The 57,671-nt window shown below is 46.0% G+C and carries 46 protein-coding genes and 1 tRNA gene (1 of these 47 running past the window's edge); 10 read left to right on the top strand and 37 right to left on the bottom strand.

Features of this window, described 5'->3' with window-relative positions; genetic code table 11:
- Window positions 1-119 carry the 3' portion of a hemerythrin domain-containing protein gene (locus NC996_RS04710; RefSeq protein ID WP_190666302.1) on the top strand. 931 nt of this gene lie to the left of the window's left edge, so only the last 119 of its 1,050 coding nucleotides appear in the window; its start codon lies off the left edge, out of view; its stop codon occupies window positions 117-119.
- A gap of 344 nt (window positions 120-463) precedes the next feature.
- On the opposite strand, the gene NC996_RS04705 is transcribed toward NC996_RS04710, so the two are convergent.
- Window positions 464-1,324, bottom strand: a complete 861-nt coding sequence (locus tag NC996_RS04705; RefSeq protein ID WP_190415049.1) for an SDR family oxidoreductase — start codon at window positions 1,322-1,324, stop codon at window positions 464-466.
- Between the two features lie 131 nt (window positions 1,325-1,455).
- Window positions 1,456-2,994, bottom strand: a complete 1,539-nt coding sequence (locus tag NC996_RS04700) for an FAD-dependent oxidoreductase (protein ID WP_190688388.1) — start codon at window positions 2,992-2,994, stop codon at window positions 1,456-1,458.
- A gap of 231 nt (window positions 2,995-3,225) precedes the next feature.
- Between NC996_RS04700 and NC996_RS04695 the strand changes: the two genes are divergently transcribed.
- Window positions 3,226-3,621, top strand: coding sequence for an S-layer homology domain-containing protein (locus tag NC996_RS04695; protein WP_190688386.1), 396 nt, complete (start codon window positions 3,226-3,228; stop codon window positions 3,619-3,621).
- A gap of 363 nt (window positions 3,622-3,984) precedes the next feature.
- On the opposite strand, the gene NC996_RS04690 is transcribed toward NC996_RS04695, so the two are convergent.
- The 8 genes from NC996_RS04690 to NC996_RS04655 form a co-directional block, all read right to left on the bottom strand.
- Window positions 3,985-4,584, bottom strand: a complete 600-nt coding sequence (locus tag NC996_RS04690) for a DJ-1/PfpI family protein (RefSeq protein WP_190688383.1) — start codon at window positions 4,582-4,584, stop codon at window positions 3,985-3,987.
- A gap of 4 nt (window positions 4,585-4,588) precedes the next feature.
- Entirely contained in the window at window positions 4,589-5,725 is a 1,137-nt protein-coding gene (locus NC996_RS04685; protein WP_190440022.1) for a serpin family protein, read from the bottom strand.
- Window positions 5,726-5,779: 54 nt separating this feature from the next.
- On the bottom strand, window positions 5,780-6,205 hold the full coding sequence (locus NC996_RS04680; protein WP_190415885.1) for a TIGR02588 family protein: 426 nt from the start codon (window positions 6,203-6,205) through the stop codon (window positions 5,780-5,782).
- The gene (locus tag NC996_RS04675) at window positions 6,202-7,086 is read right to left on the bottom strand and encodes a TIGR02587 family membrane protein (protein ID WP_190524404.1); all 885 of its coding nucleotides are present in this window, start codon (window positions 7,084-7,086) and stop codon (window positions 6,202-6,204) included. The genes NC996_RS04680 and NC996_RS04675 overlap by 4 nt, the downstream gene beginning before the upstream one ends.
- A 459-nt stretch (window positions 7,087-7,545) precedes the next feature.
- A complete protein-coding gene (locus tag NC996_RS04670; protein ID WP_242029117.1) occupies window positions 7,546-8,562 on the bottom strand; it encodes a peptidoglycan-binding protein in 1,017 nt (338 codons plus the stop codon).
- 66 nt (window positions 8,563-8,628) lie between these two features.
- Complete coding sequence (locus NC996_RS04665) at window positions 8,629-9,099, bottom strand: nitrate reductase associated protein (protein WP_190688380.1); 471 nt, start codon at window positions 9,097-9,099, stop codon at window positions 8,629-8,631.
- Window positions 9,100-9,240: 141 nt separating this feature from the next.
- On the bottom strand, window positions 9,241-10,638 hold the full coding sequence (locus NC996_RS04660) for a chloride channel protein (protein WP_190688377.1): 1,398 nt from the start codon (window positions 10,636-10,638) through the stop codon (window positions 9,241-9,243).
- 302 nt (window positions 10,639-10,940) lie between these two features.
- Window positions 10,941-12,449 carry a NarK family nitrate/nitrite MFS transporter gene (locus NC996_RS04655; RefSeq protein WP_190688375.1) on the bottom strand — a complete coding sequence of 503 codons (1,509 nt, stop codon included), beginning with the start codon at window positions 12,447-12,449 and terminating at the stop codon, window positions 10,941-10,943.
- 1,010 nt (window positions 12,450-13,459) lie between these two features.
- Here NC996_RS04655 and NC996_RS04650 point away from each other — a divergent pair.
- Window positions 13,460-13,693: a hypothetical protein gene (locus tag NC996_RS04650; protein ID WP_190415875.1), complete on the top strand. Its 234-nt coding sequence runs from the start codon at window positions 13,460-13,462 to the stop codon at window positions 13,691-13,693.
- A 59-nt stretch (window positions 13,694-13,752) separates the two neighbouring features.
- On the opposite strand, the gene NC996_RS04645 is transcribed toward NC996_RS04650, so the two are convergent.
- The 5 genes from NC996_RS04645 to NC996_RS04625 form a co-directional block, all read right to left on the bottom strand.
- The gene (locus NC996_RS04645) at window positions 13,753-15,999 is read right to left on the bottom strand and encodes a nitrate reductase (RefSeq protein ID WP_190688372.1); all 2,247 of its coding nucleotides are present in this window, start codon (window positions 15,997-15,999) and stop codon (window positions 13,753-13,755) included.
- Between the two features lie 78 nt (window positions 16,000-16,077).
- Window positions 16,078-17,700 (bottom strand): ferredoxin--nitrite reductase, encoded by a 1,623-nt coding sequence (locus NC996_RS04640; protein ID WP_339380439.1) that lies wholly within the window; start codon window positions 17,698-17,700, stop codon window positions 16,078-16,080.
- Between the two features lie 755 nt (window positions 17,701-18,455).
- On the bottom strand, window positions 18,456-19,874 hold the full coding sequence (locus tag NC996_RS04635) for an adenylate/guanylate cyclase domain-containing protein (protein ID WP_199292181.1): 1,419 nt from the start codon (window positions 19,872-19,874) through the stop codon (window positions 18,456-18,458).
- A gap of 225 nt (window positions 19,875-20,099) precedes the next feature.
- On the bottom strand, window positions 20,100-21,119 hold the full coding sequence (locus tag NC996_RS04630) for a molybdopterin-dependent oxidoreductase (RefSeq protein ID WP_190429336.1): 1,020 nt from the start codon (window positions 21,117-21,119) through the stop codon (window positions 20,100-20,102).
- Window positions 21,120-21,179: 60 nt separating this feature from the next.
- On the bottom strand, window positions 21,180-21,764 hold the full coding sequence (locus NC996_RS04625) for a thioredoxin family protein (RefSeq protein ID WP_190429335.1): 585 nt from the start codon (window positions 21,762-21,764) through the stop codon (window positions 21,180-21,182).
- Between the two features lie 157 nt (window positions 21,765-21,921).
- Here NC996_RS04625 and NC996_RS04620 point away from each other — a divergent pair, with 157 nt between their 5' ends.
- Both NC996_RS04620 and NC996_RS04615 read left to right on the top strand, forming a co-directional pair.
- Window positions 21,922-22,428: a hypothetical protein gene (locus NC996_RS04620; RefSeq protein WP_190415866.1), complete on the top strand. Its 507-nt coding sequence runs from the start codon at window positions 21,922-21,924 to the stop codon at window positions 22,426-22,428.
- A gap of 587 nt (window positions 22,429-23,015) precedes the next feature.
- On the top strand, window positions 23,016-23,756 hold the full coding sequence (locus tag NC996_RS04615) for a class I SAM-dependent methyltransferase (protein WP_190429338.1): 741 nt from the start codon (window positions 23,016-23,018) through the stop codon (window positions 23,754-23,756).
- A gap of 86 nt (window positions 23,757-23,842) precedes the next feature.
- Here NC996_RS04615 and NC996_RS04610 read toward each other — a convergent pair whose 3' ends face one another.
- The 6 genes from NC996_RS04610 to NC996_RS04585 form a co-directional block, all read right to left on the bottom strand.
- Complete coding sequence (locus NC996_RS04610) at window positions 23,843-25,162, bottom strand: alkaline phosphatase PhoX (protein WP_190429334.1); 1,320 nt, start codon at window positions 25,160-25,162, stop codon at window positions 23,843-23,845.
- A gap of 212 nt (window positions 25,163-25,374) precedes the next feature.
- Entirely contained in the window at window positions 25,375-26,241 is an 867-nt protein-coding gene (locus NC996_RS04605; RefSeq protein WP_190688369.1) for an NAD(P)-binding domain-containing protein, read from the bottom strand.
- 118 nt (window positions 26,242-26,359) lie between these two features.
- On the bottom strand, window positions 26,360-27,025 hold the full coding sequence (locus NC996_RS04600; RefSeq protein ID WP_190535844.1) for a class I SAM-dependent methyltransferase: 666 nt from the start codon (window positions 27,023-27,025) through the stop codon (window positions 26,360-26,362).
- A 189-nt stretch (window positions 27,026-27,214) separates the two neighbouring features.
- Entirely contained in the window at window positions 27,215-28,945 is a 1,731-nt protein-coding gene (locus NC996_RS04595) for a M48 family metallopeptidase (protein WP_190688366.1), read from the bottom strand.
- 283 nt (window positions 28,946-29,228) lie between these two features.
- A complete protein-coding gene (locus NC996_RS04590) occupies window positions 29,229-30,077 on the bottom strand; it encodes an AAR2 pre-mRNA splicing protein (RefSeq protein WP_190688363.1) in 849 nt (282 codons plus the stop codon).
- Window positions 30,077-32,698, bottom strand: coding sequence for a DUF4157 domain-containing protein (locus NC996_RS04585; protein ID WP_242037667.1), 2,622 nt, complete (start codon window positions 32,696-32,698; stop codon window positions 30,077-30,079). Before NC996_RS04585 ends, NC996_RS04590 begins: the two co-directional genes overlap by 1 nt.
- A gap of 676 nt (window positions 32,699-33,374) precedes the next feature.
- Here NC996_RS04585 and NC996_RS04580 point away from each other — a divergent pair.
- Window positions 33,375-35,381: an AAA family ATPase gene (locus tag NC996_RS04580; protein WP_190688360.1), complete on the top strand. Its 2,007-nt coding sequence runs from the start codon at window positions 33,375-33,377 to the stop codon at window positions 35,379-35,381.
- Window positions 35,382-35,483: 102 nt separating this feature from the next.
- Here NC996_RS04580 and ruvA read toward each other — a convergent pair whose 3' ends face one another.
- The 3 genes from ruvA to NC996_RS04565 form a co-directional block, all read right to left on the bottom strand.
- Entirely contained in the window at window positions 35,484-36,107 is a 624-nt protein-coding gene (ruvA, locus tag NC996_RS04575) for a Holliday junction branch migration protein RuvA (protein ID WP_190688357.1), read from the bottom strand.
- A gap of 28 nt (window positions 36,108-36,135) precedes the next feature.
- Complete coding sequence (locus NC996_RS04570; RefSeq protein ID WP_190415900.1) at window positions 36,136-36,885, bottom strand: sucrose-phosphate phosphatase; 750 nt, start codon at window positions 36,883-36,885, stop codon at window positions 36,136-36,138.
- A gap of 190 nt (window positions 36,886-37,075) precedes the next feature.
- Window positions 37,076-37,255, bottom strand: a complete 180-nt coding sequence (locus tag NC996_RS04565; protein ID WP_190415851.1) for a chlorophyll a/b-binding protein — start codon at window positions 37,253-37,255, stop codon at window positions 37,076-37,078.
- Between the two features lie 303 nt (window positions 37,256-37,558).
- Here NC996_RS04565 and NC996_RS04560 point away from each other — a divergent pair, with 303 nt between their 5' ends.
- Window positions 37,559-38,803: an MFS transporter gene (locus tag NC996_RS04560; RefSeq protein WP_190688355.1), complete on the top strand. Its 1,245-nt coding sequence runs from the start codon at window positions 37,559-37,561 to the stop codon at window positions 38,801-38,803.
- A gap of 44 nt (window positions 38,804-38,847) precedes the next feature.
- Here NC996_RS04560 and NC996_RS04555 read toward each other — a convergent pair whose 3' ends face one another.
- Window positions 38,848-39,930, bottom strand: coding sequence for a hypothetical protein (locus tag NC996_RS04555; RefSeq protein ID WP_190434494.1), 1,083 nt, complete (start codon window positions 39,928-39,930; stop codon window positions 38,848-38,850).
- 277 nt (window positions 39,931-40,207) lie between these two features.
- Window positions 40,208-40,858 (bottom strand): bifunctional phosphoribosyl-AMP cyclohydrolase/phosphoribosyl-ATP diphosphatase HisIE, encoded by a 651-nt coding sequence (gene hisIE / locus NC996_RS04550; protein WP_190415845.1) that lies wholly within the window; start codon window positions 40,856-40,858, stop codon window positions 40,208-40,210.
- A 486-nt stretch (window positions 40,859-41,344) separates the two neighbouring features.
- On the opposite strand from hisIE, the gene hemL reads away from it, so the two are divergent.
- Complete coding sequence (hemL, locus tag NC996_RS04545; RefSeq protein WP_190678986.1) at window positions 41,345-42,643, top strand: glutamate-1-semialdehyde 2,1-aminomutase; 1,299 nt, start codon at window positions 41,345-41,347, stop codon at window positions 42,641-42,643.
- A gap of 313 nt (window positions 42,644-42,956) precedes the next feature.
- On the opposite strand, the gene NC996_RS04540 is transcribed toward hemL, so the two are convergent.
- The 10 genes from NC996_RS04540 to NC996_RS04495 form a co-directional block, all read right to left on the bottom strand.
- A complete protein-coding gene (locus NC996_RS04540) occupies window positions 42,957-43,406 on the bottom strand; it encodes a chemotaxis protein CheW (protein ID WP_190688352.1) in 450 nt (149 codons plus the stop codon).
- A gap of 7 nt (window positions 43,407-43,413) precedes the next feature.
- The gene (locus NC996_RS04535) at window positions 43,414-46,437 is read right to left on the bottom strand and encodes a hybrid sensor histidine kinase/response regulator (protein WP_190688349.1); all 3,024 of its coding nucleotides are present in this window, start codon (window positions 46,435-46,437) and stop codon (window positions 43,414-43,416) included.
- A gap of 288 nt (window positions 46,438-46,725) precedes the next feature.
- Complete coding sequence (locus tag NC996_RS04530; protein WP_190688347.1) at window positions 46,726-51,045, bottom strand: PAS domain S-box protein; 4,320 nt, start codon at window positions 51,043-51,045, stop codon at window positions 46,726-46,728.
- Between the two features lie 24 nt (window positions 51,046-51,069).
- Window positions 51,070-51,528 (bottom strand): chemotaxis protein CheW, encoded by a 459-nt coding sequence (locus NC996_RS04525; RefSeq protein ID WP_190415837.1) that lies wholly within the window; start codon window positions 51,526-51,528, stop codon window positions 51,070-51,072.
- Window positions 51,529-51,596: 68 nt separating this feature from the next.
- Window positions 51,597-51,956 carry a response regulator gene (locus NC996_RS04520; RefSeq protein ID WP_190415835.1) on the bottom strand — a complete coding sequence of 120 codons (360 nt, stop codon included), beginning with the start codon at window positions 51,954-51,956 and terminating at the stop codon, window positions 51,597-51,599.
- Between the two features lie 579 nt (window positions 51,957-52,535).
- Window positions 52,536-53,024: a DUF202 domain-containing protein gene (locus NC996_RS04515; protein WP_190536020.1), complete on the bottom strand. Its 489-nt coding sequence runs from the start codon at window positions 53,022-53,024 to the stop codon at window positions 52,536-52,538.
- 96 nt (window positions 53,025-53,120) lie between these two features.
- On the bottom strand, window positions 53,121-53,600 hold the full coding sequence (locus NC996_RS04510; RefSeq protein WP_190688345.1) for a paraslipin: 480 nt from the start codon (window positions 53,598-53,600) through the stop codon (window positions 53,121-53,123).
- A gap of 173 nt (window positions 53,601-53,773) precedes the next feature.
- Entirely contained in the window at window positions 53,774-54,265 is a 492-nt protein-coding gene (locus tag NC996_RS04505) for a YajQ family cyclic di-GMP-binding protein (protein ID WP_190415832.1), read from the bottom strand.
- 43 nt (window positions 54,266-54,308) lie between these two features.
- Window positions 54,309-54,719, bottom strand: coding sequence for an MAPEG family protein (locus NC996_RS04500; RefSeq protein ID WP_190688342.1), 411 nt, complete (start codon window positions 54,717-54,719; stop codon window positions 54,309-54,311).
- Window positions 54,720-54,770: 51 nt separating this feature from the next.
- Complete coding sequence (locus tag NC996_RS04495; RefSeq protein ID WP_190415828.1) at window positions 54,771-55,274, bottom strand: DNA recombination-mediator protein A; 504 nt, start codon at window positions 55,272-55,274, stop codon at window positions 54,771-54,773.
- Between the two features lie 159 nt (window positions 55,275-55,433).
- Between NC996_RS04495 and NC996_RS04490 the strand changes: the two genes are divergently transcribed.
- Window positions 55,434-55,507, top strand: a tRNA-Val gene (locus NC996_RS04490).
- A gap of 173 nt (window positions 55,508-55,680) precedes the next feature.
- Here the strand turns inward: NC996_RS04490 and NC996_RS04485 are convergent.
- Window positions 55,681-57,045: a TniQ family protein gene (locus tag NC996_RS04485; RefSeq protein WP_190434472.1), complete on the bottom strand. Its 1,365-nt coding sequence runs from the start codon at window positions 57,043-57,045 to the stop codon at window positions 55,681-55,683.
- 152 nt (window positions 57,046-57,197) lie between these two features.
- On the opposite strand from NC996_RS04485, the gene cas6 reads away from it, so the two are divergent.
- Window positions 57,198-57,671: type I-MYXAN CRISPR-associated protein Cas6/Cmx6 (gene cas6, locus NC996_RS04480; protein ID WP_190688340.1), on the top strand; the 474-nt coding region annotated here is incomplete at its 3' end.

Raw genomic sequence — 57,671 nt, 5'->3', positions numbered from 1 at the left:
GCACGATGTTTGCAGCCATTGACAACAATTGCAGCACCGAACAAAAAGAGCAAATGTCTAGCGAATTCAAAGCTGCCAAGAGCAAAATTCAGCAAGAAATGGCAGCTTCGACGAAGTAATCGGAAGCACGCTCAACCTCTAACGCCATACCTCTCTAAACTTAACTGACGTTTGCACTCCCACCACTTACGTGGTGGGAGTTTTTTTAGTTCACTAAGCAAATACACGTTCCGACACTAAAAGTGTAGCTGTACATAAACAAAGCCTGCCTACGCAGACTAAACTAAAACTTCTTCAGCCTACGGGGAGCAGCTTTTGTACGCCCAAGGCCTACCTTTCAAGGTTAGGGCGTATGCCCTAGGATGCACCCCCTCGCTAACTTCTAACATCTATCAAAAAACCCGTTTTCTGGTTAGAAAACGGGTTTCTATTTTTTCAAGAAAAATCGGTAGTCATCTCAGCGTTAAGCATTGACAACATCGCCACCGTTGGGATGCAAAATCTGACCGGACATATAAGAAGAGTCGTCTGATGCCAAAAAGACGTAACTAGGCGCAACTTCTTCTGGCTGTCCAGCCCGTTGCATCGGCACTTGTTTACCAAAAGAGGCAACTTTTTCCTCTGGGAAAGTTGAGGGAATGAGCGGCGTCCAGATGGGACCTGGGGCGACGCCATTCACGCGAATTCCCTTTTCCACCAGAGATTTTGAGAGCGATCGCGTAAAGGCAACAATGGCCCCTTTAGTAGACGAATAATCGAGCAGCTGCTGATTCCCTTTATAAGCTGTCACCGAAGTGGTGTTGATAATCGCGCTGCCTTCTTTGAGGTGCTTGAGTGCAGCTTTCGTCAAGAAAAACATTGAGAAAATGTTAGTCCGGAACGTGCGCTCAAGCTGTTCGGCAGTGATGTCTTCGATGCTTTCTTGAGGATGCTGTTCGGCAGCGTTGTTAACAAGAATATCGAGTTTCCCAAGCTCCGCAACCGTATTTTCTACAGCCTGCTGACAGAATTTTTCGTCACCAATGTCGCCAGGAATCGTAATACATTTGCGCCCTTGTTCTTCTACCAGCCGTTTCGTTTCTTGGGCATCATCGTGTTCGTTCAGATACATGATTGCCACGTCAGCTCCTTCTTTGGCAAAAAAGATAGAAACTGCGCGACCAATGCCGCTATCACCGCCGGTAATCAGTGCCACTTTATCGCGTAATTTGTTGCTACCTTGATATTTACTATCATCCGCCTTGGGGCTAGGCGTCATTTCTGATTCACTACCCGGTCGATGGTCTTGATGTTGGGGTGGTTGTAGCTGTTGTTCTGCTGGCATTAGTGTGTCCTTAAACTGTGTCTAAAAAAATGAAATCCAGAGAGGATTTCTTGTTTCTATTCACCCAACACGCTAGCAACCCTCCAGATTGACTTAATCAATCTGGAGAGGGAAAAGAAAAGTGAATGGAGTTAACTTTTCGGTGTAAATTGACTGGGCAATTCTTTTTGATCGAGATCCGTAATCGGCGGGCCATTGAGTACCTCACCCGTAGGGCTGAAACGTCCACCGTGGCAAGGGCAATCCCAAGTTTTTTCGGCGTTATTCCAGTCAACAATGCATCCAGCGTGAGTACACACTGGAGAAAGCGAACAGAGATAATCCGTCTCGTCGCGGTAGACGGCATATTTCTTTCCGTTGATGTCAAGAATCTTGCCTTCGCCTGGTGCTACGTCCGAGGGTTCATTGCCCTCCGACTTGAAAAGCCGATCCGCTACAAAGTGCTTGGCGACGCCCAGATTCTCCGTCACAAACCGCTGGGCGCTGGCGAGGATATTCGCGCGATTGGGGTCGTAAAGGTCGCTCCAGGGATTCGTCCGTCCCAGAATCAAGTCGCTTGTTAGCATCCCGCCAACGGTGCCGAAGGTCATGCCGTTGCCAGAATAGCCGGTAGCAACGTAGATATTAGAATTCGCTGCGGTTTTCCCGATATAGGGTAGACCATCGACCGGCTCGTACAATTGAGCTGACCAGCGATAATCGATAGAGGCGACATCATAGAGCGATCGCGCATACGCTTCCAAGCGCTCGAAACACGCCTCATTATCCACATCCTCGCCTGTCTTGTGGTCTTCACCGCCAATAATCAGCAGGTCTTTGTAGCTGCGTGTATAGTGATACGGCTCCTCGGTATCCCAAAACAGTCCTGGCGGTAATGGCGATCGCAATCTCACTCCAATAACGTAAGAGCGATACGGGGCAATTTTCGTGGTCATTACATACAAGTCCGGGAGACTGTTCAGATTGTGAATCGGCGTATGAGTAGCAATAATCACATCTAGCGCCGTTACCGTCCCCTGTTCGGTAGAAACTCGACTCGGCTTGTCTCCGGTGATATCGACAACAGATGACTGCTCAAAAATAAAACTGCCACCACCGTCAATCGCCTTCGCAAGCCTTTGGAGATAGGGAATCGGGTTAAACTGCGCTTGATTGGGGAACATCACCGCCGCTTCTACCGGAAATGGCAGTGGCACATCCTTGGTCAAAGCAGCCGGAATCACTAACTTGCTAACCGCTTCCGCCTCTGACTCAATTTCAGACACATCCTGGGATTTTTCAGTGTAAAGATATCCCGGCACTCGCTGAAAATCACAATCAATCTTCTCTTCTGCCACAAACTTAGCAATGCGTTCAATCGCCGCACGACTGGATTCTGCTACCAGCTTCGCATCCGTGTCGCCCAAGGAGGAAATCAGGTCTTGGTAGCGTTCGTCAGCAGCTTCGGTGAGGTGGGCAGTCGTATAGCCGGTGACACCACTGCCAATTTGCGAGCCCTCGATTACTGCAACCCTTAATCCAGCGCGTTTCAATAGCAACGCAGCGGTTAAGCCAGTAATGCCGCCGCCTACAATGGCAACATCTACGGTAATATCACTGGTCAATTGCGGGTATTTTGTCCCTTCTGTAGTGTCGAGCCAAACAGAGACGGAGGTTCCTGGTAAATTCATTCAGCGTTCTCCTGAGACAGTATAAATTTTTATATCTAGCGCTTTACCTATTACTGGGATAACGTCTGAAGGCGGAACCTGGTATCTGTAATTAGAAGTAAGTAAACTTTGATACTTTTCCCAGCAGCAATCAACACATAGCTAGTTGATTTTCATTACAATAAGATATAAAAGTTTCTTTTTCAGCAGACTTCAAGTTACCTTTTTGCAAGTTAAGTGGAAAGAATTAAAATGTCTAAATTTTTTAAGACTCTACTTTTATATAGTCCAGCCGTTTTGGGAATGGCCTTGCTGTTAGCAAACAGTGCAGTTGCACAGGAAGCGATTCCCAATAATCCAAATTCTCAAATGCCACCTCCAACAGAGCGTTATGGGTGTCTCAGTGGAAATGGCGATGGAACTTTTCAAGGCAATCGGCCTGTAACTCGGTATGAATTTGCTGCCGGTTTAAATGCCTGCTTAAATCAAGTTGAACAACTCATTGATAATCCTGCTGGAAATCGAGTTACTCAAGAAGGGTTAACGGTTCCAAGAAGCCAATTAGAAACCTATCGATTAGAGTTGGAGCGTTTGCGTAATCGAGTAGATAAGCTGGATACCCAGACAAGAGAACAGTCGAATCAGTAGTTTTTTTAAAAACAGAAAAAAAGAACGGTTGTGATTGAGGAACTGGATTTCTAATCAAATACTTCTCGATTAGTGATGTTACATCCAAAGAGATACCCCAAACCCTCTTTTAAAGCTACCGTGTACGCACAAGACTTCTTTAACTTGCAAGTCTCGTTTTGATCCCCCAACCCCCCTTAAAAAAGGTGGCGAATTAAGTCAAAGTTCCCCTTAAAAAGGGAGATTTAGGGGATCAATCAACTTTTTGCCCCTTAACCCAAGATGTGCGTACACCGTAGCCTTAAAAGGGGAGCTAAGACCGAATCGCAAGTGTAGGTAGCGCTAAGACAAGTAAATTATCTAACTTCGATAGGATTGAGACCGTTAAACCGCAACCAGTTCTTGATGCTCGATTTTCGTTCCCAAAAGTTTCAAGAATTCTGCCAACCAGTTAGGATGAGCAGGCCATGCAGGTGCCGTTACTAAGTTACCGTCAACCATTGCCTCGTCTGGTGGAATATGCACGTAAAGCCCACCTGCCCGGTTAACATCCGGGCCGCAAGCGGGGTAAGCGGTGCAACTTCTGCCTTCTAGCACTCCCGCTGCCACCAAAACTTGCAACCCGTGACAAATTGCGGCAATCGGTTTATTTGCTTCGGCAAAGTGGCGGGTGATTTCTAATACTTTCTGGTTCAAACGGATATATTCTGGCGCACGTCCACCAGGAACGACTAAGGCGTCGTATTCTGTCACTTCCACTTCATCAAAGGTGGCATTTAAGGTGAAGTTGTGACCGGGTTTTTCACTATAAGTTTGGTCGCCTTCAAAGTCATGGACTGCGGTTCGCACCTTATCTCCAGCTTTCTTATCGGGACAAATTGCATGGACAGTATGCCCAACCATTTGTAATGCCTGGAAAGGCACCATTACTTCGTAGTCTTCAACAAAGTCACCGACGAGCATCAAGATTTTTTTTTCCGCCATTTTCCTAACTCCTGTTTGATTGCTTGGATGTTGCAGTCTGTGGCTCCATAATAGAACCCATAAACAGCAAACTTCCAGTATCATCATCCCGAATCGCGCAGAAAAACGGGCGGTCAACCACCATGCTAAAGGGAGGGTCGGGGGGACCGAATGAGGCTTCTATACCAGTTGCGGCGGCGGCTTCGGTTCCTTCTTCGTTGACTTCGAGAAAGGTTTTATGGATGACGCTGGCAATGGCAATGTCTTGGGCAGACATCTGCTGGAAACCTCCTTCAAAAGCCATTCCCATCCCCAAGGCAATCAGGGCATCATTGAGTGCTACTTCATACTCTAGCTGAAAGCGGGGTAAAACAAGTGTTCCTTCCTCTCGCCAGAATTGGTAAATCCATTGATTCCAGTTTTCAGCGTTCAGATTTTTGTGGAATGCTTGCAAGTTTGAGTCTTGATCTGGAAGGAAGATGTACATACTCACCTGTTCACTACCGTAGGGTAAATTAACCGCCTGAAAGTTCTTACCTTGGTAGTAGCGGTAGGTTCTGTGCTGAGACATCATCGGGTACTGTTTCTGCGTCCCATCAAGTAATGTAAAGGCTCTATCGTGTGTATTTTCTTTATCGAAAGGGCTTGCCCAAATACCTTTAAAATAGATAGCGTTAATTAGGATTAAAACGGTTTGAGGGTCAAGCTTTTGGAGAATTGTCTCGATTTTGCCGTGGGTGTTTTCGCTTACCCAGTTGTTAATAGTTGCCAAAGCATCGGAACTGCTAAAGTCCAGGTTGGTTACTTTTGCACCGTAGAACTCTTGGGTTCGCTTCAAAAAATCCCGTTTAAATTCCACATTCTGATTCGCCCAAAGCGAATTAGCGATCGCTAACTCCACCTCGTTATCCAGATTTTCTAGCGATTGTTTCAACTGTAAGTTAGCTTCGTTGACTTGTTGCAAGCTCATTTCTTGCAATTCCAGCGCGATCGCCATTGCCGCTTGTGTCTGCCCCACACTGCCGTTATAGGTCATTGAGAGCGCGATCGCTATGCTTGCTGGAGAAACAAAAATGTTTTTGTCAGGCTCCTGCTTTGTAAGTTCCCTAAATAGTTTGAAGGCAAATCGAGTATTCGCTGCGACAAGCTTGTTATTAACCATTGCATCGTTTCCAATAATTACAGCGAACCGGGAAATGAGCAGTTATCAAAAAACTTAAGGTAACTTGTAGCTAGAGACTCGCACGACTAACTCGCCATCGCGGGGATTGCGGCTAAAGATAAATGCGCCTTCTTCCTTTTCGCCGCCGGAGAGAAAGTCAATTTGTTGTTCGCCAGTTTCTTCAACTTTCCCATTAACCCGCAACTCGGCAATAATCTGGACTGATTCAGCAGTTTCTCCACCAGTATTCGTCACTTCAAAAGGGATGTAGAATTGCTCTTGAGTTTGACGAAGTTCTCTTTCCTTCGCGGTGACTGATAGAGTCGGGGGTTCATTTTTCTGGGTTGCCCAGTCATACAGCACCAGTCCTACGAGTAGCGCCACAATAGATGTCGCGATCGCAAAGGAAACCCATTCCGCAAGCGATCGCGGCGGTCGTTGCTGTTGGGATGAATTGCTATCTTGATTCGTTTGGCTCATGCTAGCAACCTTCCTGCTGCGCCACCTACAGTGGCTGGGAGTCCTAGTAACAATGTATAGCTCAACCACATTTGCCACGGATCGTCAAAGCTCAGCTGGTGGAAGAACCACAACATAAATGTGGCTGCCAGAAGCGACACTAAATAGGAGCAAACAGTTTCGCTTAAGGGACGCTGAAAAAGTCCTTGCTGTTGTTTCCGTTGTTGTTGATTAGTAAAGCCAGCCTGAAAGACAATCCCATAAGAAATTAACAGCGAGGCAACAATAATCGCAATCAGCCACGGAGGGGAAGAAGCAGCGACTAGCATGGGAATTTCGTCAGTAGGCGCAATGTTAAAGGCAATAATCGTGGCACCAATCAAAGTACCCCCAATATCTGCCAAGGTCGCATTGAGACGGGTTTTGTCTGGTTGTGGGGGATTTTCATCGCTGTTAGGAGATTGATAGCGATCGCCACTTAAAAAAGAACGCGCTAGCGCCACACCCAAAGCAAACGGTACACTCTCGAAGATTATTTTTCCTAATGCTTCACCCAAAGAGGTATCGAAGGTGATTTCGCGCAATAAAATTAGGATACTTGTCGCGCAGACGACGCCGATAGCGATCGCTTCAATGGTATCCATTACGGCTTCACCCGGTCGAATATCCTTAAATTTGCGAAAGCCTTCGGTGCGATTGAGCAGGAAAACGACGATAAACGTGGCAGCGATCGCAGCTAGCATCACCGGCGGTTCCGTGAAAGACCCAATCCACCAGACTTCCATCGTGTACAGTAGCGGAATTCCGAATAAAAACCCACCCGCGGCACCCCGAAGTAGGTCATCCCATTCTTTCGACCAAATGTTTTCTGGTTTATGTTTTGGAGCGCGTTTAATCTTCATTAGGGGGGCATCGACTTTTCATCCGCTTATGCCAAGCCAAAAGTCATTCTCAAGCAATCAAGCCAGAGGCAATAACAGATGAAGCTAGCGGTAAGCCGTTCGTCAACTTATCCCTTAAATGTTATCAAATCCTGACTCTTGAATAAGCAGTCCTCTTTGAGTTGTAAATTTTTTTAGCAACCGCGAAGACGCACTCGCGAAGCCATGCGCTTTAGCGCTATAGAGTGCAAAGAAAGAGTAAGAAGAGAGATCCAAGATTTTATGAATGAAAGAGGACTGCGATCGCAATCCTCTTTGAGTTGTGAAGAAACAAGCTGCTCCAGGACGCACGGCGAGATCCACGAGAACAGAGAATTTGACAACTGCTGCAAGGATTGCTGTCGAAGCTGACAAAAGCTAGGAGGAAGAGAAGATTTTGAATCGTTTGTTTTCCTAACTCCTGGCTTTTCTACCCGATTTTTAAGTTGTTTTACGCCATCTTTTCCCAAACTCATCGAGGGTTGCTTTCGGAATCTGCGTCTGAAGCCACTCCAGCGCATCATCTTGATGAGGCAATCCTTGGTAGTATTTGCACATATTCACCAGATTAACTGGAGGCACTTGCGTGGGGTTGGTGAGCGCATTCCAGGTAGTTGTTCCTACCACTCCATCCGCCTTTAACCCTTGGGATTTCTGAAAAGCAATCACAGCCGTTTCTGTGCCCGTACCAAAACTACCATCAATGGGACCCGGATTAAAACCTTTGTCTTTCAACAACTGCTGCAATTGTTTGACTTTTTCTCCTCGCGACCCAACTCTTAAGGAACCATCGTCTGTCGGAACACCGATTGCACTCAACTTTTGACGAACGGCTTGACGCAAACGGGGTAGTTGAGCGTATAACCAATCACCAGGGCAATCAGTGGCAGAAAAATCTCGATGCCCTTTGATATTATCAGGAGAAATTTTGCAGGAACTGCAAATTGAAACGCATAAATCGACTAAACTATTCCATTGTTTTTCACCCATCTGATGGGTCATGAATCTGCCTTCATTTTCAATTCCCGGCGATTCATTGCCTAGAGCACTGCCAGCATGAGACGAGCGAATACACAAACCTCGTTTAATTTTTGCTAAAGTGCCATTTCTTCCTTCTAGGAGAACGCCGTCCGTTGTATTCAAAAAATTATGACCGGAATCCCACCAGCCGAAAACATCCATGTGGGTATTCTGAACACTTTTGGCAAATTTTTTCGCTCCATCCACAGTTCCTTTCGATATATGGCTGGGGGGATTGGGCGTATCGGTATGGTGAACGATCACGTATTTAGGTGTGGTTTCCTCTGACCACTGTTTGGGGGGTCTGGCCCCCCACTCCTGACATGAAATAACGCTAGCGGTAAAAGGCATGTTGAAGATGTCCTGTAAAGTTGACGGCAGATGAATAATGAGCGTGATGGGACAAACCACAAACGCTTTCTCTAGCACTGCCAGCATCGTTTGTAACCTAATAACTATGCCGCAGCAAGGTAAGTAGCAATTTTTTTCACATTTCTTGATAGCTCAGATTAAGTGAAATTCTTGGAGTGCGGGTAAAAAGTTTTGGTTTTCGTGACTGGGGCGGCTGAGTTTGATGAGGGCAAAGCGTTGGGCGGGAGTGAGTTCTGCCCATTGTTGGGATGTCAGTATTGCTCCAAATTCTGCTGCTTTTTCCTGAATGCTAGCCGGTATTTTTGTAGCATCCATCCAATCTGGATGAGGTTCTATCGGCAGGTCGCTGGGAGAGACGCCTGTGTGTTCTACAACGAATTGGTGCAATAATTTTCGGTAAGCTTGAGCTTCATCTGTTGTAGTACAGGGCATCTCTACCAAGGTTTGTCGTTCCGCTTGACTAAATTGGTGCCAGTGAGGCAATTTTAGTTTGACGCCGCAAGTGTCTAATTTCATCCGCACCTGCATCGGAATGCAACGCAAGGATTCTACAAAATCGGCTTCAAACTGAAAGAAATTATTTGTAGATTTGTCAGCCTTCATTCATTTTCTGGGTAATTAATTCATTAAAAATAACAAAAATTTTGATGAATAACTTCTCCAAAGAAAAAGCTCCTAAAGGCATAAACTGCGACTAATAGGAGCATTACCACAATCGTGAAAAGCTTTCAATATCGGCAGGATTCAAGGGCTGGTTTGTGGAAAGTCACTAGCAGCAGTATATAGGGGCAGCGAGGTGGGGTTTTGCAACCCGGTCGGCGTGCGCGATCGCTGCGTTTGAATCAACGAGACTTGGGTAGTCAACAGGAAACTGACAAAACTGGCAATCACCAGAACCGGCACCATTGCGGTGTCTGAAAGCACGCTGAGAATTACAGTGGAACTAATCGGTGTTTTCGTCACCGCCACGTTCACTGCCGCCATCATGCAAATCATACCGATTGTCGGGTGGATTTGTGGAAAAGCCAGAGAAATTGCCAAGCCAACTGCTGCACCAATGTAAAACAGCGGAAAGATGAATCCTCCCCGGAAACCGGAGTGGAGGGTGAAACTAACTGCTAACATCTTCGCAAACGCGATCGCGAGCAACATCGTCACTCCAAACGTCGAACCTGTTTCAACAATCGTATGAATTTCCTTTTCGCCAAAAAATAGGGTCTGGGGAAACACTAAAGCAATCAGCCCAATTGCGAACCCTCCCAAAGTAGCCAGCGCAATCGTGTGGTGTTCGATGTATTGAGTCAAGTACCCAATACTCCGGAACAGAACAATAAAGATGATCGCAATCAGCGCCCCTAGCGCCCCCAGCAGTGCGCCTTGACCTAAATTCACCAGGGAAAGCTTAGGAGGTGCGACAAAGTGATACATCCCCCCAATCGTCAACCCCGTGTTAAATCGAAACACAAAAAAGCTTAAGATTGCCGAAAGCACGGCAGGAATGAGCGCTTCGTAGTATTCCAATCCCCGACGATGGGGAATTTCTAGGGCGAAGAGTGCGCCACCCAAGGGCGCGCCAAAAAAGGCACCCAGTGCTGCACTCATGCCGCAGAAAGTCAGCACGCGGGTTGTCGTCAGGCTCAGATTGAGCTTTTGACCCAGCCAGCCGCCAAAACTGCCATTGATTTGTACTAGCGGGGCTTCAGGGCCAGCACTGCCACCAGCTGTAATCGAAAACAGAGAGGCAACAATCATTGCCGGAGTTTGGCGTAGAGAAATTCGTCCTGGATCGTGTACCTTATCAACGACTAGAGAAACTTCACCGGGAAGTCCCATGAAGTGCAGTGTGAGACCGACAAAAAATCCCCCAATTGTGGTAGCAATCCACACGTAATTCCAGGCGGGAAATCCGCTAGGGAAGTAAGGATTCAAAACACCAGGCAGCGTGTGCCAAACAAAATGCAGGCTTAATTCCAGTGCGTAATAATAAACCGTTGCAACTAATCCTCCAGCAATTCCAATGACTGCCGAACAGAGAATAATTTGCTGATAAGTTAGTTCGCCTGCACTGTTGGAATCGTTAGGTAATGTATCAGCATATACGTTATGCTCGTTGCTGGCAGTTGTTCGATCGGGAGACGACATAAAATCTCCTCAAAGTCACTAGCAGTGTGAGTAAGAAAGCAAAGTTAACTTAATCCCAAATCACCCGTTTAGGTGTATTAAAAACAACTTTATCCAGAGAGAATATTAAAAATCTACCTAAATCGGTAAGGAAGCATGAGTAGCCAAGCATATGGATAAACCTGCCCGACACGCCATACAAATATAGGGGTGAGTTTCAATCTCACCCCTACTCGGTTGGTTTTAGAAAAAGGCAGTTATTAAACCTAAGTTGGGATAACTTTTAACACCTCATTTATTCCCAATTAGGACTTATATCAAAATTAGTTTTGTTCGCGTTCGTGCGAGAAAACGGGAGTTTTTGAGGATGTTATTCCGACTTCTTCACCTTCATGAGAGCCTTCCGGTTCTTTGAGAAGAAAGGCACAAAGACTAGCTGAAATTAAGCCAACAATTCCCAGCATCTGGAAAAAGATGCGATCGCCCGCAGCATCTTGAGGTAAAAAGCTATAGACGGTCAGGAAAATAACCGCTCCTACGTTGCCATAAGCACCCACGTTCCCAGCAATCTGACCCGTTACGCGCCGCTTAATCAGGGGAACGATGGCAAAGGTCGCACCTTCTGCTGCCATGACAAAGAAGGAAGCAATCATGGTCACAATAACTACCCCGAACAGGGGTATATTTGCACCCAGAGAGCTAAACACTAGATAGCCAATTCCCGTGCCAGCAAGCGTTGCCGCCAGCGTCCACTTCCGGCTGCCAATCTTGTCAGAAATTAAGCCGCCTCCTGGACGAGCCGCCAAGTTCATAAAGGCATAAGTTCCGGCAACGCCTGCTGCAAGCGCCTCTGTTAATCCAAAGCCTCTTTGAAAAAACGTTGGGAGCATGGAAACAACAGCTAGCTCTGAGCCAAAACAGGCAAGATAAGCAATTTCTAAATTGACGACTTGACCAAATTGATAGCGCTCTTCAGAGGCGTATCGCTTTTTACCAGTCATTAAGCCTTTATTTGCTTTCCAACAGTTATAAGCTTGGAATGCATACAAGCACAGCAGCAAAAACCAAGTGATATATAGTTGACTAGCATTGAGGAATTTAACTTGATTTAAGCGCCAAGCAATTAGACCCAAAACGCCGACTAAGGGAATGTTCGATAGCAACAGAAACCAGAAGTCTCTCTGGGTGGTCACTTCTATTCCGGCGCTGCTCTGAGGACGCTCGTAAACCTTGCCAGCAGGGGTATCTTTGACGTTGAAGTAATAAACAATTCCGTAGATAGCGGCAACAATTCCGGTGAGCGCGATCGCAAACCGCCAGTTAACTTGACCTGCCCCTAAAAAGGCAGCTGCTGTGGCAATTGTCGGGAGGGTAAACGCTGCACCTGCCGAGCCAAAGTTGCCCCAGCCGCCATAAATGCCTTCTGCTAAGCCAATTTCTTTTGGGGGAAACCATTCCGCCACCATCCGAATGCCAATAACAAATCCACACCCAACGATGCTCAGCGCTAAGCGGCTTAATACTAATTGGGAAAAATTCTGTGCAAATGCAAACATCAGGCAAGGAATCGCCGCATAAATTAAAAGGCATGAATAGGTGATCCGAGGACCGTAGCGATCCAGAATCATGCCGACAATAATTCGAGCCGGAACGGTGAGCGCAACGTTACAAATAGCGAGAGTTCTGAGTTGGGCTTCATTTAAACCTAAATCTGCTTTCACCGCTGTGGCAAAAGGGGCGAAGTTGAACCAAACGACAAAGGTTAAAAAGAATGCAAACCAGGTCAGGTGTAAGATGCGGTATCGACCGCTAAATGACCATAATCCGGACATTTCAGAACCTCTTCTTTTCAAGTAAAGTATGCATCAAAGCGGGAACTGTTCTTGGGTTAGCGTAAATTTTATAGATTCAATCGGGGATATAAATCCTAGGTAAAAAATTTACGTAATTAGGCGCTTGCCACGGGGTTCGGTCTATTTTTTGCTTGAAAGTTTTCAAACATAAAATCTCACCTTATCGAGCCGAGCTGCCGAACGTTAGTTTTTTTAGCAATAAGCGCTTCTGTTAGAGTAATGAACTGAATAATCTGAGTTCGTAGAATTTGTTACAAAAGACAGATTTCTTTTGAAATCTCTATCTTGTTAGGTATTGTATCTGTATTGTGAAGTATTCTTTCTTCTCCATTGCACATTTTGCATTCAACTCATGCAAAATGTGTAATAGAGGGATTATTTTTGAGTATTTCCTGAGCGATAACCGTTTGATTTTTTCAAGCAAATAACTTCCCTTTGATCAAAGGGAAGGTATGAGAAGTTTTTACTAAAGCTGCTTTCCTCAGCTTGGATTTTTAGACCGATTTCTCTGCTGCTATTTTCTAGTTAGGCGTTCTAGAAGCTGTCTGTTTACATCTGTCACATCTTACTAAGTCAGCATTTATTAATAGGTTTTGCGGATAGTCTTGGAGCCATTAGATTGTAAGGGCTTCAAAAAATTAAATGATATTGATAAGTCTCTATATTTTCAGAATGCGATCGCGTTATTTGGTCGGAGAGCCAGAATCTCTCGCAAAATTAGATTAATCCTATGTGAGCATTTCCTGACATTGACTCCTCTCTAGACACGGATGGTGGTTGCATCCCTCAGCGGGTTCTGCAAACTTGCTAAACCTGATTTCCTCCTTTTGATAGGTGCAGTATTCGCTGAAATTCATCACTACCTAGAAAATCAAGTTCAGGCTATTTTAAACTTTTGTAAAAGAAGATTTTTGTATATTCAGCTACAGAATTTTTGCTAGATTTAAATAGACACACAATTTTTAGAAATTAATCAAAAGGTTTTAGTAATGAAAACGCAAGAACGCCCCCAAGTATTGATAGCGGAGGAAGAACCCTCTAATCCATTGATGGTAGTGCTTTTGGTTACGGTGGTATCGATGATTTTCGGTTTGATTCCGGTTGTTTATAGTTCAACGTTTGCAAAACTCCAATCCCAGACACCAATCGCGCTGGGAGAGGCAGGCTTGTGGAGCGCTTTTGGAGAAAAAGCAGATAGCGTTCGGGTTAACCCAGAACAGTAAGCTTTTGGTAGAAATTTAGGCGTGAAAGCAGATAGAAAATCAAAGCTTTTGCGATCGCTTCAAACAGGCAGCGGTGAGGACAAAGCTTTGGATTGAGTCTCTGGAAGCAAACACTCCTCAGAGATCAGATGGGCAGCAATCGGCACCAGTTGCACGGCGCAAGCTTTCAGTTCGGGTTGCAGAGAGTCGGGACAGGATGCGGAGTGAGTCAGGGTATTCGCTTCGGCATCATCCGCCCAAAGATCGCCCCAGTGAATGGGGACAAAAACTGTACCGGGAGAAATCGTCTGAGTGACTTTGGCTGGGAATCGAGAAGTTCCGCGACGGCTTCGCACTTCCACCCAGTCATTCTCCTGAATCGCCAACTTCGCAGCATCGCGGGGATGAATCTCAATGAACGGTTGCGGATGCATTTGGCGGATTTTTGCAATCCGTCCGGTACGAGTTTGCGTGTGCCAGTGCCCGTACAGCCTGCCCGTCGTCAGCACAAAGGGGAAGTTTGGATCGGGGGGTTCTGCGAGTCCCCGCGAGTGTTTAGCAACAAAACGCGCCCGTCCATCCGGTGTCGAGAAGCGCAAGTCAGTGTAAAGCCTTTTAGGAGTGCTGTGGGAAGATTTTCCCGGTTCCTTTTTAATGTTTAATTTTTCCTTTTTAAGGGGTTCGGGCCATTGAATCGGGCCTTCTTTTTTCAAACGTTCGTGACTAATGCCCGTTTGGTCGCAGAGGCGATCGCGGGTTAGCTGCACAAATTCATCATAAATTTCCGATGAGTGAGTATAAGCAAACTGTTCGGGATATCCCAACCGACGACCCACTTCTGCAAAGATTTCCCAATCTGCCCTCGCCTCCCCCAAAGCTTTGCGGAAAGCTGGACACAGGGTGACGACTCTTTCAGAGTTTGTCATCGTCCCCGTTTTTTCGCCCCACTGCGCCGCCGGGAGTAGAACGTGAGCAAAAGCAGCGGTTTCCGTGGGATAGTAGGCGTCTTGATAGACCGTAAAAGGCGATCGCTTTAGCGCCGCTTTCGTTCGTTCCAGGTCTGGCATACTTACCGCCGGGTTCGTCGCTGCAATCCAGAGAAACTCTACCTCTCCCGTCTCTAGTCCGGTGATAATTTCCCAAGCGCTGCGACCGGGAACCGGCGAAATCTTCCCAGCGGGAAGCTTCCAAAACTGCTCAACTTCGGTTCTCTGCTGGTCATCCTTGACTAAACGATATCCGGGCAACAAATGAGCCAAACCCCCGACTTCCCGTCCCCCCATCGCGTTGGGTTGACCCGTCAGAGAAAAAGGGCCGCTTCCGGGTTTGCCAATTTGACCCGTCATCAGATGCAAGTTGATCAAGCTGGAGACTTTCGCAGTCCCTTCGGAAGATTGGTTCAAACCCATCGTCCACATAGAAAGGACTCGGTTAGAATCAGCCCACATTTTGGCAACGGTTATCAATTCATCCAGGGAAATGCCGCAGCGTTCGGCGACCACTTCCGGTGGATAGTGTTGAATCACCTCAGCGTAGGTGGAAAAGCCTGCGGTGCAATCCTCAATGAATTCAACATTCATCTTGCCCCATCGTAGAAGCAAATGAGCGATGCCATTGAGTAAATCGATATCGGTACCGGGTCGAATGGCTAGATGCAAATCAGCTGCTTCGGCGGTTGTGGTGCGACGCGGATCGACCACAATCATTTTGACGTGATGGTTTTGTTTATGGTGTTTCCGCAGCCGATTGAAGATAATCGGGTGACACTCTGCTGTGTTGCTACCGATGATAAAAGCACAGTCGGTTAGTTCTAAATCTTCGTAGCAACAAGGCGGACCATCGGAACCTAGGCTGTAAAAATACCCCGCCGTGGCGGAAGACATACACAGGCGCGAGTTGGTATCGAAGTTATTCGTGCCCAAGATTCCTTTAAAAAGCTTTTGGGCAAGGTAGTAGTCTTCCGTGAGGAACTGACCAGAACCATAGAGACATAGGGCATCTGGGCCAGTGGAGTTCAGGACAGAACCAATGCGACTGACAATTGCATCTAAGGCTTCCTCCCAGGAAGCGCGACGGAAGGGTGCATCCAAAGAGTCGCGCATCATCGGGTAGAGGAGACGGTTTTTATCAATCGATTCTGAAACCGTAGCTCCTTTGACACATACCATACCTTGACTGGAGGGATGAGAGCGATCGCCCCGCACTTTCCAGATCGGATTTCCTTGGCTATCTCGATTTGTCTCCCGATTTGCAGATGCTGGCGGCGAAACTTCTAAGCCACAGCCTACGCCACAGTAGGGGCAGAGGGTTTTTGTTGAGTCACTCATGGCATTTGTCATGGGTCATGGGTCATGATTCATGGGTCATTAGTCATTCGTAATTAGCAAGTGACTAATGACGCATGACTAACGACTAACGGCAATCTCTGCTTCTAGCTTTTCTTGTGGCTGCTTGGGGATTGCCCCAAAGTGTTCGATTAGCAAGTCTCGTACCACTGACTTGAGATCTTCGCAGGGAACCTTTTTCATAATTTCTTTGCCAAGGTGTGCATCTTTCCCTACCTTGCCACCCATCCAAATATCGACCGCTTCTACGGTTTGACCATCTTTGCGCGTCTTCGTACCGATGAAGCCAATATCTGCAACTTGTGGTTGACCGCAGGAATTTGGGCAACCTGTCCAGTGAATGCGAACCGGATGCGGTTGAATTAACTCTTCCTCCAGTTCCTGAATCAAGGCAAGCGCCCGGTTTTTCGTTTCAATCAGCGCAAAGCCGCAAAACTCGCTACCTGTGCAAGAAACTAGCCCCCGATTCAAGATGGCTGGATCGATAGACAACCGTTCTTGAAGCAGTGGTTCTTCTAAGAAGGGACTTAAGCGCGTGTCGGGGATATTGGGGATAATCAAATTTTGTTCGACCGTCAGACGAATCTCCCCGCCGCCATAAACTTCCGCCATTCGCGCAAGTTCAAACATTTCATGGGCATACAAGCGACCGACAGGGACGTGCAAACCGACGTAGTTCAGTCCGGGTTGCTTTTGAGGATAAACGCCAATATGGTCGCGCTTGTCCCAGTCAATTTCATCTTTTTCAGCCGCCGATTCCAGCGAATGCCCTAGTTGTTTTTCGACTTCCGCCCGAAACTTTTCAACGCCCCAGCCCTCAATCAGGTACATAATCCGGGACTTTAGCCGATTCTCGCGGGGACCATTATCCCGGAAAACCTCCAGCATTGCCTTACTTAAAGAGACAGCCTCTTCAGGAGGAATCCAAACATTAAGGGGAATGGCTTCTACATACTGATTCGGCGCAAAGTAGCCGCCGACGATGACGTTAAATCCAATGGTGTGGTTTTTGTATGCGGGGATAAAGGCAAGGTCGTTGATTTCGGCATGGACAGAGTTGTCCCGACCCCCGGCAACGGCAATGTTAAATTTTCGGGGTAGGTTGCTGAGTTCGAGATTGCCTTCACCGTTATTGGTAATCATGTCCTGAAGGTTGCGGACAATCCCCCGTGTATCAATCAATTCAGCCGCATCAATGCCTGCAACTGGCGAACCCGTGATGTTCCGAACGTTGTCCATTCCCGATTGAATGCAAGTCAGACCGGCTTTTAACAAACGGTTGAATATCTCTGGGATATCCTCAATCCGAATCCCCCGCAATTGGAAATTTTGCCGGGTGGTAATGTCGGCATTTCCCTGGTTTTGAAATCCCGAACCCGTGCAGTAGCGTTGCACGATTTCAGCCAGTACTCGCATCTGAGTGCTGGTCAAAATGCCGTTGGGTATCCGCATTCGCATCATGAACTTGCCGGGTGTCACCGTGCGATGGAAAAAACCCAACCACTTTAGCCCTTGGTTCCGCTCAAACTCGTCCATCGCCTCCCAGCCAATTTGTGCAAAATGCTCCAGTTCTTGCTTCAGCAATAGGGGATGTTTTGCAGCTTTGGCTTTTTCAATCTTATTTAGTTTTTCCGTAGGCTTGGTTGCCTTTATTGCTTCTGTAGGGGTGGTTACGTTTGTCACGGTTCCTCCTTGCGTACCTGTATCTGGCGCAATTGCACGTGTAACCGCACAGCTATTGTCGTTAAAACTGCTTTTTCTGCTAAGTTAGGCGCTTTTGTAAATTGAAACGGTAGACTTTGTTACAGAAGCTGCCTATTGCCAATGAAACCTTTCTTTTGAAATATTTTTAATTTTAAAAGTCTATCTTTATGATTACTTGCCAAACAGGATATTATTGGGGCACTGAAGATTAAATTTCAAGCCACACCTGCTTGTAACCTCTATTTCCCAGGGTTTCGTTTTCTCTTTCGGTATTATTCAAAATAGCTGTAACCTTTAACGGGCAAAACTTATGAAGAGATTCATCTGAAAGGAAACCCGTTTAAATAGGCATTATTTGAAATTTTCACCCAGCCACTTTCCCTCAGATACAGAGGGGCGCAAGAGAAGGGGTGAGGTTCTCCTAGAATACTGAGTAATTAGCGAGATTTATATGAGTAAATTATTCACCATTCTGTAAAAAAAACTGGCGCATTTGATACATTTTTAAAATCTTAATCAGTTTGTCTAGTTGAAGATTCTTGAGCGCTGCCTTATCGGGTCAAAATCCTCAAAATCCTTGAAGCGGAGACATTAAGAATTTTTAAAATTTCAGCCTTTCCTGGAATATATAACAGTCTTCTTTAATTTGGGAAAAACGAACCGCAGAGGAAGAGAAGAGAGCGCAGAGGAAGAGAAGAGAGGAGCTTATCGAGGAAATAGACTCGGTAAATAACCTACACTGCATCAAGCTCGTAAATCGCTACTAGCTCTTCCTTGCCTTTCACCCGAACAAACTTATCGACTAAGCGCAGGGGGAAAGTGTCGGGGTGGCGCAGCGCTTCGACGATTGGCTTGGTGACGAGGATGGTGCTGTCGTAGTTTTTGGTGAGGCTTTCGACACGAGCGGCTACGTTTACGGCATCCCCAACGACTGTAGACTCGATACGGGAGCTAAATCCAACGGTACCCATGACGACCTCGCCTCGATGAATGCCAATACCGATGTCGATGGTTGGCAAACCTTGATGCGATCGCTCTTCATTCAAGATTTTAAGTCGCTGTCGCATTGCTAACGCTGCGTGCAGAGCGTTGTCCGTCGCTTCATCATCGAAGAGCGCCATAATCGCGTCGCCGATATACTTGTCTATGAAACCGCCGGACTTGTCAATCACTTGTCCCATGCAGGCGAGGTAGTCATTCAAAAATGAAAAGGTTTCTAAGGGCGTCATTTGTTCTGACATTGCCGTGTAGCCCCGAATATCGGCAAATAGGATCGTAATCGTGCGCGTCGAGGCAAAGCCGACTTGGATGTTCTCGATGCCGTCGGGTGCAATCACCAGAAGAAATTTCTCTGGTACGAATCGATGAAAAGACTCGATAGTTTTCTGTAGTCGGCTAAACAAACCTTGTAGCGCCGCCGACATATCATTGAACGCGATCGCTAAAGCGCCGATTTCATCTTTGCGGTAAATTTCAGCCCGATGGTGTAAATCGCCTGCGGCAATTTTGGCAGCACTCAATTGCAACCGCCGCACAGGGCTACTGAGTTCTGTTGCCAACAGGTAGGAACCGAAAAGACCCAAGGAAAGGGCGAAAACACCTACAAACAGAGCTTTTTCGACTGCGATCGCGACCGCTTGATTGACCTGCCGCAGTGACATCCCAATCCGCAACGTCCCAATTTTTTGCCCCGAAGAGTTGCGAATCGCGGCGGCAACTTCGATGGCAGTTTCACCTTGGCGTGCCCGCACTTTGCGGTTGAAAGTAATGTCGCGCAGGAGGAATGTCTCGACAACACGGGTATCGTCATATACTGCCAGCGCCGAGTCCGTTACCCACACAGGCACAATATCGGGAACATACTGTTCCTGAAGTTCGCTTTCGCTGGCGGCGACGATTTGATTTGACAAGCGCACATCGGAGATCAGAATGTAAACGAAATCTGGGTTGCGCTTCAGTAGCAGATTGAAACCGAGCCGAATCTGACCCCAATTTTGGTCTTCAAGTTCGTTAGTCCAGGTATTAGATAAGGCGATCGCTAGCTGCTGGACTTCACGCCGCTTCTGTTCCCGGTAAAGTTGTCTCTCGTTTTTCGCCCACAGCCATACCACAGAACCAACAATCGCCACAATCAAGAGTGTCGTGGCGGTCATAATTCGTGTATGAATTGAACGGAACGCGGCAACTTTCATCAGGGTTAATTGGTAATGGTTACTTGGTAATTTCTAAAAAGTTTGAAATTTGAAATTTTTAGTTTTGAACGAAAAAATCTTCTTGAAACTCAAAACTCTCAAAAGTTAAAACTTTTGAATAAAATAATTTTCTTGGAACTCAAAACTCAAAACTCAAAACTCAAAACTCAGATTAACCATTCGCCATTATTTACTAACCTCCAGTTGTTCCACAAAAGTGAGCCAGCGCTGATTCTCGGATCTCGCTTGACAATTGCTGGGGAAAGCCAGCGTTATCGGACCACCCATTTTGGCAGGAATCGGATTGCGTTCGTTACCCCAGTGCGTGGCAAACAAAATATCGCAGTCTCGCACCTCGTTAGCTGCCAAACGAATTGGATTCAGGGCATTGCGGGAAACAGGCGCTTTTCCCCGAATGATAACCATACCGTTTTCTGGCAGCGTGACACTGGCAGCAGCAAGAACATCCCGCACGCGCACGCCTGTGAGCTTGACTTTGCCAATAGGCCACCCAATCGGGTAGCCAACAGCTTCTTCGATGGTGACTTGTGGCAGTTGGCTGATGGTTTTGGCATCAAGCGGGGTTTCGCCAACGCGCAGTTGCACTGGTTCGGTACCGACGATTAGGTTGGTCACGTAAAATGCCCAAAAACGGTCGGGATACTTTTGCTCAAGCTGCGGGTACTCGGTGTAAGGAAATACCAGGGAAAGCGGGCCGCCTTCGCTGCGGGAAATGGGCATTCCATCGCGCTCTAAAGCAATGATAATCGGGTACGCACGCAAGTCTGCAATGCTGACGGTGGCACGGTAGGAATCGAAAGCGACAAGCGTTACTTCCTTACTATTAGTGATGCCGAACTTGTCGAGCAGTTTAGAGATAGCAACACCCCGAAAGTCAAAAATCCGATCGGGGTTGTTGCTGGTATTATGGGGCGATCGCGTCCGTATATGGGTGGTTGCGATCGCGTCTAGTTCTTGCATAGTCAACCGCACGGATTTTCCCGCCGCCGTTTTCCCCTGAATTTCTAGATTCCACTGTTGCCGCTGTCGATTGTTCGTATGAGCAGCAACCATTGCGGCGTTTTTTTGCATTGCCTCATTTCTCCACGCCTCCATCTCGGCATTCGTTGGTTTCTGATTTTGACATCCGCTCATGAAGGCAAGCAGGAAGAGGCAGCTGGAAAGAGGGAGCCGGGAAGGTTTCATATCATCTTTATAACCTTCAAGCTTGATTCTGCACCCTTCCACAAGTCCCTGTTGCTGCGATTAATGAGGAAAATATGTCGGTTCATTCCCCGGCTTCCACTTGATGTTGCAGCCGATGCTAGGCTTCTGGTCTGAGGGGATTGATTGACCGGCTAACACTGCATCTATTGCGGCTCGTAAATCTTTGCCGTTGACGGGTCGATCGTTACCGGGGCGACTGTCATCTAATTGACCGCGATAAACCAAACTTTGGTTGGCATCAAAGAGGAAAAAGTCTGGGGTACAAGCAGCGGTATAAGCTTTAGCAGTTTCTTGAGTTTCGTCGTAGCACAACGGAAAGGTGAATCCCAGCTCATTCGCCATTGCTTTGAGTGAGTTGGGGGCATCATCTGGATAGTTGCTGGCATCGTTGGCACTAATTGCCACAATTCCAATCTCTTCACCTACGTAATCCTTGCCAAGCTGCACGAGTTCTCCCTGAATGTGTTTTACAAAGGGGCAATGCTTGCAGATGAACATGACCAGCAATGCCTGCTTATCGGCAAAAGTGGCAAGGGAAATGGTTTGACCAGATACCACATCCGGCAACTGGAAATCTGGGGCTGTCGTGCCCAACGCCAACATAGTTGAGGCGGTTCGCACCATTGTATGCACTCCTTACGTTTTGGTAGACTGCGCTCCCACTTATATTGCTCTACCACTGAAAAAAAAACCAGAGTAAGTAGCGATCGCCTCCCGCTATAGTACAATTGTACTGATTGCGTCCGCATCCAAGTCGTTAGGTAGCCATCCAGCCATCGACATGACAAAACTGCAAGCCAGCCTCAAAGTAGTCCAGATGAAACGTGGCGAAGACCGTCAACCCGTAAAAGGTGATGCCAAACACAAGCGCGTTCCATCGCCAGCGATCGCCAATACTGAAAGACGACCTCGAAAGACAGGCGATTCCAGAAGGTTAATTCCGTCACTACGGGTGAAAACCTATCAGGAACTGCTACAGGAACATCTGAATGAAAAGTTAAAACACCTAGAGGCGCAAGCAACCCAAGTCAATCGGCTTTCAGCGGAGCTAGAGGCAGCAATACAGGAACTCAAGGCAATCTCAGCTCAAGTTAATACAGACTTGAAATCCCTTCGGGGTAAAGCTGACATTTGCGAGTATAAAGCAACCAGTCTCCCCTACGTCGGGCAAAAGCTTGATGGATCGTTAGTGCTGACGGCTCGATCCATCGATCTCTACAAAGCCGAACGGGAAGCTTCGTCGCTGGCACAGAAGCTGCGGCGACGAACCGGAAAAAAACGCCGCTGAGAGCTTTAATCGTCTAAAGCAAATATAAGCCCCAGGCTTCCATCCTGGGGCTTATTTCAATGGCTATTGCATTTGCGATCGCTGATATTTCACAAACCAGTTACGAGCGATCGCGTGAGTTTATCGCGATCGCTCTTAACTGAAATTTAGGAAATCGTATTGCGGTTACTACAAATTCTTAGGCTTAGCGCTATTATTTGAATAATCGAAATATATCCTAAATAAATATTTAAGGATGGTTCTTCCTTATCAAAATTTATAATATTATAAGAACTTGAGTAAAGTCTAGAGTTCAAGATAAAAAGTTTCTCTTTATCTTGAAGAAAGAACTTTGTTTACATTCCACTAATAAACAGTTAGGGAAAACTCAACAAAGGTGTAGGTAAAAGAGTCATTATTTTATAATTGGAATTCCTAAAAAAATGCTAATTTTATTATTAATCAGACCTTTTACGTGAAAAAATAAACTAGGGTAAAGAAAGAAACTTTTATTCTTTTTTTCTAGCCTTATACCGAAAATCGTCAAAATTTATTAGTGAGTGACGCTGGTGAAAGAAAATAACTCAAAAGACACGCCGTTGCACGCAATGAATCCACTGAGCCGATTTTCCAACCGAGCAGAGGATTACGCCAAGTATCGACCGAACTATCCAGACGCCGCTATTGATATTATCCTGAAGGGATTAGGAAATCCTTCACAACTGGTCGCCGCAGATATTGGTGCAGGGACGGGAATTTCCTCGCGTTTGTTAGCTCAACGGGGAGTGAATGCGATCGCTATCGAGCCAAACGCCGCAATGAGAGACGCCGCATCACCGCATTCCTTGGTAGAGTTTCGTGACGGAACAGCAGAAGCCACGAATTTACCCAACGCATCTGTTGATTTAGTGACTTGCTTCCAATCTTTCCATTGGTTTAATCCCGAACCAACATTGCTAGAATTTCGCCGCCTTCTCAGGCCAAGCGGACGACTAGCGGTAGTATGGAACGACCGCGATCAAAACGATGAATTCACAGCAAATTACAGCCGCTTAGTTGAGATTGCATCAAACAATCATCCAGCAGAGAAGCGGATGGTTTCAGTCGCTCCTCTACTAAGCAGCCCCCATTTTCCAGATGTCCGGTGCCATACTTTTGAGTACCAGCAGCAGCTAGATTTAGAGGGACTAATTGGCAGGGTAAATAGTGTATCTTACATCCCCAAAGAAGGTGAGGCGTACCAGCAACTTGTGACAGATTTGCAAGAACTGTATGCAAGCGCTTGCAATGAACGCGGCTATGTGTATTTAACCTATACCACGAATGTTTACCTTGCAGATAATGGGTAATCAGAAAGAGTAACTGTAGAGATACGAAATTTCCTATCTTTGCAAGAATTACCCATTACCCATTACCTATTACCTATTACCCCTTATTATCCTTTCGCCCAAGGTCCCCAGATAGCAAAAGTAATGCCAGGAGTTTGGATATTCACGAACATGGTCTGACCATCGGGCGAAAAACAGGCACCAGCGAACTCATTATCATTGATAGCATTCCGAGCAAATTGGTAGAGTTCGCCCTTTTGAGTGACGCCGACTACAAATTGCTCGTCGTCACCATCTTCACAGATGATCAAATCGCCAAAAGGAGCCACAACAATGTTATCAGGACTATCTAATACATTTACATCATTTGGTTCAACAAAAAGTTCAAGAGTGCCGCCTTCTTGTGCTGTTTTCCCAGGAACGTAGCGCCAAACTTGACCGAGTCCGGCAGCGCCACCATCTGTGCAACAAAAGTAAAATTCACCGTTGCCGTACCAGATGCCTTCCCCACGTGTAAATTGGGCTGCACCCTTACTAAAGCCTTCGACGCGGACAGTATCTGTATCCGGGTCGGGATTGTCGATGCGAACCCATTCAACTTGCATTGGTTGACGCACCGGGAAGTTAGTTTTAGTAATTGCTTGGGGCATTCCTTTAATTTTCAGGGCTTCCAAAACACCGCCTTCTACAAGTTTGCCCGGTTGATTTGGAATGAAGCGATAGAAGAGACCATTGCCTCTATCTTCAGTTTCATAAACAATTCCAGTTTTTGGATCGATTGCAACCGCTTCGTGGTTAAAACGCCCCATTGCTTTCAAAGGCACGGGAGTCACAGTTGTTTTTGCATTCGCCGGAACTTCAAAGTTATAACCGTGACGTTGGTTGACATTTCCCGTAATATTAACTGGATCGTTTGTAGCGGGAGTTGAGGTATTTTCTTCAGAGCTAATCCACGAACCCCAAGGAGTCGTGCCGCCTGCACAGTTACGGTATGTTCCTGCTAGGGAAGCAAAATGACTTTGTATTTGGCGATTCGCCCCTACAATTAGAGTTGTTGTCCCACCTTTACAGAGATTATCGTATTTGAGTCCGACAACTTGCGTGGTAGAATTCGGGCTTAATTCGTGATTGCGAATTAAGATAGTTGTGTTATTAGGACCGGGAAAAGCACCCATCCCATCGTGACCACCCGGTACTGGATTGCCATCGTTCATCATGTCTCCAGTCCGAGAAATAGCACGATATTGAAATCCGCGTGGTAAATCCAATAAACCATTGGGATCTGGAATCAGCGGGCCATAACCTCCCCCACTCACTAATTGACCCCTGGCTGCTTTGGTATAGAGCGCTTCTAGAGGGGACATTAATACAGCACCCGCAGCACTCGCGCCTGCCAGGGTGAAGAATTGCCGCCGTGATAAAGACATGGTGTTCTCCGCGTTTATGCGTTGAACAGCTTAATTGGCGTTCATCAACCTTCGGCAAAGCTTTGATTAAGGCTTGGTTAATTTTTTATTCAGAAAATATTATTGCTTGCCTAGTTTATTCCGTTTTTACTAAAAAATTATGAACGTAGAAGTACGCTAAGAATCTTCGCGAACCTTTGCGCTTAGCTTAGCGTAGCTTTGCGTTAAAACACTCATTCATCTTCAGGATTAATCGCAGAAAATAGCGCCGAATAATCCTCATCCGCTAAACCCATGTCCTGTGCCATTTCTAAAATTTGGCGAATACCTTCCAAACTGCTGACATTCAAGCCATTTAACTTAGCTTCATTGAGAAATAAGTTAGTATCTTTGAGCAGATGTTTAGTTGGGAAATTGGGATTTTCATAATTCCTATCTAACATCCGCTGCAATTTCTTATCAAAAGTGGGAGCAAAAAGGGCGCTTTGCCGTAAGATTTGCATAAACAGCTCAACGTCGGCACCTTGACGTTGAACAAAACCTAAACTAAGGGCAAAAGCACTGGTAAGGGAAGCGATTAATTGATTTAATGCTAATTTGACAGCAGCGGCAGCACCGACTGAGCCAATATGTAGAGGTTCAGGGCTAAAATGTTTTAGAAAATCCGACCACTGTTGAAATTGCTCATCGGAAGCACCTACCATGACAATTAATTTACCGGCTTCTGCTTCCGAAATACTGCCCAACACGGGTGCTTCAATATACTCTGCACCCGCTGCAACAATTTGGGAAGCGATCGCTTTACTTTCTGTGGGTGAGATCGTTCCCATTTGAATGACTGTACGCCCTTTTAACTCTGGTCGGGAAGCCTCCGACAACAGAACTTCATCAATTGCTGTCGCATTTGTCAGCATCAAAATTACGCACTCAGACTCGCGAATTGCCTCTTGTGGGGTATCAGCAATTTTAGCGCCAGCGTCCTGCAAAGGTGCTAATTTTGACTGAGTACGATTGTATGCAACTACTGGAATTTTAGCGTCTAACAGCCTTTTAGCCATCGGCTGTCCCATCAACCCAGTTCCTAAAAATCCTACTTTCACGATTGTTTTGACCTCTCTAATTCTTGTTGCTGAAGAACCTCACGCCGCCTGCAACACTCCTCAGCGTAAAGAGGGTTGGGAATGAGGCTCAGGAAAGATAAGGGCGATTCAAGCGGATTTAAGAGGGATTAACCCAGGCTCGTTCCGCTGTCCAATGGCGATCGCTCGATCGATAAACTGTAACACCCTCCAAACCAGCTTGTTGCAAGAAGTCCTGCACTTCATCCAAGGTAAACGCAGCGTGGAGAGAGTCGTGAAATAACATCTTTTGATGTTTGTTGTAATTTGTACCGATACTTTCCACCAAATTATTCATTATTTCCTCGCTTGGAGGACGAATTAAATCTCGGATGAGAATAGCACCCTGCGGCTTTACCACTCGTTTCACTTCTTGCAAGAATGGCAGTGGATTGGGTAGGTGGTGAAACAGGCTATTGGAAATTACCATATCAAATTCTCCGTCTTGATAAGGTAACTTCTTGGCATCAACAAATTCCAGAATGATTTGTTTTTGCAACCCAGCTTTTTCTACATTTTCTCTACCAAGTTGCAGCATTGATTCTGCCATATCGATTCCGAGAATTTGCCATTCAGGGCGTTGCTGTGCAATTAAGATAGGAATTCGAGCGGTTCCGGTTCCGGCATCTAGAACAGTTGCATTTGTTGCTCCTATCTCAATTGCCCGTTGAGCAAATGCCCCATTTATTTCTGTAAAGTCCATCGAGTCATATTCAACAGCTTCTTCCAAACTGTCCATGACTTCGGGTTCTAATACTCTTTGCATGGCTTAATGGCTAAGTAGATGGATCTCGTATTTGTCGGATAGATCGAGCAGATGCGGAGGCGCGTTCATGCCGTAAGGCTTTAGCCTTCTAGGGACAGTAACCCATCAAAGCGTTGTCAATGTTGGGTTTCGTTCCTGAATCCAACCTACATAAGATGTTTAGGTTGATCGTGTCTACCCGCTGAATTGCTAATTGCGATCGCGCTTTCGTTTGCGTTCTTTTTCCTTCTTCTTTGCCTCGTCGAGAATTTTCTTCACTTTTGCCTTAATTTCGTTGTGTCGCGCTACTCCTTCATAGGCATAGCGGTTGTAGCCGTTACTCTGAATTAAACTTTCTAAATACCGAGTCCGCTCATCGGTGATCGGGTGCGTGGAAAGCCAACTGAAGATCGGGCGATCGCGATCTTGCTTGCTTAGCGTCACCATCAGATTCCGCATCCCATCCGCCGCATAGCCGGTAGCACTGAGAATACGAGTTCCGAGAATATCCGCCTGACGTTCCATGTCGCGGCTGTAGTCAAAAACAATCAGATTGGTGACGGTATTTCCAGCATAAGGAATAAATCCGGTCACGCTAGCCGTCAGATTTCCTTGCGTTACTAATTGAAACCCATGAGAGAGGACGGCATGAGATAATTCATGAGCTAATAAACCGGCTAATTCTGCCTCAGAATGGGTGCGAGCGATCGCACCCGCATTGACAAAAACCTTGCCTCCTGGTAGCGCAAAAGCATTGAGATCGTCATCTAGAACCACAAAAAATTCATACTCAAAATCTTGGCGTCCCGCTACCGTTGCTAATTTATTTCCTATCTCCCGAACGTAATTCAACACCTCTTCATCTTCAACCAGTGGCAGTTCGCGTTTGGCTTGTTTTGCCACCGATCGACCAATCGCAGATTCTCCCCGCAGCATCAGTGCGGCGCTTTCAACGGCAGTCAGAGGGCCGAACAAACTGCCAGTGAAGGCATAGCTTAAAGCACCCGTGATCGCATTAGCGATCGCATTCCCTCTCAACTCCGCGCGTAAATGCGATTGATAACGTTTTAGATTCTCTTCCGCTAGCGTTGCAAACTCCGTCGCCTCTGGATGATTCGGGTTAAGCAACGCAAATTGACGTGCTGACAGCGAAGCTTCCAACCATTTTTTATTTTGACCGTATGCTGCAATTTTTGCTTTGAGCAACATCGGTTCGGCGGGATAAAGAGTGCTTGCCCGTTCCAAAACTTGTAAAGATTTTTCTACCTGATTGTAATCCCGCAGCGCTTTTGCATACTCTACCTGACCGGGAATAAATTCAGGATACTGCTCTACTAAAAATTGCAGCGGCACAAAAATTTTGCTTTCCAGTTTTTGTTGTATACCCGCTTGAGCCTCGCGCCAATAAACTCTCCCCGCTGGTGCTAACTTATCCGCGTCAGTAATGGCTTCTTTTCGCTCAGTTTTCTCGGTTGCATTCGCAAAAGGAGCTTTTGCTTCGCGGTAAAGCTTATCAGCAGCGGCAAATTGTCCCCCCAGATACAGCTTGTCCGCTTCAATTAATTTCTCTTGTTGAGCAATTTCTTCTGGAGTCGGTTTCTCCTCCTCCTCCGCCTTATCTGCATCGGATTCTGGTTTGGTATCCGGCTTTTCAGTCGCTTCTGGACTGGGTTCGGTTTTGGTTTCCTCAGCAGAGGGTTTGACTTCAGGGGTGCTGGGTTCTTCTGCTTTCGGCGTCGTCGGAACTGGAGTGACGATTACCGTCGGAGGTGATTCCGGTGCTGTGCTGGTATCCTCTGGTTGAGGCGTTGGGGTTTCAGTTTTCTTGGGAACTGGAGTCACAATCACCGTAGGAGGCGATGTCGGTTCCGCTAGCACTGCTGTGGGGGAAGCGGACAATAGCACAAGCGCAAAAGCCAGGGAATTCCAGACAGGTTTCATGGCAGAAGAAAATGGAAACTCTAGTTTTCTATATTATGTTTAGAGTTTACCCGACCTATCTCGCTGGGACTACACGAACGCAGAGGCGAGATTGTGCCAATTTACGCAAACTTATTTTAGAGACGCGATCGCATTTCCTGTATTTGTGTTTTCGTTAGCGCGATCGCATCCTAAAGCAGTTCTGAGGAAATTTCGGTCATTGAGGCATAAAGTTCGTCTATCTAATTAATCTGCCGAGTTTGCGATCGCCTTGGTGCTGGCTATCTCTTGATAGAATGCCATGCTACCCATTCGTCCTCCGTTTTTCCAAATAAGCAGCAAATTCTCGACCTTTCGCCCCCAATTCCTCGATATCCGTATCCAGCATATCTTCAACCAGATAACTAGCATCGTGGTTAACAAAGCTATTTGGTTCAAACATACTATCGGGCAAGCATTCAAACTGTGCTATCAGGGTATCGATTACAGCCACAAAACAATTAGAATTTTGAGAGATTATTCTTTCACCTGCATTATAGATGGATAGAAGTAAGTGCTGCCAGCGGTTAGAAGCTTCTGCATCTCCATCATTTTCAGAAGTAACCAACCAGCGCACAAAAGAAAACTGAAGTTCTCCCAAAAACGCTTCTTTATCACCTTTATGGGTATCAAATAGAGCTAGTTCAAAGCGAGACCTGTGATGTTTTTCCATCCAATCAGATAATTCTGCTATTGGCAGATTGACTGGTGGTTCGCTAACTATCTCTTGATGAAGTTGCGGCGGAAAATCGATGGAATTAATATATTGGGTCAATTTCCTCCACTTTTCCCACTGTTCTTGGGGATAAGGAAAGAGTGCTGTTCCCATAGAACCGTTGATGGCTAATTGTTGATAGGTAGCGACAGATTCGGAATTGTCATCCACAAACTGTTGTAAAGTATAGTCAAAAACTTTAACAACTACCTCATCTGGATGCAGATAGCACCAAAATCCTGGATGTGTTGCCTCAGCCTGAACGCTTACATAATGAACTCCAGGCGGAACCAAAGAAAACCCCCGAAAACCTCCTTTAAGCGGATATTTAAATAAGTCAATCTGAGCAGACAACTTCGGCACATCGCGCAAGACAATTGCAGTGAAAAGACTAGCCATTAAATCCCCCACATCTGACGAGCTAGTTCGACCAAACCAGCAAATTTGTCTTCTGCTTGTTCAATATTTTGTTGCATTTCTGCCCCTACAGAATTATTGCTATCTGCTTTTGGTCGTTGAATTTCATCAAGATTAGGTTGTTCCTCGACTTTATTCTTCTCGGCTGCTTTTTTCGCTTCCTGGTTATCTTGATAGGTTTTTTCAACATCTACCCCAAACTGAAGGATCAGATTGCGGAAACCGGATACGCTATCTGCCATTACTCCAGCAACCGGATTGAGCCTACTCTGTTGCGTTTCACTATTTGCGCCTTCATCCTTGAGCGCGATCGCGATGCTACCTACCTCTGACAAATCATTAAACCGTGCCACTTGAGACGAACCTACTAAAGGAGCAGCAGATTTGAGCATACGGTCTATATATTTACCAGCTTTATATGCAGCTTTCCAAATTTCTGCTTCACTGTACTCGTGCAATACCTTAAGCGTGTCTCCTACTTGTTCTCGGAAGGAGTGGAGATATTCTTCGTCAGATAATTGAAGTTCGACTTTATTATATCTTTCACCTTTTTCATTTTTAATGTTTTTACCAATCTGCTGACCAATTACGGAGAAGTGAACTGCACCCTGAGTAAAATAGGCTTCATTGGCATAAACAATCGAGTGTGAAAGTGCTGTTTTAAGACGCACGGAGTATTGATCAATTTCTTTCTGAAGAGCTATAGTATTTTTGCTTTTGCTAGAATCTTTAAGGTCTTGCAAATACAGACGAATTGCTGCAACTTCATCCAGTTGTTCCTGGTAAATTAGGTTAGCTGCTGCCATCTTCTTCGTATCAGCAGCTTGATGCTTGGAGAGATACTGTTTACCAGCTTCGAGATTCTTCCGCAGGGTGACATAAACCTCATTAGTGCTGGTGTTTATTTGGAGAATCTTCTCCTGAAGTAAACACTGATACTCGTTGTAGTAACCTTCAGCTTCTGCAAATCGTGTGCGGAGTTTTTGTTGCTTATGGTATGTTTCTACGTCCATCCCTTCTTGGTACTGAGCGCCTTCGTCGTATGGCTTTAAGGTATCTCCTACAATAGAGGTTTGGTATTTTTCCCATTCTCCTTGGGTCATGTGGATTCGCATCTTTAAGATCGACCACATATCTTGATCAGCAGCAAACTTAGTAAAGACATCACCTTTTAGCTCGACTTCCTGTTGCGGAATAATTTTTGCGGTGTTCTCGTTTTCTTTCTTCTCAAGCGTGAATGGCGTCTTTTCCATGAAGTCTTGAGCATAGACGTTGACATCAAAGACTGTGCCAGGTTCGTTAGGCCATTTGAGTTCTGTCTTGAACAGTTGATTGAACAGCGTGACGGCTGCGATTGAGCCTGCACCTTTGAGATTGACATCAATGTCTGAAGTTAGTGTTTGGCTGCCTGCGCTACCCCACTTCAGGCGATCTTCCGGTTCTAAGTTCTCGAATTCACCAGTTGCGAGTTCATTATCTCGTATATGTGTTAGAAGCTTGTTAGTCTCCGTCTGACGCAGTTTGATGAAACTCTCTCGCATTAGCTTTTTGAACCAAGGCTGCTTTCTCTCAATCTCTGCTTGCTCCTTGCCTTTCCATTTACCCTCTACCAAGTAATCTCTCACAAGAAACCAGTTTGAGTAGAAATCATTCTTTAATATTTGTTTGGCTTTTTCCTGACTAATAGTGTCAACGTCCTGCTCGCTATTCACCGCGTTCCAAAGGTCATCCGGCGTGCGCTGAATTAACCTACCTTGCACTGCTCCGGATAGCGTACCGCCACTCTGCTGTACCACATGAGTTAACTCGTGGGCAATTAACTCTTGTCCCTCCCGATTTCCAGGTTCGTAAGCTCCCTGACGAAAGAAGATATCTTGTCCTGTGGTAAAAGCTTTCGCCTGAATTGATTGGTTGAGCTGGTCAGATTGAGAATCGGTGTGGACTTTAACGCTACTAAAATCAGCCCCAAACGCTCCTTCCATCGGTACGCGGATGCTATCTGCCAGTGGCTGTCCGCTACCCCGCGCCCCTTGAATGGAGGCTTCCACATCTTGCGTAACCGTTCCTCCGCTGGCTTGCAGACGCTGCACCATTGGCTTCATCTGAAGTTCGTCTTCCTCAGGCATCTCTTGCCGCTGCAGTGCGTTACTCTGACCTGACGACTGAGGAGAGGGCGCATTTATCTGCTGCACTACCTGCGCTGCCATCTGGTCAGCTTCCTGCTCATATTTATCTCCTGGCTGCCCTATCGTAAGCTTCGTCTGAACCGACAGTTTTTCCTCGCCTTCGTCTTCCAACTCTTGCTGGCGCTGGATAGCCTCCGCCCCGTCTGACATCTGGATATTGTCTTCAACAGTGGACTCAGACTCAGATTGTAGTGCTTCTGCCCGCTCCTGCATTGGCTCAGCCGAATTCAAACTTCTCATCAAAGGATGAACGTAGTCTGCTGGCAAGGGGGTGTAGCTGGGCATTTGCGACTCTGACTGATGCTCGTCAACAGGTTGTTTTGCCTGCACGGTCATTGGAGGTGGGGCAAAGCGAGAGGCTTTCGCCTGGGTTTGCGGAGTCCAAGAGGAAGATTTTTGCACTCTTTGGTAGGTCATATTGAGCCTCTCGTGCCAGCGTGGGAAATTTTTAAGCCTTTAAATCATATCTTTGCTTAAATCGTCAATGACGCATGGGAATAAATTTTAATAAAATAGATACTCCTCTAGATAGATAAAATCTGTAAATTAGGCGATTTCGGGTAAAGGTGGAAAAATCAATGGATATAGCAGCCACTTCTAACTGGCACAAAGCCAACCCTCACTATCTGATGACCGCAGTGGCAGGGATACATCGAGCATTAGAGGCCTAATAGTTACAGTTTCTTTCCATCTTTCCCGGAGAATTACTGAGAAGTATGAAAAAATAAAAATCGTAAATTTGCTGTTGTGCTTTGATAGCCAAGCTGGTTCTAAAAGCCTTTTTCCTTTATCCCGAAACTTTAGCCAAACGACTAAAGTCGCGACTATACAAACAAAGCCTGCCTACGCAGGCTGCTATGAAAAGGAGCGGAACCACACAAACAAAGCTTGCCTACGCGGGCTGTCATGAAAAGGGGCTTAGAATAACCAAATTTGCTACAAAATAAATTAATGATTTTTTAAGCTTAAATACTTAACTTTACGATTTGAATTTGCCACTAAATATATTCATCAATCCAGAGAAATTTGAAGGCGTTTAGTTCTAGAGGATAAATCCGTAATTTCCTCATGGCGGTTTGAAGTCAGAAAACTAATGAATATCACAACCACCGACCGCTGGTATAAAAGCAATTCCCACTATCTGATGACCGCAGTAGCGGGAGTGCATCGGAGATTAGAGCAGTACATCGATCGCCAGCAGAATCGAGCCGTTGAAGCAGTTGCGGACGAGCAATTGAATTTAGATGCGATCGCTGCCTCTATGTCAACCCCCCCAGCATTAGAGCAACTCTGCACTACCTTCAACCTGTCTCCCTTCGAGCGCAATATTCTGCTGTTGTGCGTCGGTATGGCAATTTTTCCTAATTTCTCAGCCCTGTGCGCTAACGCTCAAGGAAATCGGGAAATGGCTTATCCGACCTTTGGTTTAGCTTTGGAAGTGTTTCCCCAAAGTCATTGGAGTGCCTTTACCCCTCAAGCACCTCTGCGTCACTGGCAATTACTGCAAGTTGGTACAGGTCAAGTCATTACCTTCTGTTCTTTGCAGATTGATGAGAGCGTGCTGCACTATCTCTTTGGCGAACCGTATCAGGACGATCGCCTGATGAGTCTAATTCAGCCCTTGCCTGTAGAAGCGTATGGCAATACACCCCTACAACCGTCCCACCAGCAGTTAGCAGACAGGCTAGCAGCTATCTTGTCTGAAGCGGGAAATTCTTCTACTTTCTCTATCCCGCAACTGTGTGGTTTAGACGTAGGCGACAAATGGGCAATCGCTGTCGCTGCCTGCGCCCTCATGGGGCATCCCTTAAAACTCATATCCGCCCATCGCTTACCAACCGATCCCGACGACCTGATTCATCTGTTCCGACGCTGGGAACGCGAAGTCGCTTTGACAGGTAGTGTTCTGTTGCTGGATTGCGATCGCTTCAATGCGGGTGATTCAGTCCGAGCAACCTCAATTTTGCAGCTCATTCAAGACACCACCACCCCACTAATGATTACTACAGAAGAACGGCTGCATTCACCACAACGCCCCCTCATTGCCTTCGACGTTCCCAAACTTACCCGCAGCGAACAACTTGCTATCTGGAAAACTAATCTAGGCTCAGTCGCTGCTGAACTAAACGGACACGTAGAGGAGCTAGTCTCTCAATTCAATCTCAGCAGTCCCGCCATTCAATCTGCCTGCGAACAATTAAAAATTAAAAGTGAAAAATTAGAAATTGAAGTAGATTCTCCAATTCAAAATCAGTTATGGGATTTCTGTCGCGTCCAAGCACGTCCACGCTTAGATGATTTAGCTCAACGCATTGATTCAACTTCTACTTGGGACGACTTGGTGCTGCCAGAAGCACAACGCCAGATTCTGCGTGATATCTCCGCTCATCTTCGGCAACGCGCTAAAGTTTACGAAGTCTGGGGATTTGCTGGTAAGAGCAATCGGGGTTTAGGTATCAGCGCCTTATTTGCAGGGGCTTCCGGTACAGGTAAAACAATGGCAGCAGATGTACTGGCCAAGGAATTGCGGTTAGACCTGTATCGCATCGACTTGAGTGCAGTCGTTAGCAAATATATTGGAGAAACCGAAAAGAACTTGCGGCGGATATTTGATACTGCTGAAGCAGGCGGTGCTATTTTGCTATTCGATGAAGCTGACGCCTTATTTGGGAAACGCACTGAGGTGAAAGATAGCCACGACCGCCACGCTAATGTTGAAGTTAGCTATTTGCTACAGCGCATGGAAGCTTATCAGGGTTTGGCGATTTTGACGACTAACTTGAAAGGTTCATTAGACCAAGCTTTCCTACGCCGCATCCGATTTATTGTGCAGTTTCCCTTCCCCGATGCCAGCCAACGGGCGGAAATTTGGCAGCGTATCTTCCCCAAAAAGACCCCGACTGAAGGGCTAGATATGAGCAAGCTGGCAAAGCTGAATGTAGCGGGAGGAAATATCCGCAATATTTCCTTGAATGCCGCTTTTCTAGCAGCCAATGCCGGAGAGCCGGTGATGATGAAACATATTCTACAAGCGACCAAAAGTGAATATGTCAAGTTAGAGCGATCGCTCACTGATGTAGAAATTAAAGGTTGGCTCTGATCTGTTTAAGTTGAAGTGCCGATTCCTTACAGGTAGGAATGTCGATTGTGAATTTAGAAACCTGAGTTAAATCGGGACTCCAACGAGAGTGCTGGGAGGAGGTCAATGACTCAACCAAGCGATCGCACCTCGAATCCAATCTTCTGCATTCGTGCTTTTCGCTAACAGGGCATCTTGTCTGACAACTGCGATCGCCTGCGATACTTCACTATTGCTATATCCCAAAGCCAGTAGCGTCATCTCCACATCTTCTAAAATCGCGGCGGAAGGGCCAGTAGTCGTGCTAGTCACCCCTGCCGAGTGACGCCATTCTGCCAGTTTAGTTTTCAGTTCCAGCGCCAGACGTTCGGCGGTTTTGCTACCAATGCCAGGAGTTTTCGCTAAGGTGCGAGTGTTGCCTGTAACGATTGCTTGAACTAAATCTGATAGCCCTAAGGTGTCTAAGAGGGCGATCGCGCCTCTGGCACCAATCCCGCTGACGCTGACGAGGGCGCGAAATAAATCTCGCTCCGCAGCGGAGCCAAAGCCATATAGGAGGACTTGATCTTCTCGAACTTGTTGGTGTGTAAAAACTTGCACCATTTCTCCCGCCGCCGGTAGCTCAGCCTCCAGGCGCGGCGGGATATGCAGTTCGTACCCAATCTGATTGACTTCCAGAATCAGGATGACGCGATTGGCGGTACTTTTCTGGATGCCAGCTACCGTCCCTTTGAGATAGCCGATCATGCAAAGATGTTGAGGATGTAGGATAAGTTCATTCTAAAAAGCCGAAATGCTTCAGACCTTCTAGAATACCTCCAGCGCAATCCGCTTTTGCTAAATAGCGATTAATCGAAGGATTGGCGTAATGCCACTTTAGTAGTTCTGGCTGGGCATTCCCGACAATAATTCCCCGTTCCTCACCGGACTGAAAGAAAGCTACATCGTTGCCAGAATCACCACAAACAACGGTTTGTTCGGGAGGCATCTGAAATTGCTGTCGCAGAAACGTGGTTGCAGTTCCTTTATTGCCTCCGCGAGGTAGGATGTCCAAGTCTTTGCCACTGCTATAGACCAACTTGACATCTAGCTTGCGTTCTTCCAACAAATCTTCTAGCTGAGGAAGAACTTCAACGGCGGCTTCCTCGGCGAGGAAGTAGCTAACTTTAAAGGGGCGTTGTTCGGATGGCGGTTGGGGAACCAGGTCAGAAAAATGAGCGGTTGTGGCGACGATCAAATCGCGATCCCAGTTGTGAGAAAGTTGCTCTACCCAAGCTGGATCTGGTGTATCGCTGCCATCTCGGTAAATTTCCGTCCCAACAGAGAGAACGAGGACATCGGGTTCTAATAGCTCCTGTTCGGTCTTCAGTTCTTGGTAGAGGACGGGGGAACGACCTGTTACATAAACAATCTTTGTCCCGTATTGTTGCCGATGCTGGCTCAGGTGGCGCTTGAGTTCTTCTAGAGCCTCGTCATCGCCTACTAAGGTATTGTCTAAATCGGTCAAGAAGAGAAATGGCTTCACGTTGCTCATTGCTTGGGATTTGGCTACTGGATTATTTTCCTATATGGGAGTTCATTAGGGGGATAGAGAGCGATCGCTTCCCATCACTCCTTAGCGACAATTGAAGATAAAAAAAACCTGGGAGCGTTTTGATAACTCCCAGGCGGATTACTTGAGGTGACATGATGACGAGAATGGGAGGGAATTAATTCTAGATCAGACCCCAGAAGTGCAGGAAGCCTTGACCTGAGAAGATTTCAATCAGCGCAGCGGCTAAAAAGCCAATCATCGCTAGACGCCCGTTCCAAATTTCTGCTTGAGGAGTGAAGCCGTATCTCCAAGCGTTACGATCGTCCATGACGGGAGTGGTTACTTTCTGTGTCTCTTGCATGGTGGGAACTCCGGGTTTATCGCTACGTTTGTTAAGCAATGTTTAGCTTATGTAACTAAATGTAACGATAAGAAGCTAGGGTGGTCTCTATCTGAGGTTAGAGCTATGAGCGATCGCACCGAAAGCTTGAACCGAAAGCTTGAGAGGAATCGCGCGATCGCGTTTTCGCTTTCACTATCTTTCTTTATCACCTGAGAAAAACTGATTCTGCTCAATTCAAGCAATTCTGTATTGAAGTGGATACGCGACAAGTCCGTTCACCCGCAGAATTGCCTTCAGAAATCCCTCTAATTCCTCTCCCCCATGACATTTTTCCGCAAAGCCACGTCCTGGTTGCCTCAGCTAAATTCCCAAGTTTGGATTCTTGCCGCTGGTCGATTCTTATCCGGGATTGGCACTGGGTTTACTTTGTTTTACGCCCCGATTTTTTTTGTCAATCAAGTGGGACTCTCCGCCACGCAAGTCGGGATTGGCTTAGGCAGCGCCTCCATTTCTGGCGTAGTTGGGCGTATTTTGGGCGGTTCGTTTGCAGATTCGCAGTTTTGGGGACGCAGACGCACCCTGTTACTCTCAGCAGCGGTTTCGGCAGTTGCTTCCGTAGTCTTGGCGATTAGCAACAATTTTCACATTTTCGTGGTTGGTAACTTGCTGATGGGCATGGGCATCGGTTTATATTGGCCTGCCACAGAAGCCGTAGTAGCAGATTTGACAGAGGGAGAGCAGCGCAATGAAGCTTATGCCCTAACGCGACTGGCAGACAATTTGGGGATGGGCATCGGAATTGTATTGGGAGGTGTATTAATTGGCACCACGGGGGCTTATCGAGAGCTATTTGTGCTTGATGCGATTTCATTTGTGGTGTTCTTTGGGGTCGTCTATGCAGCGATCGCAGAAACTTACAAACCAGGAGAACGCCAACAACAAGCATTTAGCAGTTGGGCAACGGCACTGCGCGATCGCAGTCTGTTGATTTTTTGCTTAGTGAACATCATCTTCACCACCTATATCTCGCAAACCCAAAGTACAATGCCCCTGTACTTCAGCAATTTCTTGCGTATAGAAGAATCTGGAAAAGGATTTTCCCCCACAACCATTAGTGCTTTATTTACCTGGCACCTTGTCTTAGCCATTCTCTTACAGCTGCCAGTTGTCAGAATATTTAAACGTTTGAGCCATCCCTACGCCTTGTGCATTTCCGCCCTATTTTGGGGATTAGGATTTAGCTTAATTTGGTTTACAGGAGTAGCAGCATCAAGTCAGTTATTGTGGGCAATTTTAGCAATGGGAGTTTTTGCGATCGCCCTTGTCTCCTACACTCCCTCAGCATCTTCTCTGATTACAGTCTTAGCCCCCGAATCTCAACGTGGCGTATATTTTTCAATCAATTCTCTTTGTTGGGCAATCGGCTATTTCATTGGCCCTACAGTGGGTGGTTGGGCATTAGATCAACCGCCAGTGGTGGCGGATGGTTTGTGGCTAGGTTTCGCATTCAGCGTAGCCATCACCATTGCCATTTTGCAGTACCTGAATCGAATTTTGTCTCGCTAATAGAAAGCCGCCTTAGAATGCTATTTTTCATAAAACTTTAACCCTTATGTCAGCATAATCAAAATTATCAATAGGAGATTACTGATACTAAATGTAGTTGGGAAAAACCAGCGAGAATTGTTTTGAACCATGAATCCTTTTTTTTCTTTTCCTGTTGTACTCAGGTAATGTACCAGGATTACTATAAAGAGAGATAGGAACACAAAGACATAACACAAAAAAATGAATCCATCTATAAACGTTAAATATGCCACCCGTGGCAAGGCATCATTCACTGTAAAGCTAAATGCAATTACAGAAAGCATACTTGTAATGCTTATCGACACCTGTGTGCCAAATTCTTTTGGTTCAATCCAAAATACCATCCACGAAATGATTGTTAGTAGTAACAGTGGAATACCTACTTTCCAGATATAAAAGCCATAGTTTCGTTTAATATTAATTTCAAATATCAATCGAGAATAGTAAGTGTTTTCAGGCTCAAACTTTTTCTGTTCTACTCGTGTGGTTACTCCTTGAATGTCCCATTCTGCCAAGGAAACGTAGCTGTCTTTACTGAGTCCACTTAACGAATTCTGTGAAACTAATTTCACTTTGTTGATATCATATTTAAAAGATTCAAGTAGAATATTGACTTTTTGAGAATCGAATGGGAATCTTTTTAAATCTAACCCAGAGGACAAATTTATTTTAAAAGTTTCTTGATAATGAACGGTGCCATTTGTTTCTACACGAACATCATTGTTAGTTTGTTCGCGAAATTCTTTAGAGTTAATAATTTCTAGACCGGGTTGCCAGATATCTTCAATATTATAATATTTTGTGTTTTCTTCATCCTTTTTTGGTTTAAATGCCAAGCGTGGATCTTTCCAAGTAGCAAATAGGTAGCCAACTATCTCAGAACTTTCATTTGCTTGATCGATATTAGCGAAGTTAGTAATATAAATACCAATTGAGACTTCAGTCGGCTTTTTTTGATTAGGCGGTGTTTTTAGTAACTCAGGTGCAGTTTCCAGATTATTTGAGGAATCCTGCGCTTTAACCTGGGGAGAATGTACAAGTAGCAAAAGATAGGTGAAGGCTAAGAAACTTGTGAATCGTTTAATCCGGTTACACTTTTTATTCATCAATCGCCACTTGTGGTAGTTTTGCGGGAATATCTCATTTTTGCAGAAAACTACACTTCTACAATTCAACTAAAGTCGAAGCGAACCGAAGGTCGTCCTTTGAGGACATCGCCCTTGTTTACCGCACATTCTTTATGCTCGTGAAATAATCTATTTTGACAGTACCTATTGCAGTAAACAAGCAAAACGCTTTGAGATAGATTTGCTTGTTGCTAGTTCTGTGAACAATCGTTGTTTTTGCGCCAACAATGGCTAGGCTAGATCGGTCGCCAATCAATTATCGACGGCGTTCCTGCAACTTGCGATAAACATCTCTAACATCAACATGATGGTGAGCTAAAGCAACCAGGGTGTGATAGAACAAATCAGCAACCTCACCCGCGATCGCGTCCTTGTCGTCATCCTTGCAAGCCATCACCACTTCAGCAGATTCTTCGCCAACTTTTTTCAAAATCTTGTTATCTCCACCGGCAAATAGCTTGCTGGTGTAAGAACTTTCGCTAGGATTATCTCGGCGATCGCAAATCGTCGCAAACAAATCCGACAAGGTATCTGCGGGAGGCGGCGCTTTTTCCCCATCTACTTGATGAAAACAGCTGCGTTCTCCGGTGTGACAGGCAATTTCTCCCACCTGTTCCACAGTAACCAGCAGCGCATCGCTATCGCAGTCATAACGGAGACTTCGCACATTTTGTAAATGCCCCGAAGTCGCACCTTTATGCCATAACTCCCCACGAGAACGGCTCCAATACCAAGCTTGTCCCGTTTCTAGCGTTTTCTGTAACGACTCCCGATTCATCCAAGCCATCATCAAGACTGTGCCATCCAGATAATCTTGCGCGATCGCTGGCACCAGTCCCTGCTCGTTGTAGCGGATTCGATCGACAGGGATGGATTGGCTTAAAGCAGAGGGTTCAGCAGCTGGCATTTTCAGTACAAATGACTCACTTGTACAAGATATCACTCCTCACCACCAACTGCTCAGCACCCGTTCTAGATGCCTCAGATATTCTTCCGGGTTGTTCGCTAAAGTGAATAAGAGGTTGCAAGAAGCAGTTCCAGGCATTTGCCAAAGATGCTATTTAAGCTGGCTAACCAGGCTGGCTGATTGACTTCTGACAGCGTAAATGAGAACCTTGTGAGCCTTGAAGTCCTCTGTCTACCATCGAAGCTACCATTGAACCGTCGAACTGAATCGCTGAATCGAACTACCAAGTTGAATGCTACCCGATCGGAACTCCTAGGCTGCCTTCCAGAAACAAGAGCAAACACTCACAGGTAAATTCTGATTCGTTTGGTAGGACATGATTGGTATTACCCTCAGTAGGATAATTGAACAGCGTAATCTCTGCGATCGCAGCTTCCGCCTATCTTGAGGCAGAGATTTTATCATCAAAACGAGGAGATAACATTGATTACTTCTACAAATTTGAAAACCACCAAGTCAGAAGAAATATTCGCCGCTGCTCAACATTTGATGCCAGGAGGTGTCAGTTCACCAGTCCGGGCGTTTAAATCGGTGGGAGGACAACCCATCGTCTTTGACCACGTCAAAGGTGCCTATATCTGGGATGTCGATGGCAACCAATATATCGACTACGTTGGCACCTGGGGACCCGCGATTTGCGGTCATGCCCATCCAGAAGTGATTAGTGCCTTGCACGAAGCCCTGGAAAAAGGCACCAGCTTTGGTGCCCCCTCCGTGTTAGAAAATGTGCTGGCAGAGATGGTGATTGACGCCGTACCCAGCATTGAAATGGTGCGCTTTGTCAATTCCGGAACCGAGGCGTGTATGGCAGTTCTGCGCCTGATGCGAGCTTTCACCGGACGCGACAAGCTGATTAAATTTGAAGGCTGCTATCACGGTCACGCCGATATGTTCCTGGTGAAAGCCGGTTCCGGCGTCGCTACCCTCGGCTTGCCGGATTCTCCAGGCGTTCCCAAGACGACAACCAGCAACACGCTCACTGCCCCCTACAATGACCTGGAAGCCGTCAAAGCTTTATTTGCCGCAAATCCCGACCAAATTGCTGGGGTGATTCTAGAGCCAGTGGTGGGTAATGCTGGCTTTATTACGCCTGACGCGGGTTTCCTGGAAGGCTTGCGAATGATTACGCAAGAAAATGGCGCGTTACTCGTATTTGACGAAGTCATGACCGGCTTCCGGATTGCCTACGGTGGGGCACAGGAGAGATTTGGGATTACCCCTGACTTGACAACGCTGGGTAAAGTAATCGGCGGTGGCTTGCCGGTGGGTGCTTACGGTGGACGCCGCGATATTATGTCGATGATTGCTCCAGCCGGACCAGTGTATCAAGCCGGGACGCTTTCGGGGAATCCTCTGGCGATGACTGCCGGAATCAAAACGCTGGAATTGCTGCGAAAACCAGGCAGCTACGAGCAGTTAGACAAGATGACAAAGAAGCTCAGTGATGGCTTGCTGCAAATTGCTAAGGAAACAGGTCATGCGGCTTGCGGCGGTAGCATCAGCGCGATGTTTGGCTTGTTCTTCACTCAAGGGCCAGTCCATAACTACGAAGATGCTAAAAAGTCTGACTCGAACAAGTTTAGCCGCTTCCATCGCGGAATGTTAGAGCGGGGTGTGTATCTGGCACCTTCTCAGTTTGAGGCTGGATTTACTTCTCTGGCGCACACAGATGAAGATATTGACCGCACTTTGGCAGCAGCGAGAGAAGTAATGTCTGGGCTGTAAGTTAGTCTCGCTCGCTTTTATCCCGCCAGGAACTTAAGTTCCTGGCTAATCGCTCAAGCCCGTTTTAACGGACTGGGAAAATTAAATTTGAGTTGGATAAACCTGAATTTTGCGATTAGCCAGGAACTTGATTTTCATCAGCCATGCACGTTAACCCTATGTAGAACACGAGGGAAAAGTAAGTGCAGAGATCCAAGACTTAATAAATTAATTAGGATTGCTATCTAGACAGTAAGTTGGAACGCGAGAAAACCTAATGTCTGCATAGTTTACGCTATCGCTCATCCATCTAAAAATACTTAATTCTGCCTACTTATAGGCGATCTAAATTGAGATAGAATACGAGATTACCTTCAGGTGCGTGAATAATTTGTTCAATAGTGGGGGGTAAATCTTCGTGTTGATAAAAAGATGGAATTTTCTCAAATTTTTCTTCTGATACTTCTAAGATTTTAGGCATTTCAGAGACGGGAATGCCTAATTTTTCTTTTTGCTTGATGGTGCAAACAATTAGATAGTGGTAGTCTGTTTCGTGGGATTTTAGAAATAGCGCCGATAGATCGATAAGCGCGATCGCTTCCTGTTCGTACTCCATTAACCGGCGACCATTGGTTAGGGCAGCGTGGGGTGTAAAGGCTTTGAGAACGCGCTGCACTCGGTCAATCGCGATCGCGTACTGTTCGCTTCCCATCTGAAACGAAACCAGTTTTCGCTTGGCAATCCGAGTTGAGACAAGGGCTTTAGTCCGGAATCGGCGATTCATAAGTTCTTTAATGTTTAATTAATTTAGCGATCGCTTCTAATAACTGAACCTCGTTGTAGGGTTTAGTAAAGTATTGAATCGCTCCTAACTCTAATGCCATCTGGCGATGTTTGAACCCACTCCGGGAAGTCAACATGGCAACGGGAATCGAGGCAAATTGAGGTTGAGATTTCAGATTTCGCAACAGTTCAAATCCGTCCATCCGGGGCATTTCTATATCGGCAATGATTAAATCGCAATTTAAGCCTTCCTCTAATTTAGATAAAGCGTCTTGACCATCTTTGGCTTGCGCGACTCGGTAACGGGCGCGAATTAGCGTCAGGGAGAGTAACTGTCGGATCGTGTAGGAGTCATCGACAACCAAAATTTGGGGTTGAGAACTTCCTGTCGGGGCAAGGAGTGGCGTGCTATGTCGTGTCCCTAAATCTGATTTATTATCAACTGAAATTGTGGTGCCGCTTTGAGTATAAAATTGCCCGATGAGATCGTCCACATCTAAAATCGTCACGACCTGACCATCTCCCATAATCGTGCAACCAACGATCCCGCGAGGCTTTGAGAGGGGAAGCGGAAGGGCTTTTACCACGACTTCTTGTTGACCGATGAGACGTTCCACGACTACAGCGAGAACACCTTCACTGGAAGCTAAAACCATTACCGGGATATAGTCTTGGGCAATTGGGTCGGGAGAGGGGCCGTCGGGATGGGCGACACTATAGTGGAGTAATTCTTGCAAACGCACCAAGCGGATGAATTCTTCTCGCCACCACAACATGGTCTGCGTCCCAGCCATTTGAATCTGATGCCCTTGAATGTGGAGAATCTCCTCTACGGCGTCTAAAGGGATTGCTACCGTATTGCGATCTGCCTTAACCATTAAGGCATCGCTGATCGATAGCATGAGTGGTAGCTTCAGGATAAAGCTAGTGCCTTTGCCCGGTCGTGAATCTACTTTGACAGTTCCCCGTACCTGCCGCAGATTGGTGCGAACCACATCCAGACCGACCCCCCGACCAGAGAGTTCCGTGACCTCTCTAGTGGTGCTGAAACCAGGCCAGAAGAGGAATTCGTAGAGGTCGGCAATCGAGAGTTCGTTGGCTTGTTCGGCTGCCACAAAGCCGCCTGCCACGACTTTGGCGCGGATGGCTTCCGGGTCAATTCCCCGTCCATCATCGGTAATGGTAATGATGGTTTGTCCGCCTTGGTGAAAGGCTTCAATTTCGATTTGACCGCTGGGGGGTTTCCCCAGGGCGAGGCGGGCTTGGGGCGTTTCGATGCCGTGATCGAAGGCATTTCGCACCAGATGCACTAGGGGGTCGCGCAGGGCGTCTAGCAGGCTTTCATCAATGGTGGTGTCTCGTCCCAGGAGGAGGAGATTAACTTCTTTGTTGTGGAGGCGACACAAATCTCGCAAAGCGCGAGGGAGGTGATCGACCGCCCGACTGAAGGGGACGACTCGCAGTTGCATGACGCGCGATCGCAACTGGTCGGTGATCCGGCGGAGTTGATCGGTGCTGCGTTCAAATTTCACCGCGATTTCGTCAATCTTCGTTCCCGATAGCGCGATCGCTTCGGTCGTTTCAATCACAGATTGAGCGGTGGAGTGAAATTCTGTATATTGATCTAGTTCTAATAAATCGAAAGTCGAAGGCAAAGATTTAGTAAAAGCAGTTGTGGTTTTTACGCGATCGCTTTTGCTATTTTCAGTGCTAAGACGGTCATATTCTTCTCGGAGCTGCGTTCCAAATTGGTTTAAAGCTACAATACTCTTCCGAATGCGCTTCGCTTCAGTGCGTAGTTGAGTTTCTTGTAGTTCCAAATTTGTCCGGTTAATCACTAATTCGCCCACCAAATTCACTAATTCGCTTAAGCGTTCTAGATCTACGCGAATTGTCGGACGTTGCCAACCTGTAGGGGAAGAAACAGGTGAGGAGTGAGGGCTGGGTGAGGGCTGAGGACTGAGTGAGGACTGAGGACTGAGGACTGAGGGCTGAGGACTGAGTGAGGACTGAGGGCTGAGGAGAGAGGCTGGAGTTGAGGAATCCTCAACTGGTAATTCTGGAGTGGAGATGGCTGGTTCCTCAGTCCTGAGTCCTGTCACCTCAGTCCTATTACTGAAGGGTATCGAGGAATTATCAACTGGTGATTCTGGAGTGGAGAGTATTGCTTCCTCACTCCTCAGTCCTAACTCCTCAGTCCTCAGTCCTTTTAGCTCAGTCCCATTCAAAGGCTGTATAGTAATGGCTTCTCCCTGCAATAGCTGAGTGCGGGCAGATTGCAAGTTTTGGGCAATTTCCCATCCCTGTTTTTGGAGGAGTTCTACACTCAGATGGGGGGTATCGATCAAAGTTCTCAAATACTCAACAATTTGCCCAAATTCTGCCAGTTGCAGCATCCCGGCTACCCCTGAAAGTTGGTAATAAACTTGGTTAAGCGTTGCTATTGTTTGCTCTAAAGTTTCTGGTTTAACTTGAGAAAGTTCCGTCTCCAAATGGTTAAAAACCGGAAGTAGATCTTGTTCAAAAATCCTTTTAATAGTTTGGAGGTTTGCCCGATTGTTAAGGCTAGAGCCATTACTGGAAGCAGCGGGCTTAGTATACTGATTTTCTAGCTGGGCTAGAATTTGGGCGATCGCTTCCACTTCAGCTACAGAGGTTGCCTGCATTGTTGCTCCATTATCCTTACCTTCCGGCTGACAGACTTGGTTGGCAATGGTTCTCAGGAGATCGACCCCTTGGAGCAAAGCGGTAATCGTCGTTGGATTGATTTGGGCTAAATCAGCGCGATCGCGCAGAATTGCAAAGCTATCTTCCAGGCAATGAGCCGCTGTCGATAAGGTTTCAAAACCAAACATCAAAGCCGAACCTTTTATCGAGTGGGCAGCCCGAAATAGGTTTTGAACCGCTTGCGATCGCGCTTCAACTTCACTGCTGCTTTCTATCAATAAAAGATTGGCTTCTAGGGATTGCAAGAATTCTTGAGTTTCAGTTACAAAGATACCGATTAGCTCATTGAAATCATCCGAATTCATACTTTTTTCCTTTAAATCAGTCAGCCTTTAGACGTGACTTTAGATTTTATTTAATTAATTCCCATCTTTGTAACAATGCTACATATCAAATATGCTAGTTATTGCTTAATTGTTAGTTAAAAAACTTGCCTAGTGTAAACATAAATCGGAATGGTATTAAATAAAAAAATGAAGTTATTAATTTTAATTACTCCATTTGATTGGTCTGGCATTTTTATGTTTCCCTCCGGCACCCCTCGCCAAAAAGCGATAAGGGGTGCTGGAGGGAGGTTCTGAATCCTTGACTGCTTATTGCGAGCGGAAGTTTGTCACTGAACTTTGGAGTTTATTCACGACAACAGCTAACCCACCAAGTGAATTCGTTACGTCTTCAGCTTTTTGGGCAGTGTTGGTAGAAATAGCGTTCACCTGCTTCACGCTGCCTGCAATTTCTTCTGCCGAAATTGTCTGTTTTTGAGCAGCACGAGTAATGTTTTGTACCAAAGCATTAATTTCGCGGCTGACTTCAATAATCGCAATCAGATTCGTCTTAGCAGCTGCGGCAATGTGCGTTCCTTCAACAACTTGTTGAGTACCGGATTCCATTGCCCTCATCACCCGACTAATTTCATCTTGAATTGTTTTCACAATCTCCGATATTTCTTCGGTTGCTGAAGCAGAACGTTCTGCGAGCTTGCGAACTTCCTCCGCTACGACTGCGAAGCCTTGTCCTTGTTCTCCGGCGCGTGCTGCCTCAATTGTGGCATTCAATGCCAGCAAGTTTGTTTGAGAAGCAATTTGAGAGATAGATGTTACAATCTTGCCAATTTGTTGCGACCCTTCGCCTAGACGTTTCATCATTTTTGAAGTTTCGGCAATCGTTTGGCGGAGTTCGTTAATTCCATCAACTGTACGGTCTACAGCTTGTCCTCCCATTTCTGCTGTGGTAGCAGCTTGCTGTGCCACTTGTTCGGCTCGTTTTGCAGCATCTGAGACATCTTTAATCGAGTTGAGCATCCGCTCAATTTGTTTTAAGGTGGACTCAATTTGCAAGGCTTGGGTACGCGCTTGCTGTGCGAGTTCGTTAGTGTTACCAATCGATGCCGTTGTAGCTTGATTAGCTTGTGCCGCTGCATCTTGGATATTAATGACCACTTTCCGTAAAGAGGTGACAAGGTAGTTGAAAGAGTCTGCTAATGCTCCTAAGATGTCATTGGTGACTTGAGCTTTAACCGTTAAATCTCCCTTTGCTGCACCCTTAATTTCACCCAAAAGCTTGACGACTTGTTGAGTTAGAGAATCTGCCTCAATTTTTCGCTCTTCTGCTAATTTGATAAGTCTATCAGCCGCTTCTTTTTGCTGGGTAATGTCGAAGCGAATCCCGATATATTTGATAATATTGCCATTAGTGTCAAAGATTGGGGACACTGTAGTGTCAACCCAATACAAAGAACCATCTTTGCGCTTATTTTTGATTTCTCCTTTCCACACACCGCCCCGATAAACCGTAGCCCAGAAGTCTTGGAAAAAGGATTTCGGGTGGTAGCCAGAGTTAACGATGCGATGGTTTTGCCCCATTAGTTCTTCCTGGGTGTATCCAGAGATTTGGCAGAACCGCTCGTTAGCATAGGTAATGGTTCCTTTTAAGTCGGTTTCGCTGACAATCGCCGATTCATCAAGGGCATTTTGCCGGTTTTTCAGTTCTTGCAGCAGGCGTTCCTGCTCCTTGGCGAGTTGTTGTAAACGTTCTTGGGCTTGCTTGTCGCTGGTGATGTTGCGACAAACAATCGCCCCGCCTTTGAGGACACCGTTGTCGTCCTTCAGCGGTCTGCCGTTAATTTTTGCCCACAAACCTTCTGGTATACCAGGATGACGAGTAAACATCTCTACGTCGTCAACGGCTTCGCCTCGGATTGCTTTTGTCATCGGTAAATCTGCGGTTGGGTAAACGGTCACGGTATCGGGCAAAAACAAGCCATACTGCGTTGACCATCGATCGGGGGGGGCATCTCCTGAACCCAATCCGAACATTTTCTCCGCGGCGGGGTTGAACAGTAAAAACTTTCCGGTTTCATCGGCGACGATGACTGCCTCACCCATGCTGTTGAGTACCAATTGCAAGATACTGGTTTGCTGCCGAAGTTCAGCCGAGGAACGAGCCAAATCTGCTGCTGTTCTCTGTAAATCTGCTTCCGCTTGTTTGCGATCGCTAATGTCGGTGCAGACGCCAACCCACTCGCGGATACTACCATCTTCTGCTAAGACGGGAATCCCGCGAACCCAGAAGTATCCATAGCTGCCATCTGCGGCTCGGATACGATACTCAACCTGATAGAGACTCTTCGTTTCAAGGGCTTTATTCCAAATACGAGCAGTGGGATCGCGATCTTCTGGATGCACGGCATCCAACCATCCCCAGCCTTTCACTTGTTCCTCGCTTTGACCTGTAAACGCTCTCCAAGCTGGCATATCAACCACTTGTCCTTGGGCGTCTGTCGCCCAGACTATCTGCGAGGTGGCAACGATCAATGAGCGATACCTTTCCTCGTTCTGACGGATGGTTTCCTCAGCAGCTCTGCGCTCAGTAATGTCATTGTTGATTTCTAGGATCGCTTTAGGCTGACCGGATTCCTCCCGTTGCAATGTCCAGCGACTCGCTACAACGATCTGTGTCCCATCGCGCTTGGTGTGGATGAGTTCTCCTTCCCAACGTCCATCCCGCAGACACGCGGCTTTAATTTCCTCGACGGGTTGGGGAAAGATGGTTTTTAAAAATGCGTGGATGTATTGTCCTACGGTTTCTTCCTTTGTCCAGCCGTAGAGCCTTTCTGCGCCTTGATTCCAGTAAGCGATGCGATCGTCGAGATCCCGAAGCATTATGGTGTCATTGGCTAAATCCAGCATCTGCACCTGTTGCTGCAATGCTTCTTCTGTCCGCTTGCGATCGCTGATGTCGGTGGAAATCCCACAGAGGGCGTAAGTAGTTCCTGTCGAATTTCTTAAGAGAAACTTCGTGGAAAGGTAGGTGTGAAGTCCGTCATCTTGAGGTGCAACCTCTTCCATTTCTAAAGAAGTTCCGGTTTCAAGTACCTGGCGATCGTTGGCACCATAAGCATCAGCGATTTCTTTCGAGAAGAAATCGTAGTCAGTCTTGCCAATAACCTGCTCTTTGGTCGTGTGGAAGAGGCGTTCATACTGGCGATTAACCAGAATGTAACGACCTTCCAAGTCTTTGAGATAGATGACAGCGGTGTAATTGTCGATGATTGCCTCTAGGCGTTCTTGACTTTCCCTGAGTGCGGCTTCTGCCTGCTTGCTTGAGGTGATGTCACGGGCAATGCAGTACATCACTTGATTTTCAGCAGCCGCGTTCGCAGTCCACGCTAACCATCGGTAGGAGCCATCTTTACACCTGTAGCGATTTTCAAAATACAGTACTTGCGAACCAACAGTCAGTTTTTCGGCTTCGGCTAAGCTCTTGTCTCGGTCATCTGGATGGATAAACTCAATAAAAGGTTGAGCCAAAAGTTCCTCGACCGCGAAGCCCAGGATTCTTGTCCATGAAGGATTGAGGCGCTTAAAGGTGCCGTCAAATCCGATAATACACAGCAGGTCAAGAGAGAGAGTAAAGAAGCGATCGCGTTCTTGATTCGCTTCCGTTAATTCTGCCGTGCGCTCATCGATGCGTTGTTCGAGTTCTTGATTCAGGGTGCGAAGTTCCGTTTCTGCGCGCTGGCGTTTGATATCAATGCCATTCAGGTTTCGAGAATTCCACCAAATCAGAACGGCAAAAACAATAATATTCAAGCTACCTAAAACCGAGATGGCGATCTCGGTTTCCAAAGACTTCGCCCGGTACCCGGCTAAGATTATCCAACCTAAAAGTGGCGGAATCCCAAGTACAGCCGGTGACATCCGCCTCGCCATCATACCCCCTGCATTCTGGCTGGTGACAACTGCCATCACCCCTCGATCTGGACGAGCAAACAGGATGCCGATACTAAGAAGCACAAATCCCACTGCTGCGTGCAATGCCATTTGGGTGTACGAGCTAATCCCGTAAAGGGATTTCACACCATAAAGGTAGCCCAGTACCCCCAGCAAGGCGACTGAGAATGCCGCTAAGCTAAGAATTTGAGCGGCTTGGTAGTGAATAGAGGTGCCGAGAAACAGCAGTAGAGCCACCCCCAACATCAAAAAATTAAGGGCAGTATTGGGAGCCATCCGACCAGGGGAGGAAGTGCCAAAGGTGTCTGACGACGCCTTGAACAGAAGTTGGTCAATGCCGAAATCCCACCCCAGAACATACTGCATCAGCGTGAGCAAACCGACGACCATAACGATCCCGGCAAACCATTGTCCCAAGCGGCGCTTCGACTCGTCAGCGGGATAACGGTGCCACAACCACAACGATGTACCGCTGAGGATAAAACACACCGCTGCGTTTGCTTTCATCGTCACCAGACCTGGCAAGATGCTTTTCAGGATGGGAATGTTAAACATCCAACCTAGTAGTACCGCACAACCGATTGCAATGACTGCTATAGTGGCTTTTTTAGAAAAGGATTGAAGTGTCCCGATGAGGTCGGAAGACTGAGGCACCTCTATCGGCTGATATGAACTTTCCATCTTATGGCTCCGGCAATCTATGATTTACCAGCGATCCGAATGCGCGATCGCTTCTACATCCACAATCATGAGTAAGCGTCCCTGACAGTCATATAAGCCTCGCAAAAAAGGAGCCAGTTCCTCACTCACCTCTGCTGCCGAGACAATTTGATCGGGATCGAGAGATAGCACACCCTCGACATGAGAAACTGCTAATCCCATCCGCATCGACGGAAGATTGATATCGCGCGGGTCGGGCGCTTCTACGACTAAAATCCGACTCCGAGCTTCGTGACTTTCCACAGGGTCGGCACCCATGAACCGACCAAAATCTGCTACTGCCAGAATTTCCCCTCGCAGATTGGTTAAACCCAATAAAAAAGGAAGCGTATTCGGAACAGCCGTAATGGTTTGATCGCCCAAAACCAGCACTTCTCTGACTGCCGTTAGTTCGACTGCAAACAGGCTCTTGTCTTGACCAAAGAGAACGAATTGGCGAGGCATAAACAATTAAAAATGTAAAATTAAAAATTATAATTATTGATTAATTTTTAATTTTTAATTCTTAATTCTTAGAGAAGGCGTCGCACCAGGTTAATAAACTGTTTCGCCTCAAGTGGCTTACTTACATAAGCATCGGCTCCCAGCTCGATTCCCCAAGCTTTATCAATCTCTGTATTTTTTTGCGTACAAAACACGACAGGTAAGTGTTTAGTTTCCTCGTTCTCTCGTAACTCCCGCACCACTTCAAATCCGTTCATTCGTGGCATGACCACATCCAATATCACGAGGTCGGGTGGCTTCTCCTGGATGCGAGCGATCGCTTCCTCTCCATCACTCGCTCTCACCACTTCCATCCCCGCTTCTTGTAAAATTCGGCAAATCATCTCTAGTTCAGTCGGCACATCATCGACGACTAATACTCTCGACATCGCAACCCTCACAAGTATTTATTGTTAACTCGATTCTATCTGAGTCTATTCCCGCTCAAAAAGCCTCAGTATTTTCACCGAAACATCTTTTAATATGGTTCTCATTTACTGAAAAATAAACCTTGCCAAAGTTCGTTTCCGTCCCAAGAAATTTAGCTGTATTGTTAAATATTTGTTGCTTCAATTTACATCTTGCACCAGAGCCGGTTCAAATAGAATTCGCAGCGATGCAAACTAAGCTTTTCTGCACCAAATCACGTTAAATCAAGAGTTTAAAACCCGCATCTCATCTGGTTCTTGTATGCCTAGATGTGATTTGAATCACCGACTTAAAAATAATCCAAACTCGTAGTTAAATATCCCATCACATCTATTGAATGCTGAAAACTTAATTAAGTTATCAGCTTGATACCCTTAAAATTATAAAACACATAAATAAAATTGCAGGATTTCGCCAACCCTGATTTTCAAACTCCTTAATTCAAAGTAAAGTTTTTTAGACTTTCAAAAACAAACTTTACGATTTTCAAATAATTTTGATTCACTTTTTTGATGCAAATAAAAAGAAAGGCACTTTTTCTAAGAATTTTGATGCTTTACAGTTTGTGCAAAAGAGGTAGCAGGCTGCTGAAGCTGGCGATAAACTTTACCACTTTTGCTAGAAGAGGGAGTATGAGGAACGGGTAACTGTCGCCAGAGGAGGACAGGGATACTGAGGACACCTAAAATCATCACCACTCCAGCCGTTATCCAGACAAACAGACGATTTGCCTGATAATCGCTACGCTCAATTTGCCAAAAAACCTGGTTGTAGCGCCATGCAGCAAAGGCAATTAGGACAATGCCAGCAACCACCAGACTGATGCCAAGGCTCTGGGAACTGATGAACGAGTGAGAAGTGCTATCCTGACCTGTGACGGCGGTTTGCAGTTGCTGTAGAAATAAACCAAAGCGAGCTAAAGCAAACCCAAATCCAATCAATGCAATCGAGGTACGCAACCAAGCGAGAAATGTCCGCTCATTGGCTTGATGCTCTCGCTGGCGGTCGATTTTTGGTTGTTTATCCATTTCTCCTCTGGCTCAGACATTAGCAGGTTCTAGTCTTAATTTCAGCAGCTTTCCCAATTTCAGAGGCTCCAGTATTTTTCTAAAAAAAGCAATATCCTATTGGACACGGGTAATCTTGATCCCCCAATTCGCAACCGCCTCATTTAATTGCTGCAATAAAGTTTGAGCGATATCGCTTCTAGAATGAACCGCTTGCTCTAGCTTAATTCGACCAATTTCAGAGCGCAGGATAGAGATAACCAAGTTTTTTAACGCTATCTCAATATTTTCAACAGTGTAATAAGTGCGTTCTAAATTTAGGATGCGCCAATACACAATTGCATCGACTTCTAGGGACACATTATCTTTTGCGATCGCTGGCTGGCGCTCAATTTTCAAAACCTGTTCGCGGGTCGTATTCTGATAGACAATCGTATCGAGCCAAGGCAAGATAAAGTGGATACCTGGTTTCAGCGTTCGATGGTATCGACCCAAGCGCTCTACTAAGGCTTCATTACTTTGACGGATAATTTTGACAGAGTATCCCAGCACGTAACCAATGATGACTGCACCAAGAGCAGCAAGGAATAACTTCATCTGTATTGTCTTGCTGGGATATTTTCACAAAGCAATTGGGCTTTTATTTTCAGAATGATGTTAACTCAAGGGCACTGTTCACCCTAAGTTTTAACCACTCCAAAAATGCAGAGAATAACCAAAATTTTGCGTATTTTTGCAAAACCTCCGCGTTATTTGCGTTTAAAAACCGTTTAGCGATAGTTATTAAATTGCAAAGCAACCGGATAATCTTCCTGCTTCAAGCGTTGAATTACCAGTTGCAAGTCATCTTTGGATTTAGCAGAAACTCGCACGGCATCACCTTGAATTGAGGGTTGCACTTTTTTGATTTCGTCCCGAATTAGTTTGGTGATTTGTTTAGCGATTTCCTGGCTGAGTCCTTTACGCAGTTTGATTTCCTGCCGAATGCGACTACCACCCGCTGATTCAGGTTTGCCATAATCAAAGATTTTCAAGCTAAGGTTGCGCTTGGCAGATTTAATTTGCAGGATGGTATGAACAGCATCCAAGGTAAATTCGCTATCGGTGCTAATTGTAATAACGTCGTCGCCTAATTCGAGGGTAGTTTTAGTGTCTTTGAGGTCGAAGCGGCTTTTTATTTCCCGCTCAGTTTGGTCTACGGCATTGACCAATTCTTGCCGGTCAAAATCGCTGACAATATCAAAAGAGTATGTAGAAGCCATAAAGAATCGTTAGTGGTTAGCTAAATTGATATTAGAAAAATCGCTAAATGCTATTAGCAGAAAGTAGGCTGAGGGCAAATAAGGTGCCGCTGCTCAGGGTACCGATGCCGAACATTAGCGATCGCGCGATTGGGACATTGAGAATATAAAAAACGGAGTATAATGACCGGGCAACAACGAAGGCGATCGCTGCGATCGCTGCCAAGGGCGAATCTACACCTGTCACATAAGCCATCAGGGCTGCCGCCGCAAATATCATAAATGCTTCAAACGAGTTTTGGTGCGCCCAAGTAGCTCGTTGTCCGTAGGGAGGCAGCTTATCAAACATGGCTCGCGGAGCCGCCGTGTCATACCCCACAGTCACACGGGCGTAACCCACCACCAAAAAGGGGATATAAATCAGAACAGCGGCTGCGGCAATGCAGTCGAGCAGAATAGCAGATACTGGGATCATAGCTTTATTGTAGAGACGCCAGCGGTAGCGCTCTTAATGCATCGCGTCTTTTTAATCAAAGTAGAACAGAGTCACCACTTTGCGTTGTTCTTCCGCATCCTGACAAGTTTTGAGCAGGGTGTGGCTGTCGTGAAACGCAAAACAGATTAGCTGCTGACACCGAGAAACTATCTCTTGATTGCATAGAGCGCTGGCTTCAGCCAGCGATAAATTGTCGTTTTCGGGATTTTCTACCAAATGCATTACCTGTTCCAACTGCTCCCGCGATTCCCGTGGCTGACGCTCTAAGCTTTGGGGCAAAATTACAGTCAGCAGGCTAGAATCGGCTCGCATCGCCCCTCGGATGGCGGCAAAATTGGTTCCGGTAGCACCAGAGGTGATGAGTCGATTCCCGGTTAAAACCAAGGCATAGCTCATCATCTCAATGAGATTTTGATGGGTGATCGGAACGTGACGCGACCCCAGCAGGGCAATCCGTTTGGAACCTGTTTGCTGGATAGTCGCCAGTTCTTGCGCTAAGGCATCAAGCTTAGGAATGTCAATGGATTGGCTCAATGACGATTTCTGTCTGAACAACCTCGCTATTTTATCAGACCCGGATGACAACAGCGATGGAGTTTCTGCATCTTAGTTGCCGAGTTCTAAGTTCCATTGGTTAGCGAGAATTATTTGCACTTTTATAAAAAGCTATGCTACATTTATAAATCGTCGGACGGACGCATAGCTCAGTTGGTTAGAGCACCACGTTGACATCGTGGGGGTCACTGGTTCGAATCCAGTTGTGTCCATTATTTTTTTTGGTGCCGCTATAGGTGGCTGTCATTTAAAGTTTGATTTTGCCGCTCCGGCAAAGCTATGCCTGAAAACCATAGCGGCAAAACTATGCCTGAAAAAAATGACGAGAAAGATGTAGACGATCGACTATCCTCTCCTCATTCATACTGAAAGCTCACAAGCTACTTTAAGTAGCTTGAAGCTCTTGCTTATAGAGTAGCCGAACCTGCTGATAACGAAAATAGCCGGGGTTACTAATCAGTTCACACACGCGGGACTCGCTTGGGTATTCTCCTGATCGCTGGAGTGAGACAATCGCCTCTTTAATTTCTTGACAACACTGCTCAATAGCAGCTAAGTGAATCATACGCATATAATTGCGGCGTTTCGTGACGATTTTGTGGCATAGTACAGGGAAATGCCTTGAAAGAACTCGTCTATTAATTTTCAACTGTTCCGCTATCTCTGTAATTGTTGGTAGTGGCTCTTCTACTTGGGACAAAATGATGCTCAGGGTATTTTCAATATGATTTAAATCTAGCGTTCTCGGAGATGAGCGCGTTTTCTTAGAATATTCCATCTCAACCTTCAGCTTTTGAGCATGGATAGTTGATAGATTGAAATCTTGCGTAAAGAACTGAGATAGAGAAATTTTAAAATTATAGCAAATTTGTATTAAAGCAGATAAAGGGGGACAGTTTTTCCCGCAATACCAACCCCAAAAAGTATTTTTAGGAATTTTGTGCATTGCAGCAAAAGCAGCTATATTACCCTCGGTAACTTGATGCACTACATGAGTAAAAGATTTTTGTATATGCTCTTGAGTAAGTACAGAAGATAACTGCTCTGCATTCGCAACTAATTCTCCTAAAGTTTCGGCTATCCATCTCTCCTGAGTAACTACTGAAGTATTAGAACCTCCTCCTAACCACTGAGAACATTGTGAACAATAGCCTAAACTGGATTTCCAGTTTAACCAAGGTGATTGGCGATAACAATGAGGACAATCTTGCACAAGAGGATGTTGATGTATTAAACAAACCTTGACATCATTGAGTGACCATAGAAGGGGTTCATAAATAACTTCTAGATTTTTTTTCCAGTGTTCGTAGCATATTGGGCACCAAGCTTTATAAGGACGTAATAAGCCTTTTGCAACTAAAATATTTGAAAAGGATATCAATGTTAAAAACTTTAACTTATTAGACAAGGTTAATTGGTTAAGAACCTCAACAAAATCAGTAGCTATCGTTCCATATCCATTTAAAACATGAGAACGGTTAAAAAACGGTTCTAATCCTCTACTGGTAGAATCCTTGATAAAGGTTCGCTGCAAGAGGGGATTAACTATTCTCGATAGTAATGTACTGACAAAAACTCCATGAGATTGAGCTAACCGTGTCACATAGCTGGTTAAACTCTCAACTGTAGGAGTTCCCACACCAATCGGTTCTAAATGATGCAAAGGACTTCGGGGAGGCATAAGAAACTTCTCCGGACTCCATAGCTCATGATTAGTGTAGGGTTTAATTTCTATTACATTAATATCCATCACCATTGATTTTTGGTTAAAAATTATTAAATTTGCTTTAAAATTGAGATAGAAGATATTTCTAAATCTTAAAATAAATCATTATCTACTAGAATACTTAAAACATTAGTAAATTATACAATACTCATCATTATTATTTTAATGAAATATCTATGACAGCCAAATTCATTAACAGCGAAGAATATGTAGACCTAACGTTTAAACTAAGAGGCTCACCCATCCCTCTTGATAATGGTTATCCTATCTATTCTGCTTTGTCCCGTATTTGTCCTCCCCTTCATGAACTAGACTCTATTGGAATTCATCCGATTGCCGGAATACCGACCAGCAACAATTTCCTTGAACTCACTGCTCAATCTCGCCTAAAAATTCGGATTCATCATCAACAAATTCCTTTGATTTATGCTTATTTAGCTGGTCAAGCTTTTCAAATAGGTCAACATTGTTATCAACTAGATATTCCCGACTACAAACTGTTAACTTCTTCAGAAAGCGTTTATTCCAGATTAGTGATAATTAAAGGGTTTCAAGACCCTACTAACTTTATTGAAGCTGTTCAACGGCAACTGGATAATTTAGAAATACAAGGGAAAATTGAACTTCTTACCCGACAAGATGGAACACCT

The sequence above is a fragment of the Trichocoleus sp. ST-U2 genome, from assembly GCF_039961875.1.
Classification (GTDB): domain Bacteria; phylum Cyanobacteriota; class Cyanobacteriia; order Cyanobacteriales; family FACHB-T130; genus FACHB-T130.
Note: the sequence above shows the minus strand (reverse complement) of the source record. Positions and strands in the feature narration are given on the sequence as shown.

Excerpts from the sequence above, each read along its gene's own strand:
- NC996_RS04705 (WP_190415049.1), bottom strand. The coding sequence starts at position 1,324 with ATGCCAGCAGAACAACAGCTACAACCACCCCAACATCAAGACCATCGA.
- NC996_RS04700 (WP_190688388.1), bottom strand. The coding sequence starts at position 2,994 with ATGAATTTACCAGGAACCTCCGTCTCTGTTTGGCTCGACACTACAGAA.
- NC996_RS04695 (WP_190688386.1), top strand. The coding sequence starts at position 3,226 with ATGTCTAAATTTTTTAAGACTCTACTTTTATATAGTCCAGCCGTTTTG.
- NC996_RS04690 (WP_190688383.1), bottom strand. The coding sequence starts at position 4,584 with ATGGCGGAAAAAAAAATCTTGATGCTCGTCGGTGACTTTGTTGAAGAC.
- NC996_RS04685 (WP_190440022.1), bottom strand. The coding sequence starts at position 5,725 with ATGGTTAATAACAAGCTTGTCGCAGCGAATACTCGATTTGCCTTCAAA.
- NC996_RS04680 (WP_190415885.1), bottom strand. The coding sequence starts at position 6,205 with ATGAGCCAAACGAATCAAGATAGCAATTCATCCCAACAGCAACGACCG.
- NC996_RS04675 (WP_190524404.1), bottom strand. The coding sequence starts at position 7,086 with ATGAAGATTAAACGCGCTCCAAAACATAAACCAGAAAACATTTGGTCG.
- NC996_RS04670 (WP_242029117.1), bottom strand. The coding sequence starts at position 8,562 with ATGCTGGCAGTGCTAGAGAAAGCGTTTGTGGTTTGTCCCATCACGCTC.
- NC996_RS04665 (WP_190688380.1), bottom strand. The coding sequence starts at position 9,099 with ATGAAGGCTGACAAATCTACAAATAATTTCTTTCAGTTTGAAGCCGAT.
- NC996_RS04660 (WP_190688377.1), bottom strand. The coding sequence starts at position 10,638 with ATGTCGTCTCCCGATCGAACAACTGCCAGCAACGAGCATAACGTATAT.
- NC996_RS04655 (WP_190688375.1), bottom strand. The coding sequence starts at position 12,449 with ATGTCCGGATTATGGTCATTTAGCGGTCGATACCGCATCTTACACCTG.
- NC996_RS04650 (WP_190415875.1), top strand. The coding sequence starts at position 13,460 with ATGAAAACGCAAGAACGCCCCCAAGTATTGATAGCGGAGGAAGAACCC.
- NC996_RS04645 (WP_190688372.1), bottom strand. The coding sequence starts at position 15,999 with ATGAGTGACTCAACAAAAACCCTCTGCCCCTACTGTGGCGTAGGCTGT.
- NC996_RS04635 (WP_199292181.1), bottom strand. The coding sequence starts at position 19,874 with ATGACCGCCACGACACTCTTGATTGTGGCGATTGTTGGTTCTGTGGTA.
- NC996_RS04630 (WP_190429336.1), bottom strand. The coding sequence starts at position 21,119 with ATGAAACCTTCCCGGCTCCCTCTTTCCAGCTGCCTCTTCCTGCTTGCC.
- NC996_RS04625 (WP_190429335.1), bottom strand. The coding sequence starts at position 21,764 with ATGGTGCGAACCGCCTCAACTATGTTGGCGTTGGGCACGACAGCCCCA.
- NC996_RS04620 (WP_190415866.1), top strand. The coding sequence starts at position 21,922 with ATGACAAAACTGCAAGCCAGCCTCAAAGTAGTCCAGATGAAACGTGGC.
- NC996_RS04615 (WP_190429338.1), top strand. The coding sequence starts at position 23,016 with ATGAATCCACTGAGCCGATTTTCCAACCGAGCAGAGGATTACGCCAAG.
- NC996_RS04610 (WP_190429334.1), bottom strand. The coding sequence starts at position 25,162 with ATGTCTTTATCACGGCGGCAATTCTTCACCCTGGCAGGCGCGAGTGCT.
- NC996_RS04600 (WP_190535844.1), bottom strand. The coding sequence starts at position 27,025 with ATGCAAAGAGTATTAGAACCCGAAGTCATGGACAGTTTGGAAGAAGCT.
- NC996_RS04595 (WP_190688366.1), bottom strand. The coding sequence starts at position 28,945 with ATGAAACCTGTCTGGAATTCCCTGGCTTTTGCGCTTGTGCTATTGTCC.
- NC996_RS04590 (WP_190688363.1), bottom strand. The coding sequence starts at position 30,077 with ATGGCTAGTCTTTTCACTGCAATTGTCTTGCGCGATGTGCCGAAGTTG.
- NC996_RS04585 (WP_242037667.1), bottom strand. The coding sequence starts at position 32,698 with ATGACCTACCAAAGAGTGCAAAAATCTTCCTCTTGGACTCCGCAAACC.
- NC996_RS04580 (WP_190688360.1), top strand. The coding sequence starts at position 33,375 with ATGAATATCACAACCACCGACCGCTGGTATAAAAGCAATTCCCACTAT.
- ruvA (WP_190688357.1), bottom strand. The coding sequence starts at position 36,107 with ATGATCGGCTATCTCAAAGGGACGGTAGCTGGCATCCAGAAAAGTACC.
- NC996_RS04565 (WP_190415851.1), bottom strand. The coding sequence starts at position 37,255 with ATGCAAGAGACACAGAAAGTAACCACTCCCGTCATGGACGATCGTAAC.
- NC996_RS04560 (WP_190688355.1), top strand. The coding sequence starts at position 37,559 with ATGACATTTTTCCGCAAAGCCACGTCCTGGTTGCCTCAGCTAAATTCC.
- NC996_RS04555 (WP_190434494.1), bottom strand. The coding sequence starts at position 39,930 with ATGAATAAAAAGTGTAACCGGATTAAACGATTCACAAGTTTCTTAGCC.
- hisIE (WP_190415845.1), bottom strand. The coding sequence starts at position 40,858 with ATGCCAGCTGCTGAACCCTCTGCTTTAAGCCAATCCATCCCTGTCGAT.
- NC996_RS04540 (WP_190688352.1), bottom strand. The coding sequence starts at position 43,406 with ATGAATCGCCGATTCCGGACTAAAGCCCTTGTCTCAACTCGGATTGCC.
- NC996_RS04535 (WP_190688349.1), bottom strand. The coding sequence starts at position 46,437 with ATGAATTCGGATGATTTCAATGAGCTAATCGGTATCTTTGTAACTGAA.
- NC996_RS04530 (WP_190688347.1), bottom strand. The coding sequence starts at position 51,045 with ATGGAAAGTTCATATCAGCCGATAGAGGTGCCTCAGTCTTCCGACCTC.
- NC996_RS04525 (WP_190415837.1), bottom strand. The coding sequence starts at position 51,528 with ATGCCTCGCCAATTCGTTCTCTTTGGTCAAGACAAGAGCCTGTTTGCA.
- NC996_RS04520 (WP_190415835.1), bottom strand. The coding sequence starts at position 51,956 with ATGTCGAGAGTATTAGTCGTCGATGATGTGCCGACTGAACTAGAGATG.
- NC996_RS04515 (WP_190536020.1), bottom strand. The coding sequence starts at position 53,024 with ATGGATAAACAACCAAAAATCGACCGCCAGCGAGAGCATCAAGCCAAT.
- NC996_RS04510 (WP_190688345.1), bottom strand. The coding sequence starts at position 53,600 with ATGAAGTTATTCCTTGCTGCTCTTGGTGCAGTCATCATTGGTTACGTG.
- NC996_RS04505 (WP_190415832.1), bottom strand. The coding sequence starts at position 54,265 with ATGGCTTCTACATACTCTTTTGATATTGTCAGCGATTTTGACCGGCAA.
- NC996_RS04500 (WP_190688342.1), bottom strand. The coding sequence starts at position 54,719 with ATGATCCCAGTATCTGCTATTCTGCTCGACTGCATTGCCGCAGCCGCT.
- NC996_RS04485 (WP_190434472.1), bottom strand. The coding sequence starts at position 57,045 with ATGGATATTAATGTAATAGAAATTAAACCCTACACTAATCATGAGCTA.